Genomic DNA, 57671 nt, shown 5'->3' with positions numbered 1-57671 from the left:
AGTTACTGGGAGCAAGGATTAGCAAAGAACAGACCACTTTATCTGACCAACTATATCTATGAAGTCGAGAATGCAGAATTTGGGGACTTGGTCGCTTCTGCAATTATAGTTAATAAAAAGCTCCATCACTACAAATTAATGTCAACGCATTTTTTAGTGGACCTTGTATCCGAAAACGATGTAAAAGTTGAGAAAGTCATTAGCTAGTTTTATGAAATAGAAGCATGTAAAAGGTATGAAATGGTTTACTTTTTTTCAGAAATAAGCTATACTATATAAAGTAAACTGTGATAAAATGGAGGTATTGTCTATGGTTGACAAGAGAGTCATCGAAGAAATCAAAAACAATACCAATATTGTCGAAATCATAGGAGAAGTGATTTCTTTACAAAAGTCTGGACGGAACTTTTTGGGGCTCTGTCCTTTTCATGGTGAAAAGACCCCTTCCTTTAACGTGGTCGAAGATAAGCAATTTTACCACTGTTTCGGTTGTGGTCGTTCTGGAGACGTCTTTAAGTTTATAGAGGAGTATCAACAAGTAACTTTTGCGGATGCGGTAAGGATGTTGGGCGAACGTCTCGGAATGCACCTTGAAGCTCCTGCACATAACCCTGTCCCACACACGTCACCCCATCAAAATCTCTACGATATGCATGACAAGGCTGCACGCTTTTATCATGCAATCCTAATGACGACTAAAATGGGTGAGGAGGCGAGAAACTATCTCTATAAACGTGGCTTAACTGATGATGTCATTAAACACTTTATGATTGGTCTAGCTCCAGCAGAACGCTCTTATCTTTATCAGCGTTTAGCAGACGATTATAGTGAGAAGGACTTGCTGGATTCAGGTCTATTTTATCTATCTGAGAGTAACCAATTTTTTGATACTTTCCATAACCGGATTATATTTCCACTCTCAAACGACCAAGGAAAGGTAATTGCTTTCTCTGGACGGATTTGGCAAGAGACAGATTCTCAAACTGCCAAGTATAAAAATAGTCGAGCGACGGCGATTTTTAACAAGAGTTACGAATTATATCATTTGGATAGGGTAAAAAAAGGCTCAGGTAAAGCTCCTGAAATTTACCTGATGGAAGGCTTTATGGATGTTATTGCAGCCTACCGTGCTGGTATTGAAAATGCAGTAGCTTCCATGGGAACGGCCTTGACTGCTGAACACGTCGAACATCTCAAACGCTTTACAAAAAAAGTGATTATCACTTATGACGGTGATAAGGCAGGACAAGCTGCAACCGCTAAAGCTTTGGACGAGCTTAAAGATCTACCTGTACAAGTAGTCCAGATTCCTGATGCAATGGATCCTGATGAGTATTTACAAAAGAATTCTCCAGAGGATTTGGCTTATCTTTTATCCAATACTCGAATCAGTCCAATTGAGTTTTATATCCATCATTACAAACCTAGTAATAGTGAAAATCTCCAAGCACAGATTGAGTTCATTGAGAAAATTGCACCTCTTATCGTCAAAGAACCTTCTATCACAGCCCAGAACACCTATATTCATTTGTTGACGGATCATTTACCATCTTTTGATTATCAACAAGTTGAGCATATTATCAACGAAAGTCGTGTCAGACAAAGACAAGAAAAAGTGAAGCAGGTTGTTAATCCGACACCAATTACTATGTCGGTTTCTAAACAATTGACGGCAGTCATGAGAGCTGAAGCACATATTCTTTATCGTATGATGGAGCACCCCCTTGTGTTGAATGATTATCGTTTGAGAGATGATTTTGTATTTGAAACTCCAGAGTTTCAGACCTTGTATGGACTCTTGATTGATAATGGATCGATTTCTTCCGAAGACTTGGCAAATCAGACTAGAGAAGTGGAAAATGCTTGGTACCAAGTTTTAGCCTTGGATCTACCTTCTGAGATGTCTCCGGAAGAATTAAAGGAAGTGGAGGAGTCTCGTAATCGTGCTCTTTTGAATCAACAAAACTTGCAAATTAAAAAGAAAGTTCAGGAAGCTAGTCATGTCGGCGACACAGATACTGCTTTAGAAGAGCTTGAACGCTTAATTGCCCAAAAAAGAAGAATGGAGTAAGAATGGCAAAAAAACAAAAAGAAGTAACAACTTTTGATGTCCAAGTTGCAGAATTTATCCGTAACCATAAGAAAACTGGTACTGCGACAGATGATGAAATTAACAACGTCCTTGTAATTCCTTTTGCTCTTGATGTAGAAGGGATTGAAAATCTTTTGCAACGTATTCAAGATGCAGGTATTGCAATCACGGATAACGAAGGAAATCCAAGTGAGCGTGTTCTAAGTACAGAGGAAGAACCGGAACTAAGTGATGAGGACTTAATTGGTTCAACATCTGCCAAGGTTAACGATCCTGTCCGCATGTATTTGAAAGAAATTGGGGTTGTACCTCTTCTTACAAACGAAGAAGAAAAAGAATTAGCTCTTGCTGTTGAAGCGGGAGATGTAGAAGCGAAACAACGTCTAGCAGAGGCTAACCTTCGTTTGGTAGTGTCTATCGCGAAACGATATGTTGGACGCGGTATGCAGTTCCTTGATTTGATCCAAGAAGGAAATATGGGATTGATGAAGGCAGTTGATAAGTTTGACTACTCTAAAGGATTCAAATTCTCAACTTATGCAACTTGGTGGATTCGTCAGGCCATTACGCGTGCCATTGCTGACCAAGCTCGTACCATTCGTATTCCAGTTCACATGGTAGAAACAATCAACAAACTTGTTCGTGAGCAGCGTAACCTTCTTCAAGAGTTGGGACAAGATCCTACTCCTGAACAAATTGCTGAACGTATGGATATGACTCCTGACAAGGTTCGTGAAATTTTAAAGATTGCGCAAGAACCTGTTTCTCTTGAAACACCTATTGGTGAAGAGGACGATAGTCATCTTGGTGACTTTATCGAAGATGAAGTGATTGAAAATCCAGTGGACTACACCACTCGTATCGTCTTGCGTGAGCAGTTGGATGAAGTTCTGGATACTTTGACTGATAGAGAAGAAAATGTATTGCGTCTTCGTTTTGGTCTTGATGATGGTAAAATGCGTACTCTAGAAGACGTTGGTAAAGTCTTCAACGTTACTCGTGAGCGTATTCGTCAGATTGAGGCAAAAGCATTGAGAAAACTTCGTCAGCCTAGTCGTAGTAAACCACTTCGTGACTTTATCGAAGATTAAAATTGGAGGATTACACATGGCATACACAGAAGAGCAAATTGAAACTATCAAAACGAAAATCTTATCTGCTCTAGAAGAAGTTATCGACCCAGAATTAGGAATCGATATCGTCAACCTAGGTCTGATTTATGAGATTCGATTTGATGGTGATACCGGTGATACTGAGATTGATATGACCTTAACGACTATGGGTTGTCCATTAGCAGACCTCTTGACCGATCAAATTTATGATGCAATGACAGATGTACCAGAGGTTACTAACGTTGAAGTAAAATTAGTTTGGTATCCAGCTTGGACGGTTGAAAAAATGAGTCGCTATGCTCGTATCGCATTAGGTATTAAATAGAATGATATAAAAAAGAAATAGTATAAGTGTTAGGAAATTCCCTAGCTTTTATGCTATCTCTTTTTTAATTTGCTGATTTTCTTTCAATAAAATGATATAATGGATAGTATGGAAAAAGAGAAATTACGCATCAACATGCTAAGTTCGAGTGAAAAGGTAGCAGGACAAGGTGTTTCTGGAGCTTACCGTGAACTTGTGCAACTTTTGAAACGTGATGCGAAAGACCAACTAATTGTAACGGAGAATCTTCCTGTAGAAGCTGATATTACTCATTTTCATACAATCGACCTTCCTTATTATCTGTCAACTTTTCAAAAGAAGCGTTCAGGTCGTAGGATTGGTTATGTTCACTTCTTACCTGATACCTTAGAGGGCAGTTTGAAAATTCCGTTCTTCCTAAAAGGAATCGTGAAGCGCTACGTATTTTCCTTTTATGACCGTATGGAACACTTGGTTGTGGTTAATCCTACTTTTATCGAAGATTTGGTTGCAGCTGGTATTCATCGTGAAAAGGTGACCTATATTCCTAACTTTGTTAACAAAGAAAAATGGCACCCACTTTCAGCAGAAAAAGTAAGCCAACTTCGACAAGATATGGGGTTGAGTGAAAATCAATTTGTAGTAGTAGGAGCTGGGCAGGTTCAGAAGCGTAAGGGAATCGATGATTTCATCACTCTTGCTGAGGAACTACCGGACATTACCTTTATTTGGGCTGGAGGCTTCTCATTTGGTGGGATTACAGATGGTTATGAACGCTATAAAAAAATCATGGATAATCCTCCAGAGAATCTGATTTTTCCTGGAATTGTTGAGCCAGAACGGATGAAAGAACTGTATGCTTTGGCAGATTTGTTCTTACTTCCTAGCTATAATGAGCTCTTTCCGATGACTATTCTAGAAGCTGCGAGTTGTGAAGCTCCCATTATGCTTCGGGACTTAGATCTTTATAAGGTGATTCTAGAAGGCAATTACAGACCAACCACCGATGTGGAAGAGATGAAACAAGCTATTATGGAATATAGAGAGCATCCAGAAGCTTTGAAAGAGTTAAAAGAAAAGGCCAAGGCTATTTCAAGAGAATACTCAGAGGAGCATCTCCTTGAAATATGGCTAAAATTCTATCGGGAGCAAGCGGCTTTAGGAAAAAAATGAGGTAGTATATGCGAATTGGATTATTTACAGATACTTATTTCCCACAGGTTTCGGGTGTTGCAACCAGTATTCGAACCTTAAAAACAGAGCTTGAAAAGCAAGGGCATGCAGTCTTTATCTTCACGACAACCGATAAGGATGTCAATCGTTATGAAGACTGGCAGATTATTCGTATCCCTAGTGTTCCTTTCTTTGCCTTTAAAGACCGTCGTTTCGCTTACCGTGGATTTACGAAAGCTCTTGAGATTGCTAAACAATACAAACTCGATATTATTCATACCCAGACTGAGTTTTCTCTTGGTTTATTGGGAATTTGGATTGCTCGAGAATTGAAAATTCCAGTCATTCATACATATCATACCCAGTACGAGGATTATGTTCACTATATTGCTAAGGGGATGTTGATTCGTCCAGGTATGGTCAAGTATCTTGTGAGAGGATTTCTTCATGACGTTGATGGAGTCATTTGTCCGAGTGAAATTGTACGCGACCTTTTATCTGACTATAAGGTAAAAGTTGAAAAGCGTGTTATTCCTACTGGAATTGAGCTTGCCAAATTTGAACGTCCTGAGATTGGTCCTGAACACATTAGTGACTTACGAGATAAACTAGGGATCCAACAAGATGAAAAAATGCTTCTAAGTCTTTCTCGAGTCTCTTACGAGAAGAATATTCAAGCAGTTCTTAAAGCTTTACCAGATGTCCTAAAAGAAGAACCAAATGTTAAACTGGTTGTAGCTGGAGATGGACCTTATTTAGACAATCTTAAGGTGCAAGCAGAAGATTTAAAAATTCAAGATTCTGTTATCTTTACAGGTATGATTCCGCCAAATGAGACGGCACTCTATTATAAGGCAGCTGATTTCTTCATATCGGCTTCTACAAGTGAGACTCAGGGATTGACTTATCTGGAAAGTTTAGCTAGTAAGACACCTGTTATTGCCCATGGTAATCCTTATTTGGATAATCTCATCAATGATAAAATGTTCGGAACTCTTTATTATGAGGAAAGAGACTTGGCAGGAGCTATTCTTGAGGCTTTACTTGCTACACCGTCAATGGATGAAAAACACTTGGTTGAAAAATTATATGAAATTTCTGCTGAGAATTTTGGTAGAAGAGTCCATGAATTTTATCTAGACGTCATTATTTCAAATAATTTTGCCAAAGAAACAGGGGCTGACGAACCTGTTACAAAACGTATTTTAAAGACAGTCTTCTATATTCCGCAACAGGCTGTTACTATGCCAGTTAAAGGTTCGAAGCGAATGCTTAAGGCATCTAGAAAACAATTAAGAAATTTAAGAAAATACTTGAATGATTAAATTCTTTCGATGAAAGGAAAAAAACGATGAAAAAGAAATTGATGAGAAGTGGTAGAGATCAAAAACTTGGTGGAGTCTGCGCAGGAGTAGCACATTATTTTGATATTGACCCTACAATTGTTCGTGTTATTTGGGGAGTTTTAGCTTTCTGTTATGGGGCAGGACTTATTGCTTACTTGATCTTGTGGGCAATCGCTCCTGTATCTGATGAGTATTAATATTAGAGTATTAGAGTAAAGGAGAAAACATGGCATTCGGTGATAATGGTAAACGTAAAAAAACATTCTTTGAAAAACTTACAATGTTTGTCGTATTAATCATGTTGTTTGTTACTTTAGCCGGTATTTTTGCGACTGCAATTGGTGTATTCAGTAGATTTTAAAATACTGGTTAGAGGATCAAATTGTATTAGTTGGTGACTGGAATTTCCCAGCCCTTTTTAAAGTGAGAAAAGAATATGAGTATGTTTTTAGACACAGCCAAGATTAAAGTAAAGGCTGGTAATGGTGGCGATGGGATGGTTGCCTTTCGTCGTGAAAAATATGTCCCTAATGGTGGACCATGGGGCGGTGATGGAGGACGTGGTGGTAACGTTGTTTTCGTTGTAGACGAAGGTTTGCGTACCCTTATGGACTTCCGTTACAATCGTCATTTCAAGGCCCAATCAGGTGAAAAAGGGATGACAAAAGGAATGCATGGCCGAGGGGCAGAAGACTTGATTGTCCATGTACCTCAAGGGACAACCGTGCGTGATGCGGAGACTGGGAAAGTTCTCACTGATTTGATAGAGAACGGACAAGAGTTCATCGTGGCGCATGGAGGTCGTGGTGGTCGAGGAAATATCCGTTTTGCAACACCTAAAAATCCTGCGCCAGAAATCTCAGAAAACGGAGAACCTGGTCAAGAACGTGAATTACAGTTAGAACTTAAAATCCTTGCGGATGTAGGTTTAGTTGGTTTCCCATCTGTAGGTAAATCAACACTCCTTAGCGTGATTACCTCTGCTAAGCCAAAAATTGGTGCCTACCACTTTACGACAATTGTGCCAAATCTTGGTATGGTCCGTACCCAGTCCGGTGAATCCTTTGCCGTTGCAGACCTTCCTGGATTGATTGAAGGTGCTAGCCAAGGTGTTGGACTAGGAACTCAGTTCCTTCGCCATATCGAGCGTACTCGCGTTATCCTGCATATCATTGACATGTCAGCTAGCGAAGGACGTGATCCTTACGAGGACTATCTAGCAATCAACAAGGAACTTGAATCTTATAACCTTCGTCTTATGGAGCGTCCACAGATTATTGTTGCTAATAAAATGGATATGCCTGAGAGTCAGGAAAACCTTGAAGAGTTCAAGAAAAAATTGGCTGCTAATTATGATGAATTTGAAGAATTACCGCCAATCTTTCCAATTTCAGGTTTGACTAAGCAAGGTCTTGCACCTCTATTAGATGCAACGGCTGAGCTTCTTGATAAAACGCCAGAATTCCTTCTTTATGACGAATCAGAAATGGAAGAAGAAGCATATTACGGCTTCGATGAAGAAGAAAAACCATTTGAGATTGGTCGTGACGATGATGCAACTTGGGTTCTTTCAGGTGAAAAACTCATGAAACTCTTTAATATGACTAACTTTGACCGTGATGAGTCTGTCATGAAATTTGCGCGTCAGTTGCGTGGTATGGGTGTTGATGAAGCTCTTCGTGCTCGTGGTGCTAAGGACGGGGATCTTGTCCGTATTGGAAAATTTGAGTTTGAATTTGTAGACTAGGAGATAGCTATGGGTGATAAACCAATATCTTTCCGAGATGCTGATGGAAATTTTGTTTCTGCAGCAGACGTCTGGAATGAAAAGAAATTAGAAGAACTTTTTAATCGCCTCAATCCCAATCGTTCATTGAGACTTGCGAGAGTGAAGAAACAAGCCGAAGAAAAAAAATAAGAGTAAAAGAACCCGTGATATTTTTATCACGGGTTTTCTGGTTTTCTAACTATTTTTGATCTGGGATTTCAAGACTAGATTGCGCAAGGTCTACTGTTAATTGATATTCAGTATTGTCACGGACAGTAATTTCAAAGTCAGTAGTATAAAGAACGAGTCGAATTGTATCGTCTTTTCTTAGTTTGTAAATTGTTGGTTGGAGTTCAAATTGGAATTCCATCCATTCATCTGGTTTAACTTCTTCAATTTTTAATAAATCATGACGATTTTGGAGGTTGAGGTAGCCTTTGGTAATAACACGTTGGGCATTTGGGCTAAATGGTAGCTCGCAAAGATTTTCCAGCATATGGTAGCGACCATTATCAATAGTACGAGCAGCCAAGACTCCAGGATAAGGTTGAAGGTATTTCTTTTGACCAAGTTCGAGAAGTTGAGCAGAGAGAAGACCTTTATTGGTACTTGACTTGAGACGAAGATTTAGTTTAACACGACCATTGATATGAAGATCTTCAGTCACTGGAAGATCAATAGTAATCTGATTCACCTTACCTTGATAAAGTTCATTGTTAAAGGTTTGGTAAGTTTTTCCAAATCGTTCGAAGTCAGAATCTTGGTAATGATTTTCAATGACAGCTTCCTCAGTACCTAAAGAGAAAGTTTTATGGTCAGTTTGATTTCCAAAATCTTCAAGTGACAGCCAAGTTTGAGGAGCAGTATTGTCTTGCCAAACGACACTTGAAAGTTGGTAGTTAGTGCTTTGACCCAATAATTTCTGTGTCAAAAGGGCATTCATGGATTCACGGAAATCAATAGACTGCCAGTTGTTCATATAAACATGAGCGCCGTTATGGTAAAAGAGATGTTTCTTAATATTGCTTGGAAGAGCATTGAACATTTGATAGACATGAAGTGGTTTTACATTCCAGTCTTGCGAACCGTGAGTAAAGACAACTTCAGCCTTAACCTTTTTAGCATTAAGAAGGTAGTTTCTGTCATGCCAAAATTGGTTATAATCTCCAGTTTTACGGTCTAGATTTTTCTTGAGTTCTTCTATGGAAGCTTTATGAGCCTCGTTTCCACGAATAAAGTCACCAGCTAATAGATTACGAGAATAAGTTAATTCATCTAATGAATCGAAGTCCTCTCCAGGATAGCCGCCTGGGCTTGTCACAAGACCATTTTCACGGTAATAGTTGTACCATGATGAGATACCTGCTTCAGCAATAATGACTTCTAAACCATCAACTCCTGTAGTAGCAAGGCCGTTAGACATTGTTCCTAGGTAAGAAAGACCAGTAGTTGCCACTTTACCATTTGACCAATCAGCTTTTACTTGACGTTTACGACTATGATCCGTAAAGGCACGACAACGACCATTTAGCCAATCGATAACATTCTTATAAGCTTCAACTTGACGGTAATCTCCGTTAGTCATCTGACCTTGTGAATCTTTGGTACCAAGACCTGATACGTAGATATTGGCAAAACCTCTTGGAAGGAAGTAGTCGTTAAGTGTGTAGCTGCTATTGATATGAGTGAGTTTTTCTTCAGCTTCAGAAACAAGTTCAGCATCTCCAACTGGTTCAACCAAGTCCAGGGTTGGATTTTCTAACGTAATTTCATGTGGTTCCTTGACTTCTAGTTCGGCTTCCATCTTATAGAGAGCCTTATCGCTTGCTTTGTCATTGGTTCCTTGATGGTATGGACTTGCTGTCATGACAGCTGGAATCTTTCCATTGTATGCTGGACGAATGATATTTACCTTGATGAGGTCAGGTAGACCATCTTTATCAGAATCAACACGAGTCTCTACATAAACTACTTCACGAATGACATTGTTAGTATTGAAGGTTGCCAAACTCTTGCCATTGAAGTAGTGATAGTTATTGTCCTCAGGAATAAGACCATCACTAACTAACTGATCGATAAGGGTGTTCCCTTTTTTAGTGCGTGTATTTAAAAGCTGGTAGAAATTGTCGATTAAATCTCCGTAAACGATCGGAAACTCTGTTTCTTTGTGAAAAGCAAGACCATCTTCAAAGTCTACTAAGTAACTGAATCCAAGCAATTGAAAGGCAACAGTGTAGAAAATTTCTGCTGTCAATTCACGGTCTGAATTAAAGAAAGTAAGCAAATCTGTTTCTTTATCAACTGCTAAAGTAGTGAGGGGATAATCCGTATTTTTAAAATTGAAAAAACAAGTTCTAACAAAAGCTTCAAACTGTTCTTTATGTGAAGCTGAAAGATCAAGCTTGAATCCAAGCTCAGATAATTCCTGTAAAGCTTGTTGGTTTGTAACGGGATAATAACTAAATTGATTAAAACGCATGGACATCTCCTTTTAAAGAATCATTCAAGAGTCATTATATCAAAAAATCATAGAAAATAACAGAAAGAGTAGAGATATGACTTATAGTCAGGTATGATAAGAGAGCCGATACCAAAACAAGGACAATTTTCATTTTTTGAGTATCCTATAAGGATATGCTATACTAGATATATGTTAGATTTGGAGAAATACGGCGTGACCATGTGGGAAGAGGAGAAAATTCTCTCTTTCCGTCAAAAACTTTTAGCCTGGTATGATGAAAATAAGCGTGATTTACCTTGGAGAAGAAGTAAAAATCCATACCATATCTGGGTATCTGAAATCATGTTGCAGCAGACCAGAGTTGATACAGTTATTCCCTATTATGAACGTTTTTTAGAAAGCTTTCCAACTGTAGAGACTTTAGCAAATACATCTGAAGAATGCTTATTAAAGGCATGGGAAGGTCTTGGATATTATTCGCGTGTTCGCAATATGCAAACTGCAGCTCAGCAGATTATGAATGAATTAAATGGAGAATTTCCTTCAACTTACGAAGGTATTTCAAGCTTGAAAGGGATAGGTCCCTATACAGCCGGAGCTATTTCTAGTATCGCTTTTAATCTTCCCCAACCTGCGGTTGATGGGAATGTCATGCGTGTTTTGGCTCGTTTATTTGAAGTCAATCACGACATTGGTAATCCAAGCAACCGCAAGATATTTCAAGCCATGATGGAAATCTTGATTGATCCAGAACGTCCAGGTGATTTTAATCAAGCCTTGATGGATTTGGGTTCAGATATTGAGGCACCCGTTAATCCGAGACCAGAAGATAGTCCAGTTAAAGATTTTAGTGCTGCCTATCAAAATGGAACAATGGATCGCTATCCTATAAAAGCGCCAAAGAAAAAGCCAGTTCCTGTCTATCTTAATGCTTTAGTTGTTCAAAATGCTAAAGGACAGTTTTTACTAGAAAAGAATGAAAGTGAAAAGTTACTTGCTGGATTTTGGCATTTTCCCTTGATTGAGGTTGATGAATTTTCTAAGAATGAAGAATTAAATCTCTTTAATCAGGTAGCTGAATCATCTATTCAACTTGGGCCATCACCGCAAGAAAGTTTTGAGCAGGATTATGATTTAGAAGTTGAGTGGCAGGATAGTCATTTCGAAGAAGTCAAACATATTTTTAGCCATCGAAAGTGGCATGTACGAATCCTATCCGGGCAAGTTGTTGATAGTAAAGAATATTGTGATAAAGAGGTAGTATGGTTAACTCCTGAAGAGTTTGACCTCTATCCACTAGCAAAACCTCAGCAAAAAATTTGGCAAGAGTATTCAAAAAAATGCTGATAACACTAGTCTTTCGTGTCTTCTTTGCATTTTTTTGGTATAATTGATATAAGGAAAAAGGTGACTATATGAAAAAAATATTGATTGTAGATGATGAAAAACCAATCTCAGATATTATTAAGTTTAATATGACCAAGGAAGGTTATGAGGTTGTTACAGCCTTTAATGGACGTGAAGCCATCGAATTGTTTGAAGCTGAGAAACCAGATATTATTATCTTGGATTTGATGCTTCCAGAAATTGATGGTCTTGAAGTTGCTAAAACAATTCGCAAGACAAGTAGTGTTCCAATCATCATGCTTTCAGCAAAAGATAGTGAGTTTGACAAGGTTATTGGTCTTGAACTTGGTGCGGATGATTATGTGACTAAGCCATTTTCAAACCGTGAGCTACAAGCGCGTGTGAAGGCTCTTCTTCGTCGTACGGAGTTAGTTGCAGTTGACAACCAAGAGGAAGATACTAAATTGCAAAGTCTTCAAATTAGGGATTTAGAGATTCTTCCAGACGCTTATGTAGCGAAAAAATATGGAGAAGAATTGGACTTAACTCACAGAGAGTTTGAGTTGTTGCATCACTTGGCTTCTCATCTTGGTCAAGTTATTACCCGTGAACATCTCCTTGAGACTGTTTGGGGTTATGATTATTTTGGTGATGTTCGTACTGTCGATGTTACCATTAGACGTCTACGTGAGAAGATTGAAGACACACCAAGTAGACCTGAATATATCTTAACTCGTCGTGGTGTGGGTTATTATATGAGAAATAATGATTGATATAATTAAACAAACAATTTTAACCAGATATTTCGTCTACGTACTCATATTAATTGGTTTTATTATGCTTGTTAGCTTTCTCTTGCTTGAAGGCCGTAGAGATAATATTCGACTCAAACAGTTAAATCAAAAGATTAAAGATTTAATTGCTGGTGATTATTCTCAGGTATTAGATATGCTGGGGAATACTGAAATCACTAACATTACGAATAACTTAAATGATTTGTCTGAAGTTATTCGTCTAACTCAGGAGAATCTTGAGCAGGAAAGTAAAAGATTGCATAGTATCCTATCATACATGACTGATGGGGTTCTTGCAACCAATCGTCGTGGTCAAATCACTATGATTAATGATACGGCTAAAAGGCAACTTGGGGTTGAAAGTGATGACGCGCTCAATCAGAACATTTTAGAGCTGCTCAAGATTGAAGATGAGTACGAGCTTAGAGACTTAATTACGCAAAGTCCTGAAATGATGATTTATTCTCAAAATGTAAATGGGGAGTATATTAGTTTGCGTGTGCGTTTTGCCTTGATTCGTAGAGAGTCTGGCTTTATCTCTGGTTTGGTAGCAGTTCTACATGATACGACTGAACAAGAGAAGGAAGAACGCGAGAGAAGACTATTCGTTTCAAACGTTAGTCATGAATTGCGAACTCCATTGACCAGTGTCAAATCTTACCTAGAGGCCTTGGATGAGGGTGCATTATATGAACCTGTTGCTCCTGATTTTATCAAAGTATCTCTAAATGAGACCAACCGTATGATGCGAATGGTAACGGACCTCTTGCATCTTTCGCGTATTGATAATGCAACTAGCCATTTAGATGTTGAATTGATTAACTTTACAGCTTTCATTACGTTTATCCTAAACCGTTTCGATAAGATGCGATCTCAGGAACAAGAAAAGAAATACGAGTTGGTTCGAGATTATCCGATTACATCGGTCTGGATTGAAATTGATACAGACAAGATGACTCAGGTAATCGATAATATTCTTAACAATGCCATCAAGTATTCGCCTGATGGTGGGAAAATTACGGTTAGCATGAAAACCACTGATGACCAGATGATTTTATCTATTTCGGACCAAGGACTTGGGATTCCTAAAGAAGATTTACCGAAGATTTTTGACCGTTTCTATAGGGTTGATAAGGCTAGAAGTCGTGCCCAAGGTGGGACTGGTTTAGGTCTTGCTATAGCAAAAGAAATCATCAAGCAACACAATGGATTTATCTGGGCTAAGAGTGAATACGGCAAGGGTTCAACCTTTACCATTGTTCTTCCTTATGATAATGATGCTGTAAAAGAAGAAGTATGGGAGGATGAAGTAGAAGACTAGAATGAGTGAAACAGGCTTTAAATATAGTATTTTAGCATCGGGTTCTAGTGGGAATTCCTTCTATCTAGAAACCCCTAAGAAAAAGATTTTAGTAGACGCAGGATTATCTGGCAAAAAAATCACACGCTTATTGGGGGAGATTAACCGGAAGCCAGAAGATTTGGATGCTATTTTGATTACGCATGAGCACGCTGACCATATACATGGTGTTGGAGTTTTAGCTCGTAAGTATGGCATGGATCTTTACGCCAATGAAAAGACCTGGCAAGCTATGGAAAATAGTAAGTATCTAGGTAAAGTTGACTCTTCACAAAAGCATATCTTTGAAATGGGGAAAACTAAAACATTTGGAGATATCGACATTGAGAGTTTTGGTGTTAGTCACGATGCAGCAGCTCCGCAGTTTTATCGCTTTATGAAGGACGATAAAAGTTTTGTCATGCTGACAGATACAGGCTATGTTAGTGATCGTATGGCTGGCATTGTCGAGAATGCAGATGGTTACTTGATTGAGTCTAATCATGATGTTGAAATCCTGCGAGCTGGATCTTACGCATGGCGACTCAAACAACGGATTCTGTCCGATCTTGGCCATCTCTCAAATGAGGATGGAGCAGATGCCATGATTCGCACACTAGGTAATCGTACCAAGAAGATTTACCTAGGACATCTATCTAAAGAGAATAATATCAAGGAGCTAGCTCATATGACTATGGTTAATCAGCTTGCCCAAGCAGACTTGGGAGTAGGAGTTGATTTTCAAGTTTACGATACGTCTCCAGACACTGCAACACCACTAACAGATATATAAAAAAGAAGGCAGACGCCTTCTTTTTTATATATTTTTACAATCCAGCGAAATCTTTGATTTCTTGAGCTGACATAGAAGAATCACAACGGACCTTAATCTCACCATTTTCAACATGAACAAATCCTGGTACAGTTGGGATTTCATAGCGTGAACGGAAATCTTGTAGTGCTTCAAGTTGACTTGGTTCTTCACTATTGATGAAATAGATGTGTGCTTTGGTTTCAGCTACCACACCAGCCAAAGTGCCAGCAAATTTACGGCAGTAAGGGCAAGTTTTGCGGCCGATAAAGAATGTAGCAGTTTCTTTTTTATCAAGAGCTTCTTGGGCACGCGCAACAGTTGTAACTTCAAGATCTTTAATGTTTTCTAAAAATTGTTCCATGAGTTTTCCTCGCTTTCTTTTAAATCTAGTATGCCATAAAGTCTTTAAAAATGCTTAGATTTGATACGGAAAAAAGATGAGACAATCTTATCTCATCTTTTAATATCTTATTTTACAAAGGCATTTATTTCAGCTTCGATATTAGCAATCTTAGCTTGTGAATCTTCGTTGCTTTCTCCAACAACAGCAATGTAGAACTTGATTTTTGGTTCAGTACCGGAAGGACGAACTGCAATCCATGAACCATCAGCAAGTGTGTATTTCAAGACATCACTTGGAGGAGTCGTCAAGGCTGTTACAGTACCATCAGCGGCAGTAGAAGTTTGTGCTTTGAAGTCTTCTACGACTGTGATTTCTGTTGCGTTCCATTCTTTTGGAGCATTGTTGCGGAATTTAGCCATAATCGCTTTGATTTGCTCAGCACCATCGACACCTGAGAGAGTTACAGAGATGGTTTTTTCTGCGTAGTAGCCGTATTCTTTGTAAATTTCTTCGATACCGTCAGCAAGTGTCAAACCTCGAGAACGGTAGTAGGCAGCAAGTTCAGCAACGACAAGGACTGCTTGGATGGCATCTTTATCACGTACGAATGGTTTAATCAAGTAACCGAAGCTTTCTTCAAATCCCATCATGTAAGTGTGATTGTGTTTTTCTTCAAATTCTTGAATTTTTTCAGCGATAAATTTGAAACCAGTCAAGACGTTGAACATAGTTGCGCCGTAGCTTTCAGCAATCTTCGTTACCAAGTCAGTTGATACGATTGATTTACATAGGGCTGCATTTTCAGGAAGAGTTCCAGCATTTTTATGAGCTTCCAAGATGTATTTAGCCATGATAGCACCGATTTGATTCCCTGAAAGGTTAAGGTAGCTACCATCTTTTTGAAGGACTTCAACACCGACACGGTCAGCATCAGGGTCAGTTGCCACAAGAACATCAGCGCCTACTTGGCGACCAAGTTCTTCAGCAAGGGCAAAGGCTGCTTGACTTTCTGGGTTTGGAGATTTAACAGTTGAGAAGTCTGGGTCTGGAGTTGCTTGAGCTTCCACGACTTGTACAGAGTCAAATCCTGCTTGAGCAAGAGCACGACGAGCCAACATTTCACCAGTACCATGAAGTGGTGTGTAGACAATCTTCATGTCTTTACCGAATTCTTCAATCAAGGCTGGGTTGATGTTTACGTCCTTCACCTCTTTGAGGTACTCAACATCGACAGCTTCACCGATGACCTCAATCAAACCAGATGCTTTTTCAGCTTCCACATCCGCAACTTCTACAGCGAAAGGATTGTCGATAGCACGGATGTAGGTAGTCAAAGCGTCTGCATCGTGTGGAGGCATTTGACCACCGTCTTCACCATATACCTTGTATCCGTTGAACGGAGCAGGGTTGTGGCTGGCAGTAATCATGATACCTGCGAAACAATTGAGGTGACGAACAGCAAATGAAAGTTCTGGAGTTGGACGGAGACTTTCAAAAACATACGATTTAATACCGTGTTTAGCAAGAACTGCTGCTGATTCAAAGGCAAATTCTGGAGAGAAGTGACGGCTATCATAAGCGATGGCAACACCACGTTCTTTTTCGTTTCCACCTTTTGATTCAATCAAACGAGCCAAACCTTCAGTTGCTTGGCGAACAACGTAGATATTAATGCGGTTTGTACCAGCACCAATCAAACCACGCATACCAGCAGTACCGAATTCAAGATTTGTGTAAAAGGCATCTTCCTTTGTTTTTTCATCCATGCTTTCCAAATCACGACGAAGATAGTCTGGAAGATCTGCGAAATCAACCCATTTTTGGTAGTTTTCTTGGTAAGTCATAAGATATCTCCTTTAATATATAATCTAATCGCCTTCATTATACCACGATTTAAAGTTTTAGTAAAACGTTAGCGTGGTTCAGTTCTTTGAATTTAAGTTTCATTTTAATCATAGAATGAGTAGAAATTTATTATATTTAAAAATTTACAATATTTTTAAAGCGATTTCCTTTTTTTAGTTTGAAAATTATTGACTATATGGTACAATATAGTAAATAATAAAAGGGGTTTTCTATTATGAAAAAAGTTCTTAAGCACTCAGCTTTAGTTTTAACTGCTTTAGCATTAGTAGCTTGTGGAAATAGTAAAAAAGCAAGTGACAATGGTACTGCATCTAATTCAAACTTTGAAGTTTCTGTTAAAGACGGTATGTATGTTCTTCCTAAAGATGAAGATTCAAATTCACACTACCTTGCACTTCAAGTTGAGATTAAAAACAATCGTGATAAACAGTTTAGCTTTACAAGCCAAGATATCGCGCTTTATAACGAAAAAGACGAAAAAGTTGAACCAATTCAAATTTATGAGTCAGATAGTAAAACTAAATTCATGTCATACGGAGATAGTCTCTCTAAAGGCAAGAGTGTTGCTGGTTATGTAGTTTATGAAGTTGATAAAGATGCAAAATATGAACTTCACTTTGCCCCAAGCTTTTACGATGATGTAAAAGAAAATAAAAAAGGTAAAAATGACGTAGCTATCAAGGTTGACCCAACTCAATACGAAGACACTATTGATGAAGCCAAAGAAGCTATGAAAAAATATGTTGATGCTGTTTACCTAGATGGTGAAAACACTGGTGGTGCATCAAACGTAAGCTTTACTAATGATAAAACTCAAATCGTCGCACTTGAAGATAAAAAATCAGACGATAAGAAATCAGACGATAAGAAATCTGAAGAAAAGAAAGATGATAATAAGTCTGAAGACAAAAAATCAGATGACAAAAAATCTTCAAACGATTCTGATGTGATCACAAATGACGTGAAGGCTGATAGAGAAGAATTTATCAAGAAATTCATCGAGTCATTCAGTAAAGGATTCTACAACTACAAACCTTCTGATTCTGAACTTCGTACATTTGCAGAAGCATATATCAAAGCAAATGCAAAACGAGCAAAAGTTGATTACAAAGTAAAAACTTATTTACCAGACTATGCAGTTGTCTATGTAAGACCAGAAACAATCGACTTGGATAACTTAAATGTTTATGAATTGAGCCGTAAATTCTACGACGAAAACAAAGGTAAATACAGCAGCTACTCAGAAGCTATGAAAGCTGGTGAGAAGTACATTTTAGAAAATGCACCAAGTCAATTTGATTCAACTCCTCTTGATACTAGCGATAATATGCAAAAAGAAGGATACGAAATCAAGATGACTAAGAAAGACGGTAAATGGACAATCGACACATCTTCTAAGAACTATAACTTAAAAGATATGGCACGTACATTCCGTGGTGGTATCGGTTATTAATATCTAAAAGTTCGAGTTTAAATCTCGAACTTTTTTTATTTGAATTGTTAAAAACAGAAAAAGATAGTAAAATAGTTACATGATTATTTTACAAGCTAATAAAATCGAACGTTCTTTTGCAGGCGATGTTCTATTTGAAAATATTAATCTACAAGTAGATGAAAGAGATCGTATTGCTCTCGTTGGGAAAAATGGAGCAGGTAAGTCGACACTATTAAAGATATTAGTCGGGGAAGAAGAACCAACATCAGGTGAGATTAATAAGAAAAAAGACATTTCTCTTTCTTACTTAGCACAGGATAGTCGATTTGAATCCGAAAATACTATCTATGACGAGATGCTTCACGTCTTTGACGACTTACGTACTACTGAAAGACAACTTCGCCAAATGGAGCTAGAGATGGGGGAAAAGACAGGAGCAGATCTCGATAAGCTCATGTCAGACTACGATCGTCTATCTGAAGAATTCCGTCAGGCTGGAGGATTTACCTATGAAGCTGATATTCGCGCCATTTTAAATGGTTTTAAGTTTGATGAGTCTATGTGGCAGATGAAAATAGCCGAGCTTTCTGGAGGTCAAAATACAAGATTAGCCCTAGCCAAAATGCTCCTTGAAAAGCCAAATCTCTTAGTTTTGGATGAGCCGACCAACCACCTGGATATTGAAACCATTGCCTGGTTAGAAAACTATCTGGTTAATTACAGTGGTGCCTTGATAATTGTTAGTCACGACCGTTATTTTCTCGATAAGGTAGCAACCATAACGCTCGACTTAACCAAACATTCTTTAGATAGATACGTAGGGAACTACTCAAGCTTTGTGGAGCAGAAAGAGCAGAAGTTACTGACTGAAGCTAAGAACTACGAAAAGCAACAGAAGGAAATTGCTGCTTTAGAAGACTTTGTTAACCGAAATCTCGTTCGAGCATCGACAACCAAGCGTGCTCAATCTAGACGTAAACAACTGGAAAAGATGGAGCGTTTAGAGAAGCCTGAAGCTGGGAATAAATCAGCCAATATGACCTTTCACTCTGATAAAACATCTGGTAATATTGTGCTGACAGTTGAGAATGCTGCTATTGGATATGATGGAGAAATATTATCAGAGCCTATCAACCTCGACCTTCGTAAGATGAATGCCGTAGCAGTTGTAGGTCCGAATGGGATTGGAAAGACAACCTTTATCAAGTCTATTGTTGATCAGATTCCTTTTATAAAGGGTGAGAAGCGTTTCGGTGCAAATGTTGAAGTTGGCTACTATGACCAAACTCAAAGTAAGTTGACACCCAGCAATACAGTTTTAGATGAACTTTGGAATGATTTTAGATTAATGCCAGAAGTGGAAATCCGAAATCGTTTAGGCGCCTTCCTTTTTTCAGGTGATGATGTTAAGAAATCAGTTGGCATGCTTTCAGGTGGAGAGAAAGCTCGCTTATTACTGGCTAAACTATCAATGGAAAATAATAACTTCCTGATTCTTGACGAGCCGACCAACCATTTGGATATTGATAGTAAGGAAGTTCTGGAAAATGCACTGATTGACTTTGATGGGACTCTTCTATTTGTCAGCCATGACCGTTATTTTATCAATCGTGTCGCTACACATGTTCTGGAATTGTCCGAAAATGGTTCGACCCTCTATCTTGGAGATTATGACTATTATGTGGAGAAAAAAACAGAGCTAGCAACTAGTCAAGAGGAAGAAGCGGCAGCTGTTAGCCAAGAAAAAGAGGCTTCTCCAGTTAATGACTACCAAGCTCAAAAGGAAAGTCAAAAAGAACTTCGTAAATTGATGAGACAAATCGAAAGTCTTGAGACAGAAATCGAAGAATTAGAAAATCAAGCCCAAGCTATTTCTGAACAAATGCATACTACTAATGATGCGGATGAACTCATGCAATTGCAAGCAGAACTGGATAAGATTAGCCAGCGACAGGAAGAAGCTATGCTAGAGTGGGAAGAATTGTCGGAAAAAGTTTAATAATAAAAAAGCAACGTCAACCGTTGCTTTTTCGTTTATATCTATCCACCCTGAGGGAATCGAACCCCCATCTCAAGAACCGGAATCTTACGTGATATCCATTACACTAAGGGTGGAAACTCTCATCATTATATCAAAAATAGGAGTTTTACTCAAGACTAAAACCAATATAAAAAGAGGAAGAAAAAAGGATTTAGACAATATCTAAATCCTTTTACATTTTTATTTTTTTTCAAGAAGTGCTTTGATTTCTTGAAGAACTTCCAATTCAGTTGGAGCTGCTGGAGCTTCTTCAGCAACTTCTTCTTTCTTACGAAGGTTTTGAGCTTTTTCAATAGCTTTAATCATGAAGAAGAGAACAGTACCAATTACAACGAAGTTGATAACAGCGCTCAAGAATTTACCATATGTAACACCATTCCAAGCAAGCTCAGCAATGTTTTGTACATTCGCAGCTTCCAAGGCTGGGTTCAATAGAAGTGGAGTGATGATATCATTAACAAATGAATTGATGATAGCACCAAAAGCAGTGGCGATGATCACACCGACAGCAAGGTCAACGACGTTGCCACGGAGCAAGAAATCTTTAAGTTCCTTTAACATAATAATTTCCTTTCAAAATTTTATCAAATTTTTACAGACAAATTATATCGTAAATTTATGTTGAGTGCAAGAAAAGTGCTCATTTATTTTTAAAAACAAAAAGCTTGCTAAATAGGTAATTTAGAACAACAATTGTAACTTGCGCGAGAACTATTTCAATCGTATTAATTATATTAATATCATCACCTACAAATTGACCAATTATATGAGGAAACTTGGTGACAAAAATAAAGGTTAGTGCCATATCAAGTAAGAAGGTAAAAAATCTAGCTCCAGAGAATTTAATGAGACGTCCAAACCAATTTTCTCGTTTTTGTTTAAAAACAATAGTGTCATTCGTGAAGAAAGCAAATAGAATACCTGTTATATTACCTAGAGCAGTAGCTGTTAATTCTTGCTGAGTCAAGTAAAAAATAATCATTCGAGTCCCTACAGAAACAACAGTAGTGGCAACGCCGAAAAATAAATAAGATAAAATTTCGTTATCGAAGAATTTTTTAATGTATCTTTTCATAAGATTAGTATAGCATAAAGCATTTAAATGTGCTATACTAACAAAGTTGACTTGTTCAACCCTTGGTGCTTAACTTCTTTCACCAAGCATATTAAACGCGGTGGAGCTGCTAAAGGAGAAAACATGAAAAAACTTACTGTCCGCGATTTGGCTGACATTGCCATTGTCGCAGCAATTTATGTGGTTTTGACTATTACACCACCACTCAATGCCATTAGCTACGGAGCTTACCAATTCCGTATTTCTGAAATGATGAACTTTCTAGCTTTTTACAATCCTAAGTACATTATTGGTGTTACTCTTGGATGTATGATTGCTAATTTTTTCAGTTTTGGACTCATTGATGTCGCTGTAGGTGGAGGATCAACGCTTGTCTTCCTAAGCTTAGGAGTTTGGTTGTTCAGTAAATATAGTAAAGACTATCTTTTTAATGGGTTGATTCGAAAAGATCATTTCTTCTTTTCAATTCTATTTTCAATTTCAATGATCACCATTGCTGCTGAATTGAACATTGTAGCAGAAGCACCATTCTTCTTTACATGGTTCACTACTGGTATCGGAGAATTCGCTTCACTTATTGTCGGTGCAATTATCATTGGTAAAATTGGTAAACGTATTGATTTGACTAGATAAAGATATCTTATCAACCATTCGTAAAAAGGGCTGAACTTTGTTCAGTCTTTTTCTTTGTCCATGAACCTAGAAGCTCAACAAAAGTGGTATAATAAGGTAGAAAAAAGGGGGGGGTAATTATGATAGATTATTTTTTGATTGGGATAAAATTGATGATGAAAAGCTCGGTTTTGACTTTTGCTATTTCCTTTGTATCCTTCCTTCTTTTATTGATCCTTTGGCGTCGTTATGTCATTGTGCGTCAAAGTGGTGGAAACTTTTTTGCCCCGTTTCATATTGCTAAGGGAAGATTTTATATCCATAATGCTTATGTTTTTAGAAAGCGCATTATACCACTGAATAATATTAAAAAGATTGAGGTCCATTTTATTCCAAGTGTTAAATTGAATGGAGCTAGATATTTTTTGAGTATCCAACAAAAGAACGGAAAAGCTCTAGCCTTTTTCTTTGGCCAATCAAAAGAGAATGATAAGATTGTCAGAAATCTAAAAAATGAAACGAAAAAATACAATATCAAAATTCGCATTTTAGAATCATAGGTTTTAATTTTTTTAAAATTTCAGAAAGCCTTTCCATAAAGTCGATTTTATGTTATAATATTCACAAATAAAAGTTTTAGGAGTTTTTATGGTTTCATCAGAATTTATCTCAAAAATTGAATTTGCTTGTAAAAAGAAAGAAAGTCTTTATTCAAATAGCAAATTCAAGTATGCTATCCGTTCAATGTTTGCAGGTGCTTTCCTTACCTTCAGTACAGCAGCAGGAGCAGTTGGTGCAGATTTGATTAATAAGATTGTCCCAGGTAGTGGACGTTTCCTTTTCCCGTTTGTTTTTGCTTGGGGATTAGCTTACATTGTCTTCTTGAATGCTGAATTGGTAACGTCAAACATGATGTTCTTAACAGCGGGTAGTTTTTTGAAAAAAATTAGCTGGAGAAAAACAGCTGAAATTCTTCTATATTGTACTTTCTTTAACTTAATTGGTGCGCTTATCGCTGGTTGGGGATTTGCTCATTCAGCAGCTTATGCTAATCTAACGCACGATAGCTTTATTTCTGGAGTTGTAGAAATGAAGTTGGGACGCTCTAATGAACTAGTTTTACTTGAAGGTATTCTAGCGAATATCTTTGTAAACATCGCCATTCTTTCATTTGTTTTAGTCAAGGATGGTGGAGCAAAACTTTGGTTGGTTCTATCAGCCATTTACATGTTTGTATTCTTAACAAATGAGCACATCGCCGCAAACTTTGCATCATTTGCTATTGTGAAGTTCAGTGTTGCTGCTGATTCAATCGCAAACTTCGGTATTGGAAATATTCTTCGTCACTGGGGGGTAACCTTTATTGGTAACTTTATAGGAGGTGGTCTACTGATTGGATTGCCTTATGCCTTCTTAAACAAGAACGAAGATACCTACGTAGACTAAAAGTTGGATTGATTCCAACTTTTTCTTTTTGTTTTTCCATGCTATAATGAATGTAGTAATGTTAAATACAGAGGAAAATCATGAACGAAATTAAATGTCCAAATTGTGGGGAAGTTTTTACAGTTAATGAAAGCCAATATGCAGAGCTAATTTCTCAAGTTCGAACTGTAGAGTTTGATAAGGAATTGCATGAACGCATGAAGCAAGAGCTGGCCTTGGCTGAGCAAAAAGCCATGAATGAACAGCAGACAAAACTTGCGCAAAAAGACCAAGAAATTGCCCAGCTACAAAGTCAAATTCAGAACTTTGATACCGAAAAAGAATTAGCCAAAAAAGAAGTAGAGCAAAGTGCTAGTCAAAGTCTGCTAGAGAAGGAAAAAGAAGTTCAAGCACTGGAGAATCAGCTGGCTACCTTACGCTTGGAGCATGAGAATCAGCTGCAAAAGACACTGTCTAATCTAGAGAAAGAAAGAGACCAGGTCAAAAATCAGCTCCTTCTACAAGAAAAAGAAAACGAGCTTTCTCTGACTTCAGTTAAGCAAAACTATGAAGCTCAGCTTAAGGCAGCTAATGAGCAGGTTGAGTTTTACAAGAATTTCAAGGCCCAACAATCAACCAAGGCTATTGGAGAAAGTCTTGAGCAGTATGCGGAAAGTGAGTTTAACAAGGTTCGTAGCTTTGCCTTTCCAAACGCTTATTTCGAAAAGGACAACAAGGTTTCAGCACGTGGTTCTAAGGGCGATTTTATCTTCCGTGACTTTGATGAAAATGGGCTAGAATTCATTTCCATCATGTTTGAGATGAAAAATGAAGCGGACGGAACAGAGAAGAAGCATAAGAATGCAGACTTCTACAAGGAGTTGGATAAGGATCGACGTGAGAAGAACTGTGAGTATGCCGTATTAGTGACTATGCTTGAGGCTGATAATGACTACTTCAACACAGGGATTGTGGATGTCAGCCACGAGTATGAGAAGATGTATGTGGTCCGTCCTCAGTTCTTTATTCAGTTGATTGGTCTTTTGCGCAATGCAGCTCTTAACTCTCTTAAATACAAGCAAGAATTAGCACTTATCCGAGAACAAAATATTGATATTACCCATTTCGAGGAAGACCTAGATGCTTTCAAAGTGGCCTTTGCCAAGAACTACAATTCAGCATCTGTTAACTTCGGTAAGGCTATTGACGAAATCGACAAGGCCATCAAACGCATGGAAGAGGTCAAGAAATTCTTGACCACATCAGAAAATCAACTCCGCCTGGCTAACAACAAGCTAGATGATGTTTCCGTTAAAAAATTGACTCGGAAGAATCCAACTATGAAAGCGAAGTTTGATGCTTTGAAGGGGGAGTGAGAAAGCAACACATGAACGGTATTATCAACTTAAAAAAAGAAACAGGCATGACCTCGCATGATGCGGTTTTTAAATTGCGTAAGATTTTAGGAACTAAGAAGATTGGCCATGGTGGCACTTTGGATCCTGATGTTGTGGGCGTTTTACCCATTGCTATAGGAAAGGCGACTCGCATGGTAGAGTTCATGCAGGATGAAGGCAAGGTCTATGAGGGAGAAATCACATTAGGATATTCAACAACAACCGAAGACGCTAGTGGGGAAGTTGTTGCAGAAACTCCTGTTTTAGCTCCACTGGATGAAAAGCTTGTTGATGAAGCCATTGCTAGTCTGACAGGGCCTATCACCCAGATTCCACCAATGTACTCAGCTATTAAGGTCAATGGTCGCAAGCTCTATGAGTATGCGCGTGCTGGTCAGGAAGTCGAGCGTCCAGAACGTCAGGTGACCATTTATAGTTTTGAAAGAACCAGTCCCATTTGCTACGAGGATAAACTTGCGCGTTTTACCTTCCGAGTAAAATGTAGCAAGGGAACCTATATCCGTACCTTATCGGTTGACTTGGGAGAGAAGCTTGGTTATGCAGCTCACATGTCTCATCTTACACGGACTAGTGCGGCTGGTTTACAGTTAGAAGATTCCTTGACCTTAGAAGAAATTGCCCAAAAAGTAGAGGCTGGAAAACTAGATTTTCTTTATCCTCTAGAGATTGGTACAGGGGATTTAGTAAAAGTAAACTTGACTCCTGAACAGGCAGATGAAGTCCGTTATGGTCGTTTTATTGAGTTAGAGTGTAGCGAGAAAGAAGTTGCCGCTTTCGAAGGTGAGAAGTTACTTGCTATTATGGAGAAACGTGATCATTTCTACAAACCAAGAAAGGTTTTCTCTTAAAATTATACTGAATAAACGATTTTTATCTACTAGTCTAAAGATGAGATGCTCTCATCTTTTTAAAATATTAGCCAATAAATAGTTTTTAAATTTTATGTCTTAAAAAACCATTGAAAATACAGTGTTATTTGACAGTTTTGCTTACTTATGATAAGATTTAATTTAAGAAAAGCTAGAGAAAAATAGAGGATATTATGAGTATTGAAATGACTGTCAGTGAGATTGCTGAAGTCTTGGGACTATCCCGACAAGCAATCAATAATCGTGTCAAAGAATTACCAGAAGAAGATATTACAAAAAACGACAAGGGTGTTACTGTTGTTACTCGCAGTGGATTGATTAAACTTGAAGAAATCTACAAAAAGACTATCTTTGAAGATGAACCGGTTAGTGATGAAGTTAAGCAACGAGAACTCATGGAAATTCTTGTTGATGAAAAGAACGCTGAAATCATTCGTCTTTATGAGCAATTGAAAGCTAAAGATAAGCAACTGGCTGAAAAAGATGAACAGATGCGTGTCAAAGACCGCCAAATCGCTGAAAAAGATAAGCAATTGGATCAACAACAACAGTTAACCCTTCAAGCTATGAAGGATCAAGAAACCCTTCAGTTGGAGTTGGATCAAGCTAAGCAAGAAGTTCAAGCATCGAAGAAAGGCTTCTTTGCTCGCTTATTTGGAAAATAAGAAAAAACTGCTTGGTTTCTAGGACTAGACCAGGTGGTTTCTTTTTACAAATCAATTAGGATTGATAAGATGGAAACACTAAGAGAATATATCTCATTTGATTTAGAATTCAATAAAGACCAGGATAAGACTCATTTGATTCAAGTATCAGCAGTGCATTTTAAAGAAGGTGAAGAAGTAGGGACATTCGACTCTTATGTCTACACTGATGTTCCTTTGAAGAGTTTTATTAATGGTTTGACGGGGATTACTTCAGAGACATTGAAAGGCGCACCAAAGGTAGAAGAAGTCCTGCAGAAATTTCAAGATTTTGTTGGTAACTTGCCTCTTATTGGTTATAATGCAGCAAAGAGTGATTTACCAATTCTACTAGAGCATGGATTTGACTATAGTCAGCAATATCTAGTTGATGTCTATAATGAAGCACTGGAGCGACGTAGTTCTGATCTTCATGGAATTGCTAATCTAAAATTACAAACTGTGGCTAATTTTCTAGGTTTTAAAGGGCAATCTCATAATAGTTTAGAGGATGCTCGTATGACTGCTCGAGTGTATGAAGCTTTTCTGGAGTCAGATGAGAGTAGACTCTTACTCAATTCTCAGACTAGTCTCAATTCGAATCCATTTGGTGCTTTGGATTTATCACAACTTTTTGATTAGGAGTTTTTATGAAACCTGAAAAACCGAAAAAATTGGGTTTTAAAAAGATTTACCTTAATCTGGATAAAATCCTCTTTCTATTCTTTCTAATCTTTATGTTGGTTGACTATATCTGGTTGCCACTAAACTCAGTGATAGCTGGATTTTTACTAAGTCAGACTGGATATTTGTTTATTTCCTACAACAATATTTTTGAGATAATAAAAAATGCTCCTATTGTCAGTCTTGGCTTCGTTATTTTAATAGCTATCAATCTACTGGTAGCCTATTTTCAACTTAGTATTCTCTTTATTGGAGCACGCCACCTCCTATATCACGAAAAAAGGACTCTTATAGAATATAGTCGAAAAGTATTTCGGGAAAGCCTTGCTTTTATGAAGAAGATGACTATTTCAAAAGCTTTGTTTATCTTTTTATTTGTAGCAATGCTATTTCCTTTTATCAGGAAGATATTTAAGATTTATTATTTCAATAAAATCGTAATACCAGAGTTTATTCAAACCTACATGGAAGATAAGTACTGGATGTGGTGGATAGCCATTATTATCTTATCAGTCTTATTCTTCTATGTTTCTGTTCGCTTGATGTTCACTCTACCTAAGGTCTTTTATGAAAAGATGACGGTCAAGGAAGCGATCATTTATAGTTTGGATAAAACTAAGAATTTCTTTTGGTTTTATGCTTGGCATTTATTCTTAATTATTGTAAAAACCAATCTATTCTTCTATCTTCCTCTCATCCCTTTACTATCAATCCAGTATATAGTGGATAGCCTTACTCAGAGAGAATCTCTGGTCCTTGCTATTTTGAATTTTGTTCTTATCAAGAATTTCCACTATATGGCACTGACCTATTTCCTTGTCAAATTCACATCTTTCTTAACGGGAGAAGAACTTGATATTATGCCAAGACGCGAGAAGGACCATATCATGAGATGGGGGGTCATGGTGTGTGCCAGTATTTTCTTTGCGATTGAAGGATATAATTATCTAGAAGCTCCTGTCGTCAATCCACCGCTTGTGATTTCACACCGTGGTGTATCAAATGGTAATGGCGTCCAAAATACAGTAGAATCCTTAGAAAAGACAGCGCAGTTAAAACCAGATTTAATCGAGATGGATATCCAAGAAACTAAAGATGGTCAATTTGTTATGATGCATGATGCTAATCTTAAAGGCCTAGCTGGTATTAATAAAACACCACAGGATTTGACCTTAGAAGAGTTAAAGCAGATTGACATTCATGAGAATGGTTATGAGACAAAGATTTCAAGTTTTGATGATTATCTGACTCGCGCAAATGAATTACATCAGAAACTTCTCATTGAGATTAAGACCAGCCACAAAGATAGCCCGCAGATGATGGAACATTTTCTAGACAAATACGGTGCAAAAATTAAGGTTTATGGTCATCAAATGCAATCCTTGGATTATAAGGTTATTGAAAAAGTGAGAGAGTATGACAAGGATATTCCTGTATACTTTATTCTTCCCTATAATTCTGTATTTCCTAGAACGGTTGCTACAGGCTACACAATGGAGTATTCTACTTTAGATGAATATTTTGTAACGAAACTATGGAATACTGATCAAAAACTCTATGTATGGACAATCAATAGTTCGGAATCATTTAATAAGTCTTTTCACCTAGGTGTTGACGGAATGATTACAGACGACTTGGAAAACATAAAAGAAGAACTAGTAACTGCTCAGGAAGACCCTGAATATAGTGACTTATTGCTAAATAAAGCAACTGAGTTCTTTGCTTATTAACATCAATTAAAAGAGGCTGTAAACCAGCCTCTTTTTGAGAATATAATTAAAATGGTAACTTACCAGCAAATGCTCCAAGTTTCTTTTTAGTAGTTTCATCAATTTGTTCAAGAGCAGCATTGAGCGCTTGAACAGTCATATCTGAAAGTGTTTCAATATCCTCAGCATCCACAACTGCTGGATCGAAATCAATTTTTACGACTTTTTTATCACCTGTTAAGGTAGCAGTTGCAAGGTTTTGAGCAGAAGTCCCAACAAATTCTGTGGCAGCCAATTCAGCTTGGCTTTGCTCCATTTGTTTTTGAAGTTTTTGAGCTTGACGCATCATGTTTTGCATATTCATCATGGCGGTAGTTAGTTTCCTTTTCTTTTATTTTCCATTTTATTTTAACAATTTTAATTGGAAAAGTCTAATTAAAATTTCAGGATTGCTATATACATATCAACCAATGATTTAAGGTTTCTTTAAGTTTTCTATATTATTCTGAAGAACTCTATTTTAATCGAGAAATAAGAATGCAAGGATTAAATTTTTTAATGTTCAAAACCTAAAGTGCTCTCGCCATCAGTTTCTAAATGGAGAGAACTAGTATTTATTTCAAGATAACGCTAGATTATGATATAATAGTAAGGAATGAGTTTTTAGAACAAACTAAAGGAGAATCGATATGATTTACGCTGGAATTTTAGCAGGTGGAACCGGCACGCGCATGGGTATTAGTAACCTACCCAAACAATTTCTTGAGTTGGGAGATCGCCCAATCTTGATTCATACAATTGAAAAATTTGTCTTAGAGCCAAGTATCGAAAAGATTGTGGTTGGAGTTCACGGAGACTGGGTAACACACGCAGAAGATTTAGTTGAAAAATTCCTTCCACTCCACAAGGATCGTATCATCATCACAAAAGGTGGTGCAGATCGAAATTCTAGTATTGAAAAGATCATCGAAGCTATCGATGCTTATCGTCCAATCACTGAAGATGATATCGTGGTCACACATGACTCAGTTCGTCCTTTTATCACACTTCGAATGATTCAAGATAACATTGCTCTCGCACAAAATCATGATGCTGTTGACACAGTAGTTGAAGCCGTAGATACCATTGTTGAAAGTACAAACGGTCAGTTTATCACAGATATTCCAAATCGCGCTCATCTATACCAAGGACAGACTCCACAAACCTTCCGTTGTAAAGACTTTATTGATTTGTATGGTTCTTTATCAGCAGAAGAAAAAGAAATTTTAACAGATGCATGTAAAATCTTTGTCATTAAGGGTAAAGATGTAGCCTTAGCAAAAGGTGAATATTCAAACCTTAAAATTACGACAGTTACAGACTTGAAGATTGCTAAAAGCATGATTGAGAAAGACTAAAGACATGATTAATCAAATTTATCAACTGACAAAACCAAAGTTTATTAATATTAAATATCAGGAAGAAGAAATTGATCAAGAGAATCATATCCTCATCCGACCAAATTACATGGCGGTTTGTCACGCGGATCAACGTTACTACCAAGGTAAACGTGATCCAAAGATTTTAGCGAAAAAACTACCAATGGCTATGATTCACGAGTCTTGTGGTACAGTCATTTCTGATCCAACAGGTACTTACAAAGTTGGTCAGAAGGTTGTTATGATTCCAAATCAACCACCTATGCAAAGTGATGAGGAATTCTACGAAAATTACATGACAGGAACATATTTCCTTTCAAGTGGTTATGATGGGTTTATGCGAGAATTCGTTTCTCTACCTAAGGATCGTGTGGTAGCTTACGAAGATATCGAAGATACAGTTGCTGCCATTACAGAGTTTGTCAGTGTTGGCATGCATGCTATGAATCGTTTCATGACGGTATCTCACAGCAGACGTCAACGCATTGCTGTCATTGGTGATGGAAGTTTAGCTTTTGTCATGGCCAATATTATCAACTACACCTTGCCTGAAGCTGAGATTATTGTTATCGGACGTCATTGGGAGAAATTAGAATTATTCTCATTTGCAAAAGAGCTCTACATTACTGATAGCATTCCAGAGGATCTTAGTTTTGACCATGGTTTCGAATGCTGTGGTGGTGATGGATGTGGACCTGCTATTAATGACTTGATTCGCTACATTAAACCACAAGGTACCATTTTGATGATGGGAGTTAGTGAGTATAAAGTTAATATCAATACTCGTGATTCATTGGAAAAAGGCTTGTTATTAGTTGGATCTTCTCGTTCTGGTAGAGTTGACTTTGAAAATGCCATCCAAATGATGGAGATTAAGAAGTTTGCCAATCGTTTGAAGAATATCATTTATCTAGAAGAACCAGTAAGAGAGATTAAGGATATTCATAGAGTATTTGCAACAGACCTTAATACTGCCTTCAAGACAGTATTTAAGTGGGAAGTCTAATGGAGGATGATTGTGAAGGAAATCGTTAAAGAAAAGATTGCTTCTTTATTATCTGGTGACGAAGAAATCCAGAGCGTTGAACAGTTGGGTGGAATGACCAATCAAAACTATTTGGTTAAAACATCCTCAAACCAGTACATCGTTAAGTTTTTCGGTAAAGGTACGGATAAATTAATCGACCGCCAGAATGAAAAGTTCAATCTTGAATTGTTGAAAGATTTGAAATTAGATGTAGAGAATTATCTTTTTGATATTGAAGCTGGTATCAAAGTCAATCAATACATTGAAAATGCAGAAACATTAGATTCAAATACTATAAAAACTAAATTTGAAAAAATTGCTCCAATTCTACAAACGATCCATGCTTCTGGTAAAGAATTAAAAGGAGAGTTTGCTCCTTTTGAGGAAATCAAAAAATATGAATCATTGATTCAAGGGGGGATTTCTTATCCAAACTATGAAGATGTCAGAAAATCAGTTCTTTCTTTAAAAAATGAGCTTGAGAAAATCGGAATTGATAAGAAATCATGTCATATTGATTTGGTTCCTGAAAATTTTATTGAAGCACCAGATGGACATCTTTATCTAATTGATTGGGAATATTCTTCCATGAATGACCCTATGTGGGATCTTGCGGCTCTCTTTTTAGAGTCTGAATTTACTACAGACGAAGAAGATTCCTTCTTGTCATATTATGAAAGCGAACAGACACCAGTTTCTCGGGAAAAAATTCGTATCTACAAAATCTTGCAAGACATTATTTGGAGCCTATGGACCATTTACAAAGAGGAAAATGGTGCAGATTTCGGAGATTATGGAATCACTCGTTATAATAGAGCTGTAAAAGAATTGCAGTCTCAGGGAGGTATTGATGAAGACTAAAAATGGAGTTTCCTTTGGACTTATCTCAGGTATTTTTTGGGGATTAGGGCTAACTATTAGTGCTTATATCTTCTCTATATTTACTGACTTGTCACCTTTTGTAGTAGCTGCAGCGCACGACTTTCTTAGTATTTTTATCTTGCTAGGATATCTTCTAGTTAAAGAAGGAAAGGTACGCTTTTCAATCTTCTTGAACATTCGAAATGTCAGTGTTATTATCGGAGCACTATTGGCTGGGCCAATTGGCATGCAGGCCAATCTCTATGCAGTCAAGTATATCGGTAGTTCTTTGGCATCATCGGTTTCAGCTATCTATCCTGCAGTTTCTGTCCTTCTTGCTTTCTTTTTCTTAAAGCATAAGGTTTCGAAGAATACAGTGTTTGGAATTCTTCTAATCATTGCAGGCATTATTGCTCAGACCTACAAGGTTGAACAGGTCAATTCATTCTATATTGGTATCCTCTGTGCCTTGATCTGTGCCCTTGCTTGGGGAAGTGAAAGTGTTCTGAGCTCATTTGCTATGGAAAGTGAACTCAGTGAACTCGAAGCCCTCTTGATCCGACAAGTCACATCTTTTTTATCCTATCTTGTTATTGTTCTCTTCTCGCATCATTCATTTGCAGAAGTGGCAAATGGACAATTATTGGGGCTTTTGATTATCTTTGCAGCATGTAATATGATTTCTTACCTTGCCTACTACATTGCTATCAATCGATTGCAGCCAGCAAAAGCTACTGGATTAAATGTGAGTTATGTAGTATGGACTGTTTTGTTTGCAGCGATTTTCTTGGGCTCGCCCCTTAATTTACTGACCATTATTACTTCACTTATCGTAATGGCTGGTGTTTATATTATTATTAAAGAATAAAGGAGAAAACGCGTGAAAGCGATTATCTTAGCAGCTGGCTTGGGAACACGTTTGAGACCCATGACAGAAAATACTCCCAAAGCCTTGGTTAAAGTCAATCAAAAACCATTGGTTGAATATCAAATCGAATTTTTGAAAGAACGTGGAATTGATGACATTATCATCGTTGTCGGTTATTTAAAAGAACAATTCGACTATCTTAAAGAAAAGTACGGGGTTCGTTTGGTCTTCAACGATAAGTATGCTGATTACAATAACTTTTATTCTCTTTACCTGGTAAAAGAAGACTTGGCCAACAGCTATGTTATTGATGCGGATAACTATCTTTTCAAAAATATGTTCCGTAATGATATCGAACGTTCAACTTATTTCAGTGTTTATCGTGAAGATTGTGATAATGAGTGGTTCCTAGTTTACGGAGATGATTACAAAGTTCAAGATATTATTGTCGATAGCAAAAATGGACGCATCTTGAGTGGTGTATCATTCTGGGATGCTCCAACAGCTGAAAAAATTGTAGGATTTATTGACAAGGCTTATGCAAGCGGCGAGTTTGTGGACCTCTATTGGGACAACATGGTCAAAGATAACATCAAAGAACTAGATGTATATGTAGAAGAGTTGGAAGAAAACTCTATCTATGAAATCGACAGTGTTAAAGATTATCAAAAATTAGAAAAGATTCTTTCTTCACAAAAATAAGCAACTTTTATGAACTGATACCTTACCTATTTTTACTTGACTTTTTAGGTTTGATACAGTATACTAGTGAAAATTTAACCTTTAAGGGCAGTCCAGAGAGACTCACAAGGTGTCAGAGAAAAGAAGCTACAACGGAAACAAGTAAGCAAGTGCTTATTTGCTACTTTTGTGTAAATATCTTAACTGAAACCTTGCAATTGCAAGGTTTTTCTTTATCTGATCCCCTTAAAATTTAAGGAGGAAAAGTTATGAATCCAAATTGTAAAAAACGAATGGGTGTAATTCGCTTGGAAGTTATGAGAGTAGTATCTCAGGAGGAAATCGCGCCAGCAATCTTTGAACTTGTACTTGAAGGAGAAATGGTCGAAGCTATGAAAGCGGGCCAATTTCTTCATTTGCGTGTACCTGATGATGCCCATCTCTTGCGTCGTCCAATTTCGATTTCATCAATTGATAAGGCGTCTAAGCAATGCAGACTTATCTATCGAGTTGAAGGAGCAGGGACAGCAATTTTTTCAACCTTAAAAACAGGTGATAGCATAGATGTTATGGGACCTCAAGGAAATGGCTTTGATTTATCTGATTTAGACAAGCAGAATCGTGTTCTTATAGTTGGTGGTGGAATCGGAGTTCCGCCCTTACTCGAAGTAGCTAAACAACTGAATGAGCGTGGTGTTGAAATAACAACTGTTTTAGGATTCGCTACTAAAGATGCTGTTATTTTGGAAGATGAATTATCCAAATTTAGTCAGGTCTTTGTAACGACTGATGATGGATCTTATGGTATTAAAGGAAATGTATCGGTAGTGATTAATGAATTTGACACAAAATTTGATGCAATCTACTCATGCGGTGCGCCTGGTATGATGAAATATATCAATCAAACCTTCCATGACCATCCAAGAGCTTATCTATCTCTAGAATCTCGTATGGCCTGTGGCATGGGGGCTTGCTACGCTTGCGTATTGAAAGTACCAGATAGTGATACAGTTAGTCAACGTGTGTGTGAAGATGGGCCTGTATTTAAAACAGGAACTGTTGTTTTATAAGGAGAGTGTCATGACTACAAATCGATTACAAGTCTCTCTACCAGGCTTAGAACTAAAGAATCCTATCATTCCTGCTTCAGGCTGTTTTGGTTTCGGACAAGAGTATGCCAAATACTATGATTTGGATCTTTTAGGATCTATCATGATTAAGGCTACAACCCTTGAACCACGCTTTGGTAATCCTACTCCACGAGTGGCAGAAACACCTGCTGGTATGCTGAATGCTATTGGTCTACAAAATCCAGGACTAGATGCCGTTCTCTCTGAAAAATTACCTTGGTTGCAAAGAGAATATCCGAATCTTCCAATCATTGCCAATGTTGCTGGATTTTCAAAGCAAGAATACGCAGCCGTTTCTAGTGGTATTTCCAAGGCACCTAACGTGAAAGCCATTGAGCTCAATATTTCTTGTCCAAACGTCGATCATGGGAATCACGGACTTTTGATTGGGCAAGACCCAGATTTAGCTTATGATGTGGTAAAAGCAGCCGTAGGGGCTTCAGATGTGCCAGTTTACGTTAAATTGACACCAAGTGTAACTGATATCGTTACCATCGCAAAAGCAGTAGAGGACGCAGGTGCTAGTGGTCTCACTATGATTAATACCCTTGTTGGTATGCGCTTTGATCTCAAAACTAGAAAACCAATCATTGCCAATGGTACTGGTGGAATGTCTGGACCTGCAATATTTCCTGTAGCTCTAAAACTCATTCGGCAAGTTGCTCAAACAACTAATCTTCCAATCATTGGTATGGGAGGAGTTGATTCGGCTGAAGCCGCTATAGAAATGTACTTAGCTGGTGCGTCAGCAATAGGAGTCGGTACAGCAAACTTTACCAATCCTTATGCCTGTCCTGATATTATTGATAACCTACCAAAAGTCATGGACAAATATAATATCGAAACTCTGGAACAATTGAGAAAAGAAGTTAAAAGTAGCTTATAGTTTTTTAAAATTCGTAATGTTTTGAATGCCTTCTTCTTTTTGGTATAATATGACTATGATTGTAACAATACCTATTAAAACAGAAAAAGACATTGCAACACCAGGACCAACAGTCCTTGTTTTAGGATATTTTGATGGTATCCACCTTGGACATCAAAAATTATTTAGTATTGCTGGTGAAATTGCTGCTAAGAAGAGATTAAGCGTTGCTTTAATTACCTTTCATGAATCACCAAAATTAACCTTAAAACCCTATTCACCAGAAAATTTACTTCATATCCTGAATGCAGAAGAACGTGAACGAAAGTTTAAACGTGCTGGTGTTGAAAATCTTTATTTAATGGACTTCTCAAGTCGTATCGCTAATATGACAGCTCAAGAGTTTGTGGATACCTTTGTCAAAGAAGTTAAAGCAGATACTATTGTAGTTGGATTTGACTATAGTTTAGGTTCTGATAGAAAATCGGCAGAAGATTTAAAAGAAATCTTTGATGGAGAAGTAGTCGTAGTACCTCCTGTAGAAGATGAAAAAGGAAAGATTAGCTCTACTCGTATTCGTCAAGCTATCCTTGAAGGGAATGTGAAAGAAGCGGGTCAGCTGCTTGGAAGTCCACTTCCTACAAGAGGAATAGTTGTACACGGCAATGCTCGTGGTCGAACAATCGGCTATCCAACTGCCAATCTGGTGCTCTTGGATCGTACTTATATGCCGGCAGATGGTGTCTATACCGTTGATATCGAAATCAAGAGAAAACTCTATCGAGGAATGGCCAGTGTCGGGAAGAACGTTACTTTTGATGGAGAGGAAGAGCGTTTTGAAGTGAATATCTTTGATTTTGATGAAGATATTTATGGTGAAACAGTGACCGTCTATTGGTTAGATCGTATCCGAGATATGGTGAAATTTGACGGCATTGAACAACTGGTCAAACAACTCGAAGAAGATGAAAAAGCTGCAAGAAAATAAAAAGTTCGAATGAAAATTCGAGCTTTTTATTTTGTTAAAATCTTAGAAAAACTAGAATAAGAGATGAGATATAAACTTAAGTCTGGTATAATTCTAATAAGAGATTAAGGGAGATTATGATGTTTAAAGAAAAAAGAAATAAGGGTTTTATTTCTGTACTGATGCTTTCGCTAGTATTCTTTGCGATTGCTTCTATTTCAGGATTCTTAGGTCAAATGCACAAGAAGCCTACAGAGAGGTTTGCAGATACGACTGATACTGGAAAAGAAGTTACTATGCCAGTCTATGGTATCTATCCTGAACCTGTCGGTGAAGTTGATGGTGGAACTGTTGTTTATATTGTGCAATATAGCAAGGAAGGTGAAGGAAAGTTTGCTGTAGTTGAGTCTAAAGTGAAAGATGAGTCAATTAATAAACTTCTTGAGTACGCAGACAGTCTTGCTGATAATCCTGCAACTCTCACAGGTATACAGTTAGAACCCCTCACTAATACCAATTTTGTCAATACTTCGAAGAACACTAAGATTATCAATCTTGATGAATTTATTAGCTCTATTCTCCCTGCTAAATCGGTTGTCGCTCGTAATATGAATACAAGAATTTATCTCAGTCTCAGTGAATATTCACGAGACAGCCTGAGCTATATTTTTGGTATTGTGATTTTTTCCGGCATGGGACTAATGACTTTAGTCGCAGCCTTTATCATACGAAAGAAAACAGTTGATTCATTCAAAGAGCTGTATCGTCTGTACCCTGAATTAGATGGAAATCTCGAACTGCTTGATACTCAAGCTGAATTTTATGACCAGGTCTTGAAAGTTATTTTGTATAAAAACCATCTCATTACTTATTACAAAGGAACCCAAGCTCTAGATCTTAGAGATGTGTGGAGGATCTATTTAGTACGTACAAGTTATAGTCGTTTTACAAAAGTTTATCAGTTTGTATATACTCGAAAAGATAGTTCTAAGAAGTATAGCTTAACTATTCGAAATACTAATAGAGTAGAAGAACAATTAGAAGAATTCTGGAATCTTCTTCCAAAAAAATTTCCTGAGATCAACATTGGTAGTTTATAAGAAAGCATCTTTTTGGGTGCTTTTCCTTTTGGGTAAAATTTTGGAAAAAAGTGAATTTATAACTTGACATCTTAAATGTTAAGGAGTAGAATATTTACTGGTTAATTAAATGGTTAAGTTTATGAATCCAATATATTTTGCTAAACAATACTAGAAACCTATAAAAAGGATTAGAACATTTAATTGTTTTTATAAATATTTCTATTTATAAACTTAACTGGTTAATGACACAGAACTTATAATGTTGCCTAAATCTTATATTTAGTAGTGAAAATAGAAAGTGTGTTTAGATGAAAATCAATAAAAAATATGTTCTTGGTTCAGTAGCTCTTATAGCCTTAAGCCTTTCAAGTTATGAATTAGGGCGTTACCAAGCAGTACAGACTGGCAAAGAGTCTAATCGTGTGGCTTATATAGATGGAAATCAGGCTAGTACTAAGACCGAAAATTTGACGCCAGATGAGGTGAGTCAGCGAGAAGGAATCAATGCAGAACAGATAGTCGTTAAGATTACCGATCAAGGCTACGTAACTTCACATGGAGACCATTATCATTACTTTAATGGTAAGGTTCCTTATGACGCTATTATTAGTGAAGAACTCTTGATGAAAGATTCGAATTATCAACTTCGAAATGAGGATATTGTCAACGAAGTCAAGGGTGGCTATGTCATTAAGGTTGATGGTCGCTATTATGTATATCTCAAAGATGCTTCACATTCCGAAAATATTCGTAGTAAGGATGAAATCAATCGTCAGAAGCAGGAACATGGACATGGTGGCGGAGTAAAGGTTAGTAATGAAGTCGCTGTAGCAAGGACTCAGGGACGTTATACGACGGATGATGGTTATATTTTTAATGCTAGTGATATTATTGAGGACACAGGTGATGCTTACATCGTTCCACATGGCAATCACTTTCATTATATTCCCAAAAGTGATTTATCAGCTAGCGAACTAGCTGCTGCTCAGGCCTTCTTATCCGCTAAAGGTGGTCAAACAAGCTCAGTTGGGTATCGACCGTCAACAAATTCTTCTAGCGGCTCATCAGATGCTTCGAATAGTAGTACATATAGACAAACGAATCAAAGCAATGTTGAGGCAAATACTAGAAGATGGACCCCAAGTGTTAGCCCACAAGTGGATAATAGTTATCAAGCAAGTCCAAGTGAAGATGTATCTAGTCTTTTGAAACAACTTTATGCCTTACCACTCAGCCAACGTCATGTGGAATCCGATGGTTTGCTCTTTGATCCTGCCCAAATCACGAAAAGAACAGCAAATGGGGTAGCAGTACCACATGGGGATCACTATCATTTTATCCCTTATAGTCAAATGTCAGCTTTGGAAGAAAAGATTTCACGGATAATTCCAGTTGGAAATCAAAAAATTGTTTCCGTTCCTGGAGCTACTAGTTTACAGCCGAATCTTACGATAAAACCTCTTCCTCAACCAGTTCCAAATCCGCAACCAACTCCAGTTCCTATTCCTGAAAATCATTCTAATGAGGAACTTACCAAGCAAGTAGTCAGAAAAATTGGTCAGGGTTATGTCCTTGAAGATAAAGGAGTATCACGTTATGTCTTGAGTAAGGATTTGTCTAAAGAGAATCTTATAGCTTTTGAGAAAAAACTAAATAAGGTGCCTACACCATCTCATACCTTAGCGGAGAAGAAAAGCACAATAGCTCCTAGAGATCAGGAATTCTATGATAAGGCTTATAGTTTGTTGGAGCAAACGCATAGGAACTTACTTGAAAATAAGGGACGGCTATCTGACTTCAAGACTTTGGATCAGTTGTTAGAAAGATTAAATGATGAGCATGTTAATAAGATAGCTTTTGTAGATGATTTGCTTAAATTTATTGCACCGATTAGTCATCCAGAACGTCTTGGTAAGCCAAACTCAGAAATCGAGTATAGTGACTATGAAGTTCGTGTAGCCCAGCTAGCGGATAAGTACACAACATCGGATGGTTATATCTTTGATGCTCATGATATTATCAGTGACGAGGGAGATGCTTATGTAACGCCACATATGGGTCATAGTCATTGGATCGGTAAGGATAGTTTGTCCGAAGCTGAGAGGGCAACTGCTCAGGCGTATGCCAAAGAGAAGAGATTGACGCCTCCTTCGACAGATAATCAGAACTCAACAAAATCGGAAGCAAAAGGGGCAGAAGCTATCTATAATCGGGTAAAAGCTGAGAAGAAGGTACCGCTAGATCGCATGCCTTACAATCTACAATATGCAGTTGATGTAAAAAATGGTAACTTGATTATCCCTCACTTTGATCATTACCATAATATCAAGTTTGAATGGTTTGATGAAGGACTTTACGAAGCTCCTAAGGGATATGCGCTCGAAGATCTTTTTGCGACTGTGAAGTACTATGTCGAGCATCCAAGCGAGCGTCCGCATTCAGATAGTGGTTGGGGAAATGCAAGTGACCATGTTCTAAGAAACCAAAATGGACAACATGACCATTCGAATAATGTAAAACCAAATGAGGAGAAACCTCAGACAGAAAAAACTGAAGATGAAAAAACTCTTGAGGAGAAGCCGCAAATGGAAAAGCCAGAGGATACTAATCCAGCTGATGAACCAGAAGAATCTCCAGAGGAAGAACCACAGATTGAAACTGAAAAGGTAGAAGCTAAACTACAAGAAGCAGAAGAGTTATTAAAGAATGTGACAGATGCAGGAGTGAAATCCAATGCTAGCGAAACCTTGGCTGGTTTACGAAATAATCTAACACTAGGTACTATGGATAACAATGGTATTATGGCTCAGGCTGAAAATCTTTTAGTCTTGCTAAAAAATAGTAAGCCTATAACAAACGAAAAGAATTAAAAGTCAAATGATAAAGATGACTAGTGAGAACTGATAATGAAATCAAGTTCTCACTTTTTTCATGAAAATCCATAAAAAATATTGACATTTTAAGTTTTTAGGAGTAAACTATTTACTAGTTAATTAAATGGTTAAATACTAGTTAAGGAGTTGTTATGAAAAAAAGAAGCATTCTATGGTTCATGATTACCTTCTTTGTTCTCATTTTAGGGGCATGTGGACAAAAGGTTAGTCAAGACAATCGTAATGAAACTAAGGGAATGAAGATTGTGACTAGTTTTTATCCTGTCTATGCCATGGTCAAAGAAATTTCCGGTGACCTAAATGACGTTCGGATGATTCAATCTAGTTCAGGTATCCATTCATTTGAACCTTCGGCAAATGATATTGCAGCCATTTATGATGCAGATGTTTTCGTTTATCATTCTCATACCTTGGAATCATGGGCGGGAAGTTTAGATCCAAGCCTGCAAAAGTCTAAGGTAAAGGTCTTAGAAGCATCAGAAGGTATGACCTTGGAGCGCGTGCCTGGATTAGAAGATATGAAAGCTGGAGACGGGATTGATGAGAAGACCTTGTATGATCCTCATACTTGGCTTGATCCTGAAAAGGTTGCTGAAGAAGCCCAGATTATCGCTGATAAGTTATCCGAACTAGACAGCGCTAATAAGGATACTTATCAAAAAAACGCACAAAGTTTTAGTGCCAAAGCTCATGATTTGACCAAGAAATACCAACCCATTTTTGAAAAAGTCAATCAAAGAAATTTTGTAACTCAACACACAGCTTTTTCATATTTAGCGAAACGCTTTGGATTAAATCAACTTGGAATAGCTGGTATTTCACCAGACCAAGAACCAAGCCCGAGACAGTTAACCGAAATTCAAGAATTTGTAAAAAATTATAAGGTCAAAACTATCTTTACAGAGAGCAATGCTTCGTCTAAAGTTGCTGATACACTTGTTAAATCAACAGGTGTGAGTCTTAAAACACTCAATCCTTTAGAGGCTGACCCACAAAACGATAAGTCCTACTTGGAAAATTTAGAAGACAATATAGCTATTTTAGCTGAAGAATTGAAATGAGGAGTTTATGAAAATTAATAAAAAATATCTAGCAGGATCTGCAGTGGTCCTTGCATTAAGTGTCTGCGCTTACGCTTTAAATCAACATCAAGCGCCTGAGAACAAAGAAAATAACCGTGTATCCTATGTTGACGAGAAAGAGTCTGATGCTAAAAAGAATGAAAATCTGACACCTGATCAAGTTAACCAAAAAGAAGGAATAGAAGCCGAACAGATTGTTACTAAGATTACAGATCAAGGCTATGTGACTTCCCACGGTGACCATTTCCATTTCTACAATGGTAAGGTGCCTTTTGATGCCATCTTTAGTGAAGAATTGGTCATGAAAGATCCAAACTATCAACTAAGTGATGGAGATATTGTCAATGAGATTAAAGGTGGCTATATCATCAAGGTGGATGGCAAATATTATGTCTATCTTAAAGATGCTAGTCACGCAGAGAATATTCGTACCAAAGACCAAATCGAGAAACAAAAACAAGAACACACATCAGATAGTAGCAGTACAAGTAATGAAGTTATTGCTGCCAGAGCACAAGGTCGATATACAACTGATGACGGTTACGTCTTTAATCCTGCAGATATTATTGAAGATACAGGTGACGCTTATATCGTTCCTCATGGTGGCCATTATCATTACGTTCCTAAGAGTGCTCTATCTTCAAGTGAATTGGCTGCCGCTCAAGCTTACCTTGCTGGAAAAGGAAGTCAACAAAGTTTAACAGACTACAAACCGATTCCAAGTGTTGAACCAAGTCATCAAGTAGAGAAACCAGCTACAAGCAATCCAGTACAAGAAGAAAATAATCTTCAAAAACTTCTAGAACAGCTTTACGCTTTACCAGTTAGTCAACGCTATAAAGAATCTGATGGTTTGGTATTTGACCCGGCTAAAATTACTAGTCGTACGCCTAATGGAGTTGCTATCCCTCATGGAAATCATTACCATTTCATCCCTTATACTAGTTTATCTGCTTTGGAGCAAAAGATTGCACGCTTGATACCACTTTCAGGTCTAGTAACACCATCAAATCCTGTGGAAACTCCAAGTAAACCAAACGAAGACCATGATCACGACCATGATCACGAAGATGTTGATCATCAACACGAAGAAGACCATGACCACGATCATGCTAATCATCGACACGGTGAAGACCACGATCATGGCTTTGCTATTGATCGAGTGATTAGTGAGGACGAACAAGGTTTTGTCGTTTCACATGGAGACCACAATCATTATTTTTACAAGAAAGATTTGACGGCCCAACAGATTAAAGAAGCTCAGGAACACTTGAAAGGTAAAACCGAAGTTAAACCTAATCCATCAGATGATCACCATGATGAAGACGGGCATGATCACCACCACGGTGAAGACCACGATCATGGCTTTGCTATTGCTCGAGTGATTAGCGAGGACGACCAAGGTTTCGTAGTTTCACATGGAGACCACAATCATTATTTTTACAAGAAAGATTTGACGGCTCAACAGATTAAAGAAGCCCAGGAACACTTGAAAGGTAAAACCGAAGTTAAACCTAATCCATCAGATGAGCACCATGATGAAGACGGGCATGATCACCACCATGGTGAAGACCACGATCACGGTTTCGATGCTGACCGAGTGATAAGTGAAGATGAGCAAGGTTTTGTAGTTTCACATGGAGACCATGCCCATTATTTCTTTAAAAAAGATTTAACAAAAGATCAGATTAAAGCTGCTCAAGAACATTTAAACAGTCATAAAACTGAGTCTGTTAAACCTCTTGCAAAAGATGTAGAAGCATTTTCTAGAGATGCCAGCGATGAAGAAAAAATAGCTTATATTTCTAAAACATATGGCGTTCCTCTTGAGGCTATCAGAATTTCAAATGGATTCTTTGTATTTGGTAATCCAGACCAGGCTTATGACCCAACTCACATTCACCCTTACGCTGTTCGTAAGGAACACGTTCGTATTCCGATTCAAACTGGAGATGCAGAGCTTGATTTCCTAAACGAACTCTATACAACTGCTCTACGTGATGGTGTTTCTCCTTATAGCTTGCAGGTTGAAAATGGTAGCTTTGTTATCCCTCATGGTGACCACAACCACTACATCAAGGTTCAAACTAAAGGTTATGAAGTCGCTTTGAAAAACAAAATTCCTGCATTACAGTCAACTTACCAACCTGGTGCTTTTGATGAAAAAGCAGTCCAGTATAAGATTGATCAACTCTTGGCAGAAAGTCGCGAAGTTTATAAAGATAAACCAATTATACAAAGACAAATTGAACTTGCTTTGGGGCAATTCTCTGAAAATATGAAAAAACTCTCAACCAACTCTACTGCAGGATATTTGGCAGCTTTGGATTTGTTTGATAAGCAGTATATTCACATTGACTCAAGTGTCAAACCAACAGAAATCAGTCCTTTAGACAAAAAATATCAAGCATTAGTAGATAAGATTAATACCTTAGACACAGATGCTTATGGACTTCCTAAGAAGGATTTATTGACTCAGCTTCAAGAAAATAAACTAGCCCAAGATGAAGCAGGTTTAGATGCAGTTGAAGCTAAGTTACAAGCTTTGCAAGATTTTAATGACCGTACTGGAGTTACAACAGTAGAATACATCAAGTATTTCTACCAACATCTATCTGACGGTCGCTTAAATGACACTCTTAGAAATAAAGTTGCCAACCTAACGTGGACACTTTATCAGTCACAATCCTTCCTTAAGGCAACTGACTTGAACAAAATCTTCCCAGAAATCTATCAAACAAAACTGGAAGTAGAAGAAGCACTGAAAAATGAGCCAGTTGCAAGCAAGGCTTCTGAAACAATCTTAGATACAGAAAAAGTGGATGGCCATAGTGCTAAAACTGCAGTCTATGAGTTCTTGAAAGGTTTGTATGATGATCTAAAACCTGAGGAACAAAGTAACCATGTCTTAAAAGGGCAAGTAGAAGAGTTATTAACAAAAGCTGAAGAATTAGTGAATCAAGTCAATGAGGAGGGGGTTAAAGCTTCACTCTCTGACGAAGTGAAAAATCTGAAGGTTGCTTTGGAGAAAGAAGACGCAGACCTTGATGAATTAAATACACAGGTTCAAGATCTTTTGAAACGTATTTCACTAACAATCCAAAATGAACGTGACAATTCGAAACAAGACCCAGAGGTTTTAGTTCTTTACCAAAAACTCTATAACGGTGTCATTGCTCTCCATACTTATTTGGAAATGAATAATGGTTCTGATGCGGACTTTGAAAAGGTAGATGCTCTGTTTGACAAGTTAAGTGCAGCAAGTAAAGACAAGCAAGCTTTGCTAACGGTCGCTCAAGAAATTGTTTCATTAAACCAAGAGCTTAGATCTAAAGCAACGCCAAGTCAAGAAACACCTGTTGAAACAAAACAAGCAACACCAGGTCAAGCTAGCACCGAAGTAACAAGTGAAGAATCAAGTTCACATTCAACTACTACAAGTCCTGAAACAAGTGACAAAGAAGTAAATTAAAAAGAAGTAGCATTGCTACTTCTTTTTTAGTCTTTATAAGCTACAATTCCAATAATTGTATCAACTGCACGTTCCATGGTTTGAAGGCTGACATATTCAAAACGGCCATGCATGTTTTCACCGCCAGCGAAGATATTCGGCGTTGGAATTCCCATAAAGGAAATCTTAGAACCGTCTGTTCCTCCACGGATAGGCTCGATAATAGGTGTGATATCAAGACTTTCCATTACTGATTTAGCGATGGTGATTGGAGTCATATCCTTTTCAATGACTTCCTTCATGTTGTAGTACTGGTCTGTCAAAGTCAAGGTTACACGATTGCTAGCAAGTTCTTGGTTCATCTTATCAGCGATAGTTTGCATAGCAGCTTTACGCGCTTCAAAGTTTTCTTTTTCGAAGTCACGAATGATATAGCTAGCACGCGCTTCCTCAACACTACCAGTTATATCCATGAGATGGTAGAAACCTTGGTAACCATCAGTCAATTCAGGTCGGTCTCCAGCTGGGAGTTGGTTGTGGAAATCAATCGCTAACTGAAGGGCGTTAACCATTTGTCCTTTAGCTGTTCCTGGGTGAACATTACGACCTTGGAAATGAAGTTCAGCACCTGCAGCAGAGAAGGTTTCATACTGAAGTTCACCAAGAGGTCCACCGTCAACTGTATAAGCAAAGTCGACATCGAAGTCTTCTGCATCAAATTTATTGGCACCGACACCAATCTCTTCATCAGGTCCAAAGCCGACACGAATTTCGCAGTGCTTAATTTCAGGATGAGCAGTCAAGTATTCGATGGCTGTCATGATTTCGGCGATACCTGATTTATCATCGGCACCGAGAAGAGTAGTTCCATCAGTAGTAATTAAAGTTTGTCCAGGATATTTCTCTAAGCTCTTGAAATCTGCAGGATCAAGCTTGAAACCAGAATTACCTAGTTCAATAACTCCCCCATCGTAGTTTTCAATAACTTGAGGGTTGACACCTTCAGCATTAAAATCAGCCGTATCCATGTGGGAGATAAAACCAATCTTGCGAGTTAAACTTGGATCGTTAGCTGGAAGTGTACCGATAGCAAAACCGTTTGGCAAATAATAGACATTTTGCAAACCGACACGTTTCATTTCTGGGATGAGGACATTAGTCGCAAAGTCTACTTGACTTTGAGTACTTGGTGTAGTAGTAGAATTTTCGTCTGAACGTGTGTTAACTTTAACATAAGTCAAAAAACGCTCTAGTAATGTTGGATATTTCATCATAACTCCTTTTTATAATTTTTTATTTACCCAGACAAAATTGGCTAAACAACTGTGTAATGAGTTCATCAGGAGCGGCATCACCAGTTATCTCGCCAAGAATTTCCCAGGTTCGAGTTAAATCAACTTGAAGCAGATCAACTGGCATGCCCAATTCAAGACCTTCGTTAACTGCTTGTAAGCTTTCGACTGCCTTTTCAATTAATGAAATATGACGTGCATTGGACAAGTAAGTAGCATCTTGTTCGACCAAGCCAGCATTTTCAAAGAAGAGGTTATTGATGCGTTCTTCAATCTTATCAATGTTTTGATTTTTAAGGACTGAAATAGGAATGACATCATCTGGAAGTTCAGCAGTTTCAATTGCTTCTGGGAGGTCAGTTTTGTTGAGAAGAATGATACGATTAGTGTCCTGACTGATTTCTAGAAGTTGTCTGTCTTGTGCTGTTAGTGGTTCACTAGCATTTAGCACCAGTAGAACCAAGTCAGCTTCCTTGAGGGCTTTTTTCGAACGCTCAACACCGATTTGTTCCACGATATCATCCGTGTCACGAATACCTGCAGTATCAATCAACTTCAGAGGAACACCGTTGATATTGACGTATTCTTCGATGACATCTCTAGTAGTCCCTGCAATATCCGTTACAATAGCTTTATCTTCACGTAGGAGGTTGTTGAGGAGACTTGATTTCCCAACGTTAGGACGACCAATGATGGCCGTTGCAATTCCTTCGCGGAGAATTTTACCACGACGTGCAGTTTTTAGGAGATTGGTCAATAGTTGTTCAAACTCCAAGGTTTTTTCACGAACAACAGCAGTAGTGGCTTCTTCCACATCGTCATACTCAGGGTAATCGATATTAACCTCAACCTGGGCCAGAGTATTGAGAATTTCCTGACGAGTATTGTTAATGAGGTCAGATAGGGATCCATCAAGTTGTTTGACTGCTATATTCATAGCCTTGTCAGTCTTAGCACGGATGATATCCATTACAGCTTCAGCCTGAGTCAAGTCTACACGACCGTTGAGGAAGGCACGTTTGGTAAACTCACCAGGCTCTGCCATGCGAGCCCCTTCACGGATAGCCAATTGCAGGATTTCATTGGTTACGGCGATTCCACCGTGAGTGTTAATCTCGATAATATCTTCACGAGTAAAGGTCTTTGGAGACCTCATAGCTCCTACCATGACCTCGTCCATAACCTTACCAGTCAAAGGGTCAATAATGTGGCCGTAGTTCAGTGTGTGGCTAGCAACTTTGCTCAAGTCTTTGCCTTTAAAAATTTTTTGTGCAATGGCAAAGCTATCCGTTCCGCTTAGGCGAACAATCCCAATCGCCCCTTCACCAAGCGGTGTCGAGATTGCTGCAATGGTATCAAATTCACGTGTAATCATTTCATTTCCTTTTAACAATTTATATACAAATATCTCTTAAAATTGTAACAAAATAAAGTTTTTTATTCAACGAATGCCACTTATAAAGAAAAGCCTAAGCAGATTGCTTAAGCTTTACTTAGTGCGCATTTCCCCTTGCGGGAAGTAAGTTCCTTCAGGCATATCGTTGATGATGACATGAACAGCAGATTGAGGTGCACCAGTGTTACGAACCACAGCTTCAGTTACTTCCTTAGCTAAGGCTTTCTTTTGCTCGAGCGTGCGTCCTTCAAATAAATCGATGCGTACAAATGGCATAATAGCTTCCTCCACTAGTTTTTGATTTCTTCTATTTTACCACATTTTGCCGTTTAAAGCTTTTGGAAAATATGATATACTAGAATGTAGCAGAAAATTAGAAATGGACGTGAAATAGAAACATGGCACAGTTGTATTATCGTTATGGGACCATGAATTCAGGAAAGACCATCGAGATTCTCAAGGTAGCCTATAACTATGAGGAGCAAGGAAAGGGAGTTGTGATTATGACTTCAGCTCTGGATACACGTGACGGTGTCGGTTATGTCTCTAGTCGCATTGGAATGAAAAGACCAGCAATTGCCATTGACGAAACAACAGATATCTTTGGGTTTATCCGGGATTTGCCTGAAAAGCCTTACTGTGTGCTTGTTGATGAAGCTCAATTTCTAAAACGTCATCATGTTTACGATTTAGCTCGTGTTGTCGATGAGTTAGATATACCTGTTATGGCATTTGGTTTAAAAAATGACTTTCGCAATGAGCTGTTTGAAGGTTCCAAACACCTCTTGCTCTTAGCAGATAAGATTGATGAGATCAAGACCATTTGTCAGTATTGCAAGAAAAAAGCGACTATGGTTTTGCGTACGCAGGACGGATTGCCTGTTTATGATGGTGAACAAATCCAGATTGGTGGAAATGAAACCTATATCTCAGTTTGCCGTAAACATTATTTTGCCCCTGAAATCAATAAGGAGAATCAATAAAAATGAACATCTATGATCAACTACAAGCTGTAGAAGACCGTTATGAAGAATTAGGAGAATTGCTCAGCGACCCGGATGTGGTCTCTGATACCAAACGTTTCATGGAGCTTTCAAAAGAAGAAGCTTCTACTCGTGATACAGTTACAACCTACCGTGAATACAAACAAGTCCTTCAAAACATTGTCGACGCTGAGGAAATGATTAAGGAATCAGGCGGAGATGCAGACTTGGAAGAAATGGCCAAGCAAGAACTCAAGGATGCTAAGGCAGAAAAAGAAGAGTACGAAGAAAAATTGAAAATCTTGCTCCTTCCTAAAGATCCAAACGATGACAAGAATATCATCCTTGAAATTCGTGGAGCTGCTGGTGGAGATGAGGCAGCACTCTTTGCTGGTGACCTTCTAACAATGTACCAAAAGTACGCTGAAGCCCAAGGCTGGCGCTTTGAAGTCATGGAAGCATCTATGAACGGTGTCGGTGGTTTCAAAGAAGTGGTTGCCATGGTTTCAGGTCAGTCAGTTTACTCTAAGCTTAAGTACGAGTCAGGTGCCCACCGTGTGCAACGTGTCCCTGTGACAGAAAGCCAAGGACGTGTCCATACTTCTACAGCAACTGTCCTTGTCATGCCTGAGGTAGAAGAAGTAGAGTACGATATTGATCCAAAAGACCTTCGTGTGGATATCTACCACGCATCTGGTGCTGGTGGACAGAACGTCAATAAGGTTGCGACTGCCGTTCGTATCGTCCACTTACCAACCAATATCAAGGTGGAGATGCAGGAAGAACGTACCCAGCAGAAAAACCGTGAGAAGGCCATGAAGATTATTCGTGCGCGTGTGGCAGACCACTTTGCTCAGATTGCTCAAGATGAGCAAGATGCTGAGCGTAAGTCTACTATCGGTACTGGTGACCGTTCAGAACGTATTCGTACTTATAACTTCCCACAAAACCGTGTAACAGACCATCGTATCGGCTTGACTCTACAAAAACTTGATACAATTCTAGCAGGTAAATTGGATGAAGTTGTAGATGCCTTGGTTCTTTATGACCAAACACAAAAATTGGAAGAATTAAACAAATAATGAAATTAGCTCAAATTTTTAAAGATTTTGAGGAAAAGTTGATAGTACAAGGAGAGGAAGCAGAAAGCCTCTCCTTTGTCTATCGTAGCCTAAAAAATCTATCTTTTACAGACTTCATCTTTACTCTTCAGCAAAAAGTAACAGAGGAAGAAAAAGAGTTTGTAGAGGAAATTTACACGAAGCTGGCAAATCATATACCTGCCCAGTATATTATTGGTCATGCTGATTTCTTTGGAATGCAGTTAAAAGTGGATGAGCGGGTTTTGATTCCTCGCCCAGAGACAGAAGAGTTGGTGGAACTCATTTTGACTGAGAATCCTGAGAAAAATCTTAAAGTACTAGATATCGGAACAGGAAGCGGAGCAATTGCCCTTGCTTTAGCTAAAAATAGGCTAGATTGGTCGGTTGCAGCTGCGGATATTTCACAGGATGCTTTAGACTTATCGTTGGAGAATGCTAACGCTCAAAATCTAAATCTCTCTTTTATCAAATCTGATTGTTTCTCCGAAATTTCTTCAAAATATGATATAATTGTATCCAATCCACCATACATTTCTCGTGAAGATCAAGAAGAAGTTGGCTTGAATGTTCTGCATTCAGAACCACATCTGGCACTTTTTGCTGACGAGGATGGTCTAGCTATCTACCGTAGAATCGCGGAAGACTCCAAGGACTATCTAAATAATGGTGGTAAGATTTATCTTGAAATTGGCTACAAACAAGGTCAAAGTGTGCCTGCTCTCTTTATGGAAAATCTTCCAGAGAAACGAGTTCGAACGCTCAAAGACCAATTTGGCCAAGATAGGATGGTTGTCATTGATGATGGAGAAAATTAAGCAAAAGTTGGAAAAGGGTGGAGCTGTAGTTTTGCCGACCGAAACAGTTTATGGACTTTTTGCAAAAGCGCTAGATAAAAAAGCTGTTGATTATGTCTACCAGCTTAAACGTCGTCCAAGAGACAAGGCACTTAATCTCAATGTCGCTCATCTAGACGATATCTTGAACTTTTCAAATAATCAGCCACCTTATTTACAAAAACTTGTTGATAGTTTTCTTCCTGGGCCTTTGACCATTATCCTAGAAGCTAATGGCAAGGTTCCCTACTGGGTCAATTCAGGATTACCGACAGTTGGTTTTCGGATGCCCAGTCACCCTATAACTCTAGAATTGATTCGTGAGTTTGGTCCCTTAATCGGCCCGTCTGCAAATATCTCGGGTCAAGCTAGTGGTGCTAGCTTTAAAGAGATTTTAAAAGACTTTGGACAAGAGGTTTTGGGAATAGAAGATGACGCTTTTTTAACAGGTCAAGATTCGACTATTTTAGATTTGACTGCTTGTAAGGCTAGAATTCTACGCCAAGGTTCGATAACTCGAGAAGATATCCTTGCCAAGATACCTGAAATTCCTTTTGAGGAGGTATGATATGCTACGTGCTTTGAAAGCAACAGATGTTGCATCGATTCATGAGATTAACAAAGATGCTTTAGGTTATGATTTCAGCCCTGAGGAAACGGCTAGTCAACTAACCAAATTATCCCAAGACTCACATCATTTCCTACTTGGTTATGAGGATGATACTAGTCACGAACTAGTTGGTTATATTCACGCTGAGGTTTATGAGTCTCTTTATTCTAAAGCAGGATTCAATATCTTAGCCTTGGCAGTGTTGCCACAAAGCCAAGGTAGAGGTTTTGGTAGAGATTTACTTGAAGGGTTGGAGAAAGAAACAAAAAGACGGGGTTATGAGTTTATTCGATTAAATTCTGCAGACCATCGTCTTGGTGCGCATGCATTTTACGAAAAAGTGGGTTATACTTGTGATAAAATGCAGAAACGATTTATTAAGTTAATTAAAGGAGAAGACATATGATTTTTGACAAAGATGATTTTAAAGCATATGATGCTGATCTTTGGAATGCCATTGCCAAAGAAGAGGAACGTCAACAAAACAATATTGAGTTGATTGCTTCAGAGAACGTTGTATCTAAGGCTGTAATGGCAGCGCAAGGTTCTATCTTGACTAATAAATACGCTGAAGGTTATCCAGGACGTCGTTACTATGGTGGTACTGATGTAGTGGATGTTATCGAAAGTCTAGCTATTGAACGTGCGAAAGAAATCTTTGGTGCTAAATTTGCCAATGTCCAACCTCACTCAGGAAGCCAAGCTAACTGTGCAGCATACATGGCCTTGATCGAACCAGGTGATACGGTTATGGGGATGGATTTAGCTGCGGGTGGACACTTGACTCACGGAGCTTCTGTCAGCTTCTCAGGTCAAACCTATAACTTCGTTTCATATAGCGTTGATCCGGAAACAGAGCTATTGGACTTTGAAGCCATCTTAAAACAAGCTCAAGAAGTGCAACCAAAACTTATCGTTGCTGGTGCATCAGCCTATTCTCACATCATTGATTTCTCTAAATTCCGTGAAATTGCGGATGCTGTGGGCGCAAAACTCATGGTCGACATGGCCCACATTGCTGGCTTGGTTGCAGCCGGTCTTCATCCAAATCCAGTTCCATACGCACATATCACAACGACAACAACTCACAAAACTCTTCGTGGACCACGTGGTGGATTGATTTTGACGAACGACGAAGACCTTGCTAAGAAAATCAATTCCGCTATTTTCCCAGGTATCCAAGGTGGACCATTAGAGCATGTTGTTGCTGCTAAGGCTGTAGCCTTTAAAGAAGTATTGGATCCAGCCTTTAAAGAATATGCTGCTAATGTCATCAAGAACAGCAAGGCCATGGCAGATGTCTTCTTGCAAGATCCTAATTTCCGCATTATCTCTGGTGGTACTGAAAACCACCTCTTCTTAGTGGATGTAACAAAGGTTGTAGAAAGTGGAAAAGTAGCCCAAAACTTATTGGATGAGGTTAACATTACCCTTAATAAAAATTCAATTCCTTACGAAACATTGTCACCATTTAAGACAAGTGGTATTCGTATCGGAGCGGCAGCAATTACTGCTCGTGGTTTTGGTGAAAAAGAAAGCCGTCAAGTTGCTGAACTTATTATTAAAGCCCTTAAGAATGCAGAAAACGAAGCTGTCTTAGAAGAAGTGAGAAGTGCAGTCAAATCCTTGACAGATGCCTTCCCATTATATGAGGACTAATATTTTATGGATATTTATATTAAGAAAGCCATTATCCATCAGTTCAGCCCTGATGACACAGAGTTGTTCTTGGCGGATAAGTTTCTCAATATCACTCCTAAAATCGAGGAATACTTGCGTAAAAAAGTGGAGCGTGTGTATTCGGATGATGCCAAAACTGGTATTTTTGAAGAGGATAATCCATTTTTCAACCACATCACAGATGATTTAATGGAAACATCTGTTACAATTGCTAATCTCTGGAAAGAGGAATTCTCTGTATCTGAAAACCAAAGGACAAATGACTTGGTTTTTGTCCAGTTTTCAAAAGAGGGAGTAGACCACTTTGCCTTTCTACGAATTGCATTACGCGAAACCTTGACACACTTGGGTGGCGAGGTTGACAATCCAATCAAACTGACTCAGAATAACCTACCTGGATTTGGAACTGGAGCAGATGAAGCACTAGTTGTTAATCTTCAAAGTCGCAAGTATCACTTGATTGAAAAACGCATCAAGTATAATGGAGCCTTTTTAAACTATTTTTCTGAGAATCTTATTCAAGCACAACCAAAGATTTCACCTAAGAAATCCATTAAGGAACTAGAAAAAACGGCTCAAAAGATTGCCGAAACCTTTAACACAGATGATTTTCAATTCCAATCTAAAGTTAAATCAGCAATTTTCAATAATCTTGAAGAGAATAATGAGCTCTCTCCAGAAAAATTAGCCAATGATCTTTTTGACAATAATCTTACTGCTCGACTTAGCTTCATTGACCAGGTTAAAGAAGCAGTACCAGAGCCAGTACAGTTTGATGAGATTGATGCCAGTCGTCAGTTAAAGAGATTTGAGAATCAGAAACTTTCCTTGTCAAACGGGATTGAACTCATCGTACCAAACAATGTCTATCAAGATGCGGAATCAGTTGAGTTCATTCAAAACGATAATGGAACCTATTCTATCTTAATCAAAAACATCGAGGATATACAAAATAAATAATGTTTAAATTTATACGAAGAATGCTGGTACTAGCAGTCTTCCTTTTCGCTGGATATAAAGCTTATCTGATTCGTCAGGATGTCAAACAAGTCATGACCTACCAACCCATGGTTCGCGAAATCTTGAATGAAGGAGATACTCCAGCAAACGAAGAGCTTGTGCTCGCCATGATTTATACAGAAACTAAGGGTAAAGAAGGGGACGTGATGCAGTCAAGTGAATCTGCTAGTGGCTCTACTGATACCATAAACGATAATGCAAGTAGTATTCGGCAAGGGGTTCAAACCTTGACAGAAAATCTCTATCTAGCTCAAGAAAAAGGAGTGGATGTCTGGACAGCCATTCAAGCTTATAACTTTGGACCTGCTTATATCGATTTTATCGCCCAGAATGGGAAAAAGAATACTCTTGTACTAGCTAAGCAATACTCCAGAGATACAGTTGCGCCTATATTAGGAAATACAACAGGGAAAACCTATCGCTACATCAATCCCATTTCTATTTTTCAGGGTGGAGAACTTTATGTGGATGGTGGAAACTATTATTACTCTAGACAGGTTCAGCTAAATCTCTATATTATGAAAATTTTTAATCTATTTTAAGAGGCTGGGATAAAAGTCCTAGCCTCTCAATTGTCTTTGGATTATCGAGCAAGACGCAGTGGTTGAGTGGGCTCTACTACGCTGATTTCATCAGCTTTTACAGCTCTACTCAACTGTGCGGAGGTGGGACGACGAAATCGAATTCTAACGAATTACTGATTTCTGTCCCACTCTCTTTTATAAGTTTTCTTTAAGGATACTTTAATATGCTAGAGTAGAAAAGGAGGAACGTCTCATGCGAAAGAAATTCTTTCTGACTAGCGCTGCAGTACTTTTAGCAGTTGCAACACTGCAAAGCGCCCAGGCAGCTACTGATGTTCAAAAAGTAATTGATGAAACCTATGTTCAACCTGAGTACGTCTTGGGTTCTTCATTAACGGAAGATCAAAAAAATCAAACACTTAAAAAACTTGGCTATGATGCCTCAAAAGATACTAAAGATTTGAAGACTATGACACCAGATGTCTACTCAAAAATTATGAATGTCGCAAACGATTCAAGTCTTCAACTTTATTCATCAGCAAAAATTCAAAAATTAGGAGAAAAATCTCCCCTTGAGGTCAAGATTGAGACACCTGAAAATATCACTAAAGTAACGCAAGATATGTACCGTAATGCGGCTGTTACCTTGGGTGTGGAGCACGCGCGTATCACCGTTGCGGCACCAATTCCAGTTACTGGTGAAAGTGCCTTAGCAGGTATTTACTATTCCCTTGAGTCTAATGGTGTTCAGTTACCTCAGGAAAATAAAGACTTGGCTCAGGAAGAGCTCAAGGCCTTGTCAGACATTAACGATGAAAACAAGGACAAATCAGGCTTTGATGCCAATAAACTGAACGTAGCCCTTGCTGATATAAAGGCTGCAGTCGCTAAGGCTAAAGAGTCTAAGGGTGAACTTACAGAAGATGATGTTCGTAAGATTGTCGAAGATACTTTAAAGAACTATAAACTGGATCAAGTTGTTACAGGCAACCAAGTCAATGTCATCATCAACTTTGCCTTTAACCTTTCAAAGAGCGATATTCTTAATAACGAAGACTTTACAAAGACTCTTAAAGATTTGAAACAAAGCATTGTTGCTCAAGCAGGTGATAGTTTTAGTAATATCGATCTAAACTTTGATGCCAATAAAGCTATTCAAGACGGTGGAAACATCCTAAGCTCAATTTGGCAAGCTATCCTTGATTTCTTCAAGAGTTTTGGTGCTTAGGTCAATTCATGGTATAATAGATGGTAACAGGATTGTTGCCGTCTTTTTTTGTCGGCTCATAGAAAGTGAAAATTATGTTAAAGAAAAATGATATTGTAGAAGTTGAGATTGTCGATTTGACCCATGAAGGAGCAGGTGTTGCCAAGGTAGATGGCTTGGTCTTTTTTGTAGAGAATGCTCTTCCGACTGAAAAAATCCTTATGCGAGTCCTTAAAGTCAACAAGAAGATTGGCTTTGGTAAAGTCGAGAAATACCTGATACAATCTCCACATCGTAATCAAGACTTAGATTTGGCTTACCTGCGTTCAGGCATTGCTGACTTAGGACATCTAGCTTATCCAGAGCAACTCAAGTTTAAAACCAAGCAAGTGAAAGACAGTCTTTATAAAATTGCTGGAATCATGGATATAGAGGTTTCAGATACTCTTGGCATGGAAAATCCCGTCAAGTATCGTAACAAGGCTCAGGTTCCTGTTCGTCGTGTCAATGGTGTTCTGGAGACTGGTTTCTTCCGTAAGAATTCTCATGATCTGATGCCTCTTGAAGATTTTTATATCCAAGATCCAGTCATTGACCAAGTTATTGTGGCTTTACGTGATTTACTCCGTCGTTATGACTTAAAACCCTATGATGAGAAGGAACAGTCTGGCTTGATTCGTAACCTTGTTGTTCGTCGTGGCCATCATTCCGGACAAATTATGGTTATTTTGGTGACAACTCGTCCTAAAATTTTCCGAGTTGAACAGTTGATTGAACAAGTTATTAAGCAATTCCCAGAGATTGTGTCTGTTATGCAGAATATCAATGACCAGAATACCAATGCCATTTTTGGGAAAGAATGGCGGGTTCTCTATGGTCAAGATTACATTACGGACCAAATGTTAGAGAATAACTTCCGAATCTCTGGACCAGCCTTTTATCAGGTCAATACAGAAATGGCAGAGAAACTTTATCAAACAGCCATTGACTTTGTGGAGTTAAGAGAAGACGATGTGGTGATCGATGCCTATTCAGGAATCGGAACTATTGGATTATCTGTTGCTAAGCATGTCAAGGAAGTTTATGGTGTCGAAGTCATCCCAGAAGCTGTTGAAAATAGCCAGAAAAATGCTAGTATAAATGGCATCACCAATGCCCACTATGTCTGTGATACAGCTGAAAATGCCATGAAAAATTGGCTCAAGGAGGGGATCCAACCAACCGCCATCCTAGTCGACCCACCACGCAAGGGTTTGACCGAAAGCTTCATCAAAGCAAGTGCCCAAACAGGAGCTGATCGCATCGCCTATATCTCATGTAATGTCGCAACCATGGCGCGTGATATCAAACTCTATCAAGAGTTGGGATACGAATTGAAAAAAGTCCAGCCGGTGGATTTGTTTCCACAGACGCACCACGTGGAGTGTGTTGCTCTGCTCGTAAAAGCGTAAAAACCTTTGAACGAAAGGGGTTAAGAAAAACCTTGATTGTAAGGCTTTTTTGCATTTTTGTGATAGAATATAGGTAGTTATAATCGAGAGCAAGTAAGAAGCAGTAAAAAAATATTATTCATAGACTAATCAGGATTAGGAAGATAAAATGACAGAAATTGACAAAAAGAATTTAAAAAATTATCTTTATTGTACATTTGGAATTACTTATATAGCTTGGGGGCTTCTTGCCATATTTACTCAATCTCATATTTTTGGATTAGAAACAATTATAGGAAGAACATTACATATAGTAGGTGCACTTGGACCAGCTATTGCAAGTGGATTTTATTTGAAAAGGAATAATATAAAATTTAAACATTTTGTATTTAATAAAAGAAAAAATAGTAGTATTTATTTCATTATTCATTTGTTAGCAATTTTGATACTATTTTCTGTATCGTCCTTAGAATTAAATGGAGTATCAATTTATCTGATGCCATTATTCTTTATACAACTAATTTTTTTTGGCGGTGGACATGAAGAATTAGGATGGA

At 38.1% G+C, this 57671-nt stretch carries 55 protein-coding genes, 1 tRNA gene and 1 riboswitch (1 of these 57 running past the window's edge); of the genes, 46 read left to right on the top strand and 10 right to left on the bottom strand.

All coding sequences use genetic code 11. From position 1 onward, the window contains the following. The first annotated feature begins 310 nt into the window (after window positions 1-310). The 9 genes from dnaG to ACWPUA_RS05885 all read left to right on the top strand — a co-directional run bounded on the left by dnaG (window position 311) and on the right by ACWPUA_RS05885 (window position 7945). Window positions 311-2071 carry a DNA primase gene (dnaG, locus tag ACWPUA_RS05925; RefSeq protein ID WP_414286717.1) on the top strand — a complete coding sequence of 587 codons (1761 nt, stop codon included), beginning with the start codon at window positions 311-313 and terminating at the stop codon, window positions 2069-2071. Window positions 2072-2073: 2 nt separating this feature from the next. Next, complete coding sequence (rpoD, locus tag ACWPUA_RS05920) at window positions 2074-3183, top strand: RNA polymerase sigma factor RpoD (protein WP_004252673.1); 1110 nt, start codon at window positions 2074-2076, stop codon at window positions 3181-3183. 16 nt (window positions 3184-3199) lie between these two features. Beyond that, window positions 3200-3529 carry a metal-sulfur cluster assembly factor gene (locus ACWPUA_RS05915; protein WP_004252676.1) on the top strand — a complete coding sequence of 110 codons (330 nt, stop codon included), beginning with the start codon at window positions 3200-3202 and terminating at the stop codon, window positions 3527-3529. Between the two features lie 108 nt (window positions 3530-3637). Continuing rightward, a complete protein-coding gene (locus tag ACWPUA_RS05910; protein ID WP_454379779.1) occupies window positions 3638-4681 on the top strand; it encodes a glycosyltransferase family 4 protein in 1044 nt (347 codons plus the stop codon). 8 nt (window positions 4682-4689) lie between these two features. Continuing rightward, window positions 4690-6006, top strand: coding sequence for a glycosyltransferase family 4 protein (locus tag ACWPUA_RS05905; protein ID WP_454379777.1), 1317 nt, complete (start codon window positions 4690-4692; stop codon window positions 6004-6006). A gap of 26 nt (window positions 6007-6032) precedes the next feature. Further along, on the top strand, window positions 6033-6224 hold the full coding sequence (locus tag ACWPUA_RS05900) for a PspC domain-containing protein (protein WP_195184282.1): 192 nt from the start codon (window positions 6033-6035) through the stop codon (window positions 6222-6224). Between the two features lie 29 nt (window positions 6225-6253). Next, window positions 6254-6388 (top strand): DUF4044 domain-containing protein, encoded by a 135-nt coding sequence (locus ACWPUA_RS05895; RefSeq protein ID WP_000863850.1) that lies wholly within the window; start codon window positions 6254-6256, stop codon window positions 6386-6388. A gap of 75 nt (window positions 6389-6463) precedes the next feature. Then, entirely contained in the window at window positions 6464-7774 is a 1311-nt protein-coding gene (gene obgE / locus ACWPUA_RS05890; RefSeq protein ID WP_414257122.1) for a GTPase ObgE, read from the top strand. Between the two features lie 9 nt (window positions 7775-7783). After that, complete coding sequence (locus ACWPUA_RS05885; RefSeq protein WP_004252684.1) at window positions 7784-7945, top strand: hypothetical protein; 162 nt, start codon at window positions 7784-7786, stop codon at window positions 7943-7945. Between the two features lie 49 nt (window positions 7946-7994). On the opposite strand, the gene ACWPUA_RS05880 is transcribed toward ACWPUA_RS05885, so the two are convergent. Further along, complete coding sequence (locus ACWPUA_RS05880) at window positions 7995-10274, bottom strand: Xaa-Pro dipeptidyl-peptidase (protein ID WP_454379774.1); 2280 nt, start codon at window positions 10272-10274, stop codon at window positions 7995-7997. A gap of 171 nt (window positions 10275-10445) precedes the next feature. On the opposite strand from ACWPUA_RS05880, the gene mutY reads away from it, so the two are divergent. The 4 genes from mutY (at window position 10446) to ACWPUA_RS05860 (ending at window position 14529) form a co-directional block, all read left to right on the top strand. Next, complete coding sequence (mutY, locus tag ACWPUA_RS05875; protein WP_454379772.1) at window positions 10446-11603, top strand: A/G-specific adenine glycosylase; 1158 nt, start codon at window positions 10446-10448, stop codon at window positions 11601-11603. Between the two features lie 68 nt (window positions 11604-11671). Then, on the top strand, window positions 11672-12376 hold the full coding sequence (yycF, locus tag ACWPUA_RS05870) for a response regulator YycF (protein ID WP_004252689.1): 705 nt from the start codon (window positions 11672-11674) through the stop codon (window positions 12374-12376). Next, complete coding sequence (vicK, locus tag ACWPUA_RS05865; protein WP_454379770.1) at window positions 12369-13718, top strand: cell wall metabolism sensor histidine kinase VicK; 1350 nt, start codon at window positions 12369-12371, stop codon at window positions 13716-13718. The genes yycF and vicK overlap by 8 nt, the downstream gene beginning before the upstream one ends. A gap of 1 nt (window position 13719) precedes the next feature. Then, on the top strand, window positions 13720-14529 hold the full coding sequence (locus tag ACWPUA_RS05860) for an MBL fold metallo-hydrolase (protein WP_414276885.1): 810 nt from the start codon (window positions 13720-13722) through the stop codon (window positions 14527-14529). Window positions 14530-14563: 34 nt separating this feature from the next. On the opposite strand, the gene ACWPUA_RS05855 is transcribed toward ACWPUA_RS05860, so the two are convergent. Both ACWPUA_RS05855 and ACWPUA_RS05850 read right to left on the bottom strand, forming a co-directional pair. Continuing rightward, the gene (locus ACWPUA_RS05855; protein ID WP_195184290.1) at window positions 14564-14911 is read right to left on the bottom strand and encodes a thioredoxin domain-containing protein; all 348 of its coding nucleotides are present in this window, start codon (window positions 14909-14911) and stop codon (window positions 14564-14566) included. A gap of 107 nt (window positions 14912-15018) precedes the next feature. Beyond that, complete coding sequence (locus ACWPUA_RS05850; protein WP_454379767.1) at window positions 15019-16737, bottom strand: phospho-sugar mutase; 1719 nt, start codon at window positions 16735-16737, stop codon at window positions 15019-15021. Window positions 16738-16973: 236 nt separating this feature from the next. On the opposite strand from ACWPUA_RS05850, the gene ACWPUA_RS05845 reads away from it, so the two are divergent. Together ACWPUA_RS05845 and ACWPUA_RS05840 are read left to right on the top strand one after the other, a co-directional pair. Next, window positions 16974-18212 (top strand): DUF4352 domain-containing protein, encoded by a 1239-nt coding sequence (locus tag ACWPUA_RS05845; RefSeq protein WP_414286712.1) that lies wholly within the window; start codon window positions 16974-16976, stop codon window positions 18210-18212. Between the two features lie 79 nt (window positions 18213-18291). Next, the gene (locus tag ACWPUA_RS05840; RefSeq protein WP_454379765.1) at window positions 18292-20193 is read left to right on the top strand and encodes an ABC-F family ATP-binding cassette domain-containing protein; all 1902 of its coding nucleotides are present in this window, start codon (window positions 18292-18294) and stop codon (window positions 20191-20193) included. A gap of 44 nt (window positions 20194-20237) precedes the next feature. Here ACWPUA_RS05840 and ACWPUA_RS05835 read toward each other — a convergent pair. The 3 genes from ACWPUA_RS05835 to ACWPUA_RS05825 all read right to left on the bottom strand — a co-directional run bounded on the left by ACWPUA_RS05835 (window position 20238) and on the right by ACWPUA_RS05825 (window position 21310). Beyond that, window positions 20238-20309: transfer RNA gene (locus tag ACWPUA_RS05835), tRNA-Arg, on the bottom strand. Between the two features lie 106 nt (window positions 20310-20415). Next, window positions 20416-20796 carry a large conductance mechanosensitive channel protein MscL gene (gene mscL / locus ACWPUA_RS05830; protein ID WP_454379763.1) on the bottom strand — a complete coding sequence of 127 codons (381 nt, stop codon included), beginning with the start codon at window positions 20794-20796 and terminating at the stop codon, window positions 20416-20418. Between the two features lie 79 nt (window positions 20797-20875). After that, complete coding sequence (locus ACWPUA_RS05825; RefSeq protein ID WP_250307137.1) at window positions 20876-21310, bottom strand: GtrA family protein; 435 nt, start codon at window positions 21308-21310, stop codon at window positions 20876-20878. A gap of 28 nt (window positions 21311-21338) precedes the next feature. Further along, a riboswitch (PreQ1 riboswitch) is annotated at window positions 21339-21436 on the top strand. Between ACWPUA_RS05825 and ACWPUA_RS05820 the strand changes: the two genes are divergently transcribed. From ACWPUA_RS05820 to ACWPUA_RS05785, 8 genes are all read left to right on the top strand, one after another. Then, the gene (locus ACWPUA_RS05820; protein WP_414265716.1) at window positions 21434-21943 is read left to right on the top strand and encodes a QueT transporter family protein; all 510 of its coding nucleotides are present in this window, start codon (window positions 21434-21436) and stop codon (window positions 21941-21943) included. Its footprint overlaps the riboswitch before it by 3 nt. A gap of 119 nt (window positions 21944-22062) precedes the next feature. After that, entirely contained in the window at window positions 22063-22482 is a 420-nt protein-coding gene (locus tag ACWPUA_RS05815; protein WP_454379760.1) for a hypothetical protein, read from the top strand. An 88-nt stretch (window positions 22483-22570) separates the two neighbouring features. Then, a complete protein-coding gene (locus ACWPUA_RS05810; protein ID WP_006153593.1) occupies window positions 22571-23368 on the top strand; it encodes a formate/nitrite transporter family protein in 798 nt (265 codons plus the stop codon). An 80-nt stretch (window positions 23369-23448) separates the two neighbouring features. Further along, entirely contained in the window at window positions 23449-24723 is a 1275-nt protein-coding gene (locus tag ACWPUA_RS05805; protein ID WP_371499273.1) for a DUF2130 domain-containing protein, read from the top strand. A gap of 11 nt (window positions 24724-24734) precedes the next feature. After that, window positions 24735-25613: a tRNA pseudouridine(55) synthase TruB gene (truB, locus tag ACWPUA_RS05800; RefSeq protein WP_454379800.1), complete on the top strand. Its 879-nt coding sequence runs from the start codon at window positions 24735-24737 to the stop codon at window positions 25611-25613. A gap of 194 nt (window positions 25614-25807) precedes the next feature. Next, on the top strand, window positions 25808-26299 hold the full coding sequence (locus ACWPUA_RS05795) for a DUF536 domain-containing protein (protein ID WP_004252719.1): 492 nt from the start codon (window positions 25808-25810) through the stop codon (window positions 26297-26299). A 69-nt stretch (window positions 26300-26368) separates the two neighbouring features. Then, complete coding sequence (locus ACWPUA_RS05790) at window positions 26369-26959, top strand: 3'-5' exonuclease (protein ID WP_454379756.1); 591 nt, start codon at window positions 26369-26371, stop codon at window positions 26957-26959. An 8-nt stretch (window positions 26960-26967) separates the two neighbouring features. Beyond that, window positions 26968-28731 carry a glycerophosphoryl diester phosphodiesterase membrane domain-containing protein gene (locus ACWPUA_RS05785; RefSeq protein WP_454379754.1) on the top strand — a complete coding sequence of 588 codons (1764 nt, stop codon included), beginning with the start codon at window positions 26968-26970 and terminating at the stop codon, window positions 28729-28731. A 46-nt stretch (window positions 28732-28777) separates the two neighbouring features. Here ACWPUA_RS05785 and ACWPUA_RS05780 read toward each other — a convergent pair whose 3' ends face one another. Beyond that, entirely contained in the window at window positions 28778-29077 is a 300-nt protein-coding gene (locus ACWPUA_RS05780) for a YbaB/EbfC family nucleoid-associated protein (RefSeq protein ID WP_454379752.1), read from the bottom strand. Window positions 29078-29399: 322 nt separating this feature from the next. On the opposite strand from ACWPUA_RS05780, the gene ACWPUA_RS05775 reads away from it, so the two are divergent. From ACWPUA_RS05775 to ACWPUA_RS05720, 12 genes are all read left to right on the top strand, one after another. Next, on the top strand, window positions 29400-30107 hold the full coding sequence (locus tag ACWPUA_RS05775; RefSeq protein ID WP_006151754.1) for an IspD/TarI family cytidylyltransferase: 708 nt from the start codon (window positions 29400-29402) through the stop codon (window positions 30105-30107). A gap of 4 nt (window positions 30108-30111) precedes the next feature. Further along, window positions 30112-31134, top strand: a complete 1023-nt coding sequence (locus ACWPUA_RS05770) for a ribitol-5-phosphate dehydrogenase (protein ID WP_006148454.1) — start codon at window positions 30112-30114, stop codon at window positions 31132-31134. A 12-nt stretch (window positions 31135-31146) separates the two neighbouring features. Then, window positions 31147-32016 carry a phosphotransferase gene (locus ACWPUA_RS05765; RefSeq protein ID WP_454379749.1) on the top strand — a complete coding sequence of 290 codons (870 nt, stop codon included), beginning with the start codon at window positions 31147-31149 and terminating at the stop codon, window positions 32014-32016. Then, window positions 32006-32884 (top strand): DMT family transporter, encoded by an 879-nt coding sequence (locus ACWPUA_RS05760; protein WP_454379747.1) that lies wholly within the window; start codon window positions 32006-32008, stop codon window positions 32882-32884. The genes ACWPUA_RS05765 and ACWPUA_RS05760 overlap by 11 nt, the downstream gene beginning before the upstream one ends. Window positions 32885-32896: 12 nt before the next feature. Next, window positions 32897-33586 (top strand): sugar phosphate nucleotidyltransferase, encoded by a 690-nt coding sequence (locus tag ACWPUA_RS05755; RefSeq protein ID WP_454379745.1) that lies wholly within the window; start codon window positions 32897-32899, stop codon window positions 33584-33586. A 248-nt stretch (window positions 33587-33834) separates the two neighbouring features. After that, window positions 33835-34635, top strand: coding sequence for a dihydroorotate dehydrogenase electron transfer subunit (locus ACWPUA_RS05750; protein WP_454379743.1), 801 nt, complete (start codon window positions 33835-33837; stop codon window positions 34633-34635). Further along, a complete protein-coding gene (locus tag ACWPUA_RS05745) occupies window positions 34598-35581 on the top strand; it encodes a dihydroorotate dehydrogenase (RefSeq protein WP_454379741.1) in 984 nt (327 codons plus the stop codon). The genes ACWPUA_RS05750 and ACWPUA_RS05745 overlap by 38 nt, the downstream gene beginning before the upstream one ends. 55 nt (window positions 35582-35636) lie before the next feature. Beyond that, the gene (locus ACWPUA_RS05740) at window positions 35637-36548 is read left to right on the top strand and encodes a bifunctional riboflavin kinase/FAD synthetase (RefSeq protein WP_025170344.1); all 912 of its coding nucleotides are present in this window, start codon (window positions 35637-35639) and stop codon (window positions 36546-36548) included. Window positions 36549-36667: 119 nt separating this feature from the next. Beyond that, complete coding sequence (locus ACWPUA_RS05735; RefSeq protein WP_454379739.1) at window positions 36668-37627, top strand: hypothetical protein; 960 nt, start codon at window positions 36668-36670, stop codon at window positions 37625-37627. A gap of 290 nt (window positions 37628-37917) precedes the next feature. Continuing rightward, the gene (locus tag ACWPUA_RS05730) at window positions 37918-40479 is read left to right on the top strand and encodes a pneumococcal-type histidine triad protein (protein ID WP_454379737.1); all 2562 of its coding nucleotides are present in this window, start codon (window positions 37918-37920) and stop codon (window positions 40477-40479) included. Between the two features lie 155 nt (window positions 40480-40634). Then, window positions 40635-41564, top strand: coding sequence for a metal ABC transporter solute-binding protein, Zn/Mn family (locus tag ACWPUA_RS05725; RefSeq protein WP_454379735.1), 930 nt, complete (start codon window positions 40635-40637; stop codon window positions 41562-41564). 7 nt (window positions 41565-41571) lie between these two features. Beyond that, entirely contained in the window at window positions 41572-45057 is a 3486-nt protein-coding gene (locus ACWPUA_RS05720) for a pneumococcal-type histidine triad protein (RefSeq protein WP_454379733.1), read from the top strand. Window positions 45058-45083: 26 nt separating this feature from the next. Here the strand turns inward: ACWPUA_RS05720 and pepT are convergent, their stop codons facing one another. The 3 genes from pepT to ACWPUA_RS05705 form a co-directional block, all read right to left on the bottom strand. After that, a complete protein-coding gene (pepT, locus tag ACWPUA_RS05715; RefSeq protein WP_006151674.1) occupies window positions 45084-46307 on the bottom strand; it encodes a peptidase T in 1224 nt (407 codons plus the stop codon). A 22-nt stretch (window positions 46308-46329) separates the two neighbouring features. Further along, window positions 46330-47703: a tRNA uridine-5-carboxymethylaminomethyl(34) synthesis GTPase MnmE gene (mnmE, locus tag ACWPUA_RS05710; protein WP_454379731.1), complete on the bottom strand. Its 1374-nt coding sequence runs from the start codon at window positions 47701-47703 to the stop codon at window positions 46330-46332. A gap of 114 nt (window positions 47704-47817) precedes the next feature. Next, window positions 47818-48000: a 4-oxalocrotonate tautomerase gene (locus tag ACWPUA_RS05705; protein ID WP_001117401.1), complete on the bottom strand. Its 183-nt coding sequence runs from the start codon at window positions 47998-48000 to the stop codon at window positions 47818-47820. A gap of 122 nt (window positions 48001-48122) precedes the next feature. Between ACWPUA_RS05705 and ACWPUA_RS05700 the strand changes: the two genes are divergently transcribed. The 11 genes from ACWPUA_RS05700 to ACWPUA_RS05650 all read left to right on the top strand — a co-directional run. Continuing rightward, the gene (locus tag ACWPUA_RS05700) at window positions 48123-48707 is read left to right on the top strand and encodes a thymidine kinase (protein WP_414276905.1); all 585 of its coding nucleotides are present in this window, start codon (window positions 48123-48125) and stop codon (window positions 48705-48707) included. 2 nt (window positions 48708-48709) lie between these two features. Further along, window positions 48710-49789: a peptide chain release factor 1 gene (gene prfA / locus ACWPUA_RS05695; protein ID WP_006149747.1), complete on the top strand. Its 1080-nt coding sequence runs from the start codon at window positions 48710-48712 to the stop codon at window positions 49787-49789. Further along, window positions 49789-50625, top strand: a complete 837-nt coding sequence (gene prmC / locus ACWPUA_RS05690; protein ID WP_454379728.1) for a peptide chain release factor N(5)-glutamine methyltransferase — start codon at window positions 49789-49791, stop codon at window positions 50623-50625. Before prfA ends, prmC begins: the two co-directional genes overlap by 1 nt. Next, window positions 50609-51211 (top strand): L-threonylcarbamoyladenylate synthase, encoded by a 603-nt coding sequence (locus ACWPUA_RS05685; protein WP_454379726.1) that lies wholly within the window; start codon window positions 50609-50611, stop codon window positions 51209-51211. The genes prmC and ACWPUA_RS05685 overlap by 17 nt, the downstream gene beginning before the upstream one ends. A 1-nt stretch (window position 51212) precedes the next feature. Beyond that, complete coding sequence (locus ACWPUA_RS05680) at window positions 51213-51659, top strand: GNAT family N-acetyltransferase (RefSeq protein WP_454379724.1); 447 nt, start codon at window positions 51213-51215, stop codon at window positions 51657-51659. Then, the gene (gene glyA / locus ACWPUA_RS05675) at window positions 51656-52912 is read left to right on the top strand and encodes a serine hydroxymethyltransferase (RefSeq protein WP_454379722.1); all 1257 of its coding nucleotides are present in this window, start codon (window positions 51656-51658) and stop codon (window positions 52910-52912) included. Before ACWPUA_RS05680 ends, glyA begins: the two co-directional genes overlap by 4 nt. A 6-nt stretch (window positions 52913-52918) precedes the next feature. Next, on the top strand, window positions 52919-53893 hold the full coding sequence (locus ACWPUA_RS05670; RefSeq protein WP_454379720.1) for a nucleoid-associated protein: 975 nt from the start codon (window positions 52919-52921) through the stop codon (window positions 53891-53893). Further along, window positions 53893-54495: a lysozyme family protein gene (locus ACWPUA_RS05665; protein ID WP_250307165.1), complete on the top strand. Its 603-nt coding sequence runs from the start codon at window positions 53893-53895 to the stop codon at window positions 54493-54495. The genes ACWPUA_RS05670 and ACWPUA_RS05665 overlap by 1 nt, the downstream gene beginning before the upstream one ends. A gap of 235 nt (window positions 54496-54730) precedes the next feature. Further along, window positions 54731-55705, top strand: coding sequence for a DUF1002 domain-containing protein (locus ACWPUA_RS05660; protein WP_414309700.1), 975 nt, complete (start codon window positions 54731-54733; stop codon window positions 55703-55705). Between the two features lie 74 nt (window positions 55706-55779). Continuing rightward, window positions 55780-57135, top strand: coding sequence for a 23S rRNA (uracil(1939)-C(5))-methyltransferase RlmD (rlmD, locus tag ACWPUA_RS05655; protein ID WP_454379717.1), 1356 nt, complete (start codon window positions 55780-55782; stop codon window positions 57133-57135). 148 nt (window positions 57136-57283) lie between these two features. Next, on the top strand, window positions 57284-57671 hold the 5' portion of the coding sequence (locus ACWPUA_RS05650; RefSeq protein WP_454379715.1) for a CPBP family intramembrane glutamic endopeptidase. The gene runs 365 nt beyond the window's last position; only the first 388 of its 753 coding nucleotides appear in the window; its start codon is at window positions 57284-57286; its stop codon lies off the right edge, out of view.

Source organism: Streptococcus sp. Marseille-Q6504, assembly GCF_965111625.1.
Note: the sequence above shows the minus strand (reverse complement) of the source record. Positions and strands in the feature narration are given on the sequence as shown.

Coding starts and splice junctions, on each gene's coding strand:
- dnaG (WP_414286717.1), top strand. CDS start 311: ATGGTTGACAAGAGAGTCATCGAAGAAATCAAAAACAATACCAATATT.
- rpoD (WP_004252673.1), top strand. CDS start 2,074: ATGGCAAAAAAACAAAAAGAAGTAACAACTTTTGATGTCCAAGTTGCA.
- ACWPUA_RS05915 (WP_004252676.1), top strand. CDS start 3,200: ATGGCATACACAGAAGAGCAAATTGAAACTATCAAAACGAAAATCTTA.
- ACWPUA_RS05910 (WP_454379779.1), top strand. CDS start 3,638: ATGGAAAAAGAGAAATTACGCATCAACATGCTAAGTTCGAGTGAAAAG.
- ACWPUA_RS05905 (WP_454379777.1), top strand. CDS start 4,690: ATGCGAATTGGATTATTTACAGATACTTATTTCCCACAGGTTTCGGGT.
- ACWPUA_RS05900 (WP_195184282.1), top strand. CDS start 6,033: ATGAAAAAGAAATTGATGAGAAGTGGTAGAGATCAAAAACTTGGTGGA.
- ACWPUA_RS05895 (WP_000863850.1), top strand. CDS start 6,254: ATGGCATTCGGTGATAATGGTAAACGTAAAAAAACATTCTTTGAAAAA.
- obgE (WP_414257122.1), top strand. CDS start 6,464: ATGAGTATGTTTTTAGACACAGCCAAGATTAAAGTAAAGGCTGGTAAT.
- ACWPUA_RS05885 (WP_004252684.1), top strand. CDS start 7,784: ATGGGTGATAAACCAATATCTTTCCGAGATGCTGATGGAAATTTTGTT.
- ACWPUA_RS05880 (WP_454379774.1), bottom strand. CDS start 10,274: ATGCGTTTTAATCAATTTAGTTATTATCCCGTTACAAACCAACAAGCT.
- mutY (WP_454379772.1), top strand. CDS start 10,446: ATGTTAGATTTGGAGAAATACGGCGTGACCATGTGGGAAGAGGAGAAA.
- yycF (WP_004252689.1), top strand. CDS start 11,672: ATGAAAAAAATATTGATTGTAGATGATGAAAAACCAATCTCAGATATT.
- vicK (WP_454379770.1), top strand. CDS start 12,369: ATGATTGATATAATTAAACAAACAATTTTAACCAGATATTTCGTCTAC.
- ACWPUA_RS05860 (WP_414276885.1), top strand. CDS start 13,720: ATGAGTGAAACAGGCTTTAAATATAGTATTTTAGCATCGGGTTCTAGT.
- ACWPUA_RS05855 (WP_195184290.1), bottom strand. CDS start 14,911: ATGGAACAATTTTTAGAAAACATTAAAGATCTTGAAGTTACAACTGTT.
- ACWPUA_RS05850 (WP_454379767.1), bottom strand. CDS start 16,737: ATGACTTACCAAGAAAACTACCAAAAATGGGTTGATTTCGCAGATCTT.
- ACWPUA_RS05845 (WP_414286712.1), top strand. CDS start 16,974: ATGAAAAAAGTTCTTAAGCACTCAGCTTTAGTTTTAACTGCTTTAGCA.
- ACWPUA_RS05840 (WP_454379765.1), top strand. CDS start 18,292: ATGATTATTTTACAAGCTAATAAAATCGAACGTTCTTTTGCAGGCGAT.
- mscL (WP_454379763.1), bottom strand. CDS start 20,796: ATGTTAAAGGAACTTAAAGATTTCTTGCTCCGTGGCAACGTCGTTGAC.
- ACWPUA_RS05825 (WP_250307137.1), bottom strand. CDS start 21,310: ATGAAAAGATACATTAAAAAATTCTTCGATAACGAAATTTTATCTTAT.
- ACWPUA_RS05820 (WP_414265716.1), top strand. CDS start 21,434: ATGAAAAAACTTACTGTCCGCGATTTGGCTGACATTGCCATTGTCGCA.
- ACWPUA_RS05815 (WP_454379760.1), top strand. CDS start 22,063: ATGATAGATTATTTTTTGATTGGGATAAAATTGATGATGAAAAGCTCG.
- ACWPUA_RS05810 (WP_006153593.1), top strand. CDS start 22,571: ATGGTTTCATCAGAATTTATCTCAAAAATTGAATTTGCTTGTAAAAAG.
- ACWPUA_RS05805 (WP_371499273.1), top strand. CDS start 23,449: ATGAACGAAATTAAATGTCCAAATTGTGGGGAAGTTTTTACAGTTAAT.
- truB (WP_454379800.1), top strand. CDS start 24,735: ATGAACGGTATTATCAACTTAAAAAAAGAAACAGGCATGACCTCGCAT.
- ACWPUA_RS05795 (WP_004252719.1), top strand. CDS start 25,808: ATGAGTATTGAAATGACTGTCAGTGAGATTGCTGAAGTCTTGGGACTA.
- ACWPUA_RS05790 (WP_454379756.1), top strand. CDS start 26,369: ATGGAAACACTAAGAGAATATATCTCATTTGATTTAGAATTCAATAAA.
- ACWPUA_RS05785 (WP_454379754.1), top strand. CDS start 26,968: ATGAAACCTGAAAAACCGAAAAAATTGGGTTTTAAAAAGATTTACCTT.
- ACWPUA_RS05780 (WP_454379752.1), bottom strand. CDS start 29,077: ATGATGAATATGCAAAACATGATGCGTCAAGCTCAAAAACTTCAAAAA.
- ACWPUA_RS05775 (WP_006151754.1), top strand. CDS start 29,400: ATGATTTACGCTGGAATTTTAGCAGGTGGAACCGGCACGCGCATGGGT.
- ACWPUA_RS05770 (WP_006148454.1), top strand. CDS start 30,112: ATGATTAATCAAATTTATCAACTGACAAAACCAAAGTTTATTAATATT.
- ACWPUA_RS05760 (WP_454379747.1), top strand. CDS start 32,006: ATGAAGACTAAAAATGGAGTTTCCTTTGGACTTATCTCAGGTATTTTT.
- ACWPUA_RS05750 (WP_454379743.1), top strand. CDS start 33,835: ATGAATCCAAATTGTAAAAAACGAATGGGTGTAATTCGCTTGGAAGTT.
- ACWPUA_RS05745 (WP_454379741.1), top strand. CDS start 34,598: ATGGGCCTGTATTTAAAACAGGAACTGTTGTTTTATAAGGAGAGTGTC.
- ACWPUA_RS05740 (WP_025170344.1), top strand. CDS start 35,637: ATGATTGTAACAATACCTATTAAAACAGAAAAAGACATTGCAACACCA.
- ACWPUA_RS05735 (WP_454379739.1), top strand. CDS start 36,668: ATGTTTAAAGAAAAAAGAAATAAGGGTTTTATTTCTGTACTGATGCTT.
- ACWPUA_RS05730 (WP_454379737.1), top strand. CDS start 37,918: ATGAAAATCAATAAAAAATATGTTCTTGGTTCAGTAGCTCTTATAGCC.
- ACWPUA_RS05725 (WP_454379735.1), top strand. CDS start 40,635: ATGAAAAAAAGAAGCATTCTATGGTTCATGATTACCTTCTTTGTTCTC.
- ACWPUA_RS05720 (WP_454379733.1), top strand. CDS start 41,572: ATGAAAATTAATAAAAAATATCTAGCAGGATCTGCAGTGGTCCTTGCA.
- pepT (WP_006151674.1), bottom strand. CDS start 46,307: ATGAAATATCCAACATTACTAGAGCGTTTTTTGACTTATGTTAAAGTT.
- mnmE (WP_454379731.1), bottom strand. CDS start 47,703: ATGATTACACGTGAATTTGATACCATTGCAGCAATCTCGACACCGCTT.
- ACWPUA_RS05705 (WP_001117401.1), bottom strand. CDS start 48,000: ATGCCATTTGTACGCATCGATTTATTTGAAGGACGCACGCTCGAGCAA.
- ACWPUA_RS05700 (WP_414276905.1), top strand. CDS start 48,123: ATGGCACAGTTGTATTATCGTTATGGGACCATGAATTCAGGAAAGACC.
- prfA (WP_006149747.1), top strand. CDS start 48,710: ATGAACATCTATGATCAACTACAAGCTGTAGAAGACCGTTATGAAGAA.
- prmC (WP_454379728.1), top strand. CDS start 49,789: ATGAAATTAGCTCAAATTTTTAAAGATTTTGAGGAAAAGTTGATAGTA.
- ACWPUA_RS05685 (WP_454379726.1), top strand. CDS start 50,609: ATGATGGAGAAAATTAAGCAAAAGTTGGAAAAGGGTGGAGCTGTAGTT.
- ACWPUA_RS05680 (WP_454379724.1), top strand. CDS start 51,213: ATGCTACGTGCTTTGAAAGCAACAGATGTTGCATCGATTCATGAGATT.
- glyA (WP_454379722.1), top strand. CDS start 51,656: ATGATTTTTGACAAAGATGATTTTAAAGCATATGATGCTGATCTTTGG.
- ACWPUA_RS05670 (WP_454379720.1), top strand. CDS start 52,919: ATGGATATTTATATTAAGAAAGCCATTATCCATCAGTTCAGCCCTGAT.
- ACWPUA_RS05665 (WP_250307165.1), top strand. CDS start 53,893: ATGTTTAAATTTATACGAAGAATGCTGGTACTAGCAGTCTTCCTTTTC.
- ACWPUA_RS05660 (WP_414309700.1), top strand. CDS start 54,731: ATGCGAAAGAAATTCTTTCTGACTAGCGCTGCAGTACTTTTAGCAGTT.
- rlmD (WP_454379717.1), top strand. CDS start 55,780: ATGTTAAAGAAAAATGATATTGTAGAAGTTGAGATTGTCGATTTGACC.